Origin of the sequence: Paenibacillus sp. FSL P2-0173 (assembly GCF_038008045.1) — a bacterium.
In the GTDB taxonomy this organism is placed as follows: Bacteria; Bacillota; Bacilli; order Paenibacillales; family Paenibacillaceae; genus Paenibacillus; species Paenibacillus polymyxa_B.
Genome location: NZ_JBBOYK010000008.1, coordinates 70,001 through 127,671, shown reverse-complemented (window position 1 = coordinate 127,671; position 57,671 = coordinate 70,001). Strand labels below are relative to the sequence as shown.

The window sequence follows — 57,671 nt, the reverse complement described above, 5'->3', positions numbered from 1 at the left end:
TGCAGTGGAAGCGCCAAGTATACGATAGTCGTCAGCTTGTTGCTGACCAACTATCGGGTGTATCACAAATCATGGAGGATTTAGCGCGAGAAATTCAGCGGGAAGGGCAAACCATGCATCGGCAGGAAGAGCAAATACGAGAGGCTCTTGATAGACTGGGCTTGTCCATTCAATCCATTGAGATCATAAACCTGGACGCAGGTCAGGTAGAAATTGAGATTGTCCATGCCTATACAAGGGGATTTGATGAATGTCGGAAAATCATTGCTCCACTTTTGTCGGACATACTGGACGAGCATATAGCTGTGATGCGCGAAACGGAGGCAGATCGCCGCCAAGGCTTGGCTACAGTCATGTTTGGCTCTGCTAAAACGTATGAGATTGCTACAGGAGTAGCTAGTGCCGCCAAAGGAGGCGATTTTTTCTCAGGTGACAGCTACAGCATGATGGAGCTAGGGAACGGGACTTTTGCAGTCTCTTTAAGTGATGGTATGGGGAACGGAGAGCGCGCGCAGCAAGAGAGCAGTGCAGCACTTAACATTTTGGAGGAATTACTCCAATCGGGTATGGACGAAAAGTTGGCGATCAAGTCGGTCAACTCTGTCCTGATGCTGCGATCACCTGAGGAAATGTATGCTACGGTCGATATGGCGCTGATTGATCAGTACACGGCCCAGACAACCTTTATGAAGATTGGGTCTACGCCGAGTTTTATTAAAAGAGGGGAGGAGGTCATTCCCGTATCTGCCAGCAACTTGCCGATTGGCATTATACAGGATATTGAAGTTGATTTGGTATCACTGCAGCTCCAGCCGGGTGATATTCTCATTATGATTACAGACGGTATATACGACTCACCGGGTTATGCGGTTAATAAGGAAATATGGATGAAACGCATGATTCAGGAAATTGAAAGCGAAGATCCACAGCAGTTGGCCGACTGCTTACTAGAAAGGGTTATTCGATACCAACAAAATCAAATCTATGATGATATGACAGTAGTCGTTAGTAAAATAGATCACTTCCGCCCAGAATGGGCAACTCTCCATGTACCTGGCATGAGGTGGTTGGAACGTCCACGGACGGTGAGCTAATCCGACATTGCCCGGGAAATTCCTTATTCGTTTTTAAAAATCCGCATCCTTCGTTTGAATCGTTCCGGATTAGGCAAAGATAGAATCTATCGGGATAGATTAAGAGGAAGCGGAGGTCAAAAAACGATGAAGCAAATTTTGATCATTACAGACGGATGCTCTAATGTAGGTGTTAGTCCAGTCATGGCGGCTGCCCAAGCTTTACGAGAAGGTATTACAGTGAACGTCGCCGGAGTCATAGATTATGGAACTATTGGCGAGCTTGGCAGCGCGGAGATTCAAGAAATTGCTAAAGCAGGGGGAGGGTTTAGCCAAATCGTTGGGACGAAGCAGTTGGCTCAGACCATGCAGATGATGACGCGCAAAACGGTGGTTCAAACCATTCAGCAGGCGGTTAATAGAGAGTTAACGCACATTCTGGGTGAGGGTGGCGCCAAACATATCGGTGAACTTCCTCCGGCAAAACGAGCCCAAGTGGTTGAGGTAATGGATGAGCTGACAGAAACAAGCACCCTGGAGATTGCTTTGCTCATTGATGCAAGTGCGAGCATGAAGCCCAAGCTGCCTGCTGTAGAGGACAGCATTCGTGATTTGCTGCTCAGTTTACAGTCCAGAAGCGGACACAGCCGTATATCTGTATTTCATTTTCCGGGCGGAAAAATGGGAGAAGACGCAGTCATGGATATCGGTTGGACCTCTGAGCTTAACCAGATCAAATCGATATTTGGACGCTTGCGGATGAAAGGGGCAACACCGACAGGTCCTGCCATTTTACAAGTGATTGATTATTACCGATATGTTACACTAGGAGAACAGAAAGATCTGGAAGAATCCTATGGCAAAGGAGAAGGGATGCTCGGTGACTACGTCGTCTGATCCCGTTCTTGCACCCGGAACGGTCATCAAGGGCAAGTGGAAGCGGAGCAGCTATGTCATCCAGCGCTTGCTGGGCCGGGGAGCGAACGGAACTGTATATTTGGTAAAAGAAGCACAGGCCGATCGGCAATTTGCTCTGAAAATGGGGAAGAACACGCTTGATCTGCAATCAGAGATTAATGTGCTAACCACATTGCAGTCTCAGGGGACTCAGGCCGCCCTTCAGCGAAATGGAAGTCCTTCCTTTTTGTTTGAGGTGGATGATGTAGTGTTACGCAGCGGAGAAATCCCCTTTTATGTTATGCGATATGTTAAAGGTGATCCGCTTCATCGTTTTGTGGCAGCCAAAGGACCGGAATGGTATGGTGTGGCTGGAACCGGTATACTGAATCGTCTGGCGGATCTCCATCAGGCAGGATGGGTGTTTGGCGACCTGAAGCCGCAGAATATTTTGGTCAATGCCTATGGAGAGGCTGAATTAATTGACTACGGTGGGGTGTCTCTTGCTGGTCGGAGTGTTAAACAATTTACAGAATGGTATGACAGGGGATTCTGGAATGCTGGCAGCCGAAATGCCGATTCCCAGTATGACCTGTTTGCCTTCGCTCTTCTAACGATTCATATATTGGAGAGCGAATCGTTAAAGGCGGCTGCGAGCAGGCTGCCACAGTTGCGTAATACGGCAGAATTGACGGTCATCATTCGCCGCAGCCGTGTATTACGCCCCTATGCCGAATGGCTACTGGGTGCAGTGCGTGGAGAATATTCCGATACTCGTGCAGCGGCCCGATCTTGGTCACGTTTGGCTTCCGCACATGTCAGGCAATCGTCGGTCAAAAGAGGGAACCCACGCTGGCTGGGATATGCTTTTACGGTATCGCTTTTGCTGCTTGCCGGAGCGCTCTGGATTGCGTTAAGGTAGCAGCATGACTTACATAAGATAACAGATGATCATCATTTTTACGGTCGGGAGAAAAGAGGGTCGTGAATGGGAACAACAAAACCGACCGGTGTTGTACAGGAAGTGCTCGCCTTGGCGCGAGATCATTCACTGTGGAGCCCCGGAGACCGCATTGTGGTTGCTGTATCCGGTGGGCCGGATTCGGTGGCCCTTTTGCACATTTTACATGAAATATCCGTTATACATATGCCTTTACAACTCGTCTGCGCTCACGTTCATCATGGCTTCAGACCAGAGGAATCGGATGCGGAGGCTGAAGAGGTACGCAATATTGCCCGAAAGCTTGAACTTCCATTTGAAATGGCTCGGGTGGATGTACCCGCTTATATGAAGGAGAGCGGGAAGGGGCCACAGGAAGCAGCCCGCGAGCTGCGCTACAGCTTTTTACATGATATGGCTACAAAGTGGGAAGCGCAGCATATTGCAATGGCCCACCACGGCGACGATCAAGCCGAAACGGTTCTCTTGCACTTGCTGCGTGGTAGCGGCCCAGCAGGTTTGGCGGGTATGCGTTTGGCGCGCAGGGAAAAAAATGTGCAACTCATTCGCCCGCTACTACGTATGTACAAGGCTGACCTGATTGAGTTTTGTAACTTTTATGGTCTTTCCTATGTGATAGACAGCACTAATTTATCTTCCAAATACCGTCGTAACGCCATTCGCATGGATGTGCTTCCTTTTTTGGGGCAATATAATGAGCGACTGACACCGTCCCTAAACCGGCTGGCCGAAACGATGGCTGACGAAAATGACTTTATGGAGGCATCCACACTGTCGGCATACGAGAAAATGGTGCGCTTGGATAATGGCAGGTACATGTTTCCCATCGCTTCATACCGTAAGCTATCCGTTGCTTTACAACGGAGGTTGATTAAACTAATATTAAATTATCTGCCTTCGGACAGTGAAAATTTTGATTTTCGTAAAATTGAGACCGTTCGACTAAGACTTCTCCAAGAGGCATCGTCTACATGGAGTTTGGATTTGGGAGGCGGTGCGGTTGGAGTCCGCGAATATGACCAGGCGGTTTTGTTTGACCGTACGCAAGTCGTTATGGGCGAATGGTGCTATGGACTAAGTGTATTGCCTATTTCCGGTGAGCTAGAGTTGCCTGAGGCAGGTGGTATACTTCGGTGGCGAAGGGCTTCCTATTCGGATGCGGACCATCCGGTGAATAAGGAGGAAGCGTGGTTCGACGCAGATCAATTGAGTCTGCCTTTGACTGTACGCTCGCGATTACCTGGAGATACCATGTATGTAATGGGATTAAACGGAAGAAAAAAGGTTAAAGATATTTTTATTGATGAAAAAATACCTCCTTCAATGCGTTCCGTTATTCCCATCGTCTGCGACCACTCTGGGGCTATTCTCTGGATTCCGGGCGTACGACGTTCTGTACATGCCGCGGTGCAAAAGCACACGTCTTCGGTTATATATATGTCATGGCAAAGACGAGAGAGTCCGGGGCACCGGTAATTGCGCAGGAACGACTTTCATAGTATAAACTTAGGAGGTTTACACCGTTGCAGAATGATATTCAGGAAATATTGATCAGCGAAGAAGAAATTCAGAGTAAAATTAAGGAATTGGGTGCACAGCTCAGCGTAAAATATGAAGGGAAAAATCCATTGGTGATTTGCGTGCTGAAAGGTGCGTTTATCTTTATGGCTGATTTGGTTAAATCCATTACAGTGCCGTTGGAGCTTGATTTCATGGCTGTATCAAGTTATGGAGCATCCACAAAATCCTCAGGTATCATCAAAATCATTAAAGATTTGGACGCATCTGTGGAAGGACGCGACGTTCTGATTGTCGAAGATATTATCGACAGCGGCCTGACGCTGACGCATTTGATTGAATTGCTTAAAAACCGTAATGCCAATTCGGTATGTGTCGTAACCTTGTTCGACAAGCCTGCACGCCGGACAGTTAATCTTGAAGCAGATTATACTGGATTTACGCTTCCAGATGCGTTTGTTGTCGGCTACGGTCTGGACTATGCCGAGCACTACCGGAACCTCCCATACATAGGGATTTTAAAGCCGGAAATCTACACCAGCTAATCTCAGCCTCCAGTCCTAGGACTAAATAAGGCCCTTTGTTGAGAAGGACTTACAGGCTATGGTAAAATAACTTAAGTGTCTCGAGAGGAGGTAGGGGATGAATCGGTTCATCCGGAATTCTGGTTTTTATTTGATTCTTTTTTTAGTTGTGGTGGGTATCGTTCAGTTTGTTAGCAACAGTAACGAAGCCTCCGATCTCCCTAGATATGACCAATTACGGCAAGAGGTTAAAGCTAATAACATCTCTAAAGTAACGGTCCAATTTGACGGTTACGCCTATCTTGTAACCGGTGCATATAAGAAGCAGCCGGCTAATGCTAAATCGACCAATTTTTCCGTATATGTTCCACCAACGGATCAAGCACTAAGTGAACTGGTGAATGCCAGCGAAACGAACGGGTTTGAATACGTGCAGAAGAAAATGGAAGGCGAAAGCATTTGGCTGACGTTTTTGACTTCTATCATTCCTTTGGTGATCATGTTCCTGTTGTTCTTCTTCCTGTTTAATCAGGCACAGGGCGGTGGCGGCAAAGTTATGAACTTCGGCAAGAGCAAAGCCCGTCTGTATAACGAAGAGAAGAAGAAGGTTACGTTCGAGGACGTGGCAGGGGCTGACGAAGAGAAGCAGGAGCTTGTCGAAGTCGTAGAATTCTTGAAGGACCCACGCAAGTTTGCAGCTGTGGGCGCTCGTATTCCAAAAGGTGTTCTGTTAGTGGGCCCTCCAGGTACGGGTAAAACACTCTTGGCGAGAGCTGTTGCAGGCGAGGCCGGAGTGCCGTTTTTCAGCATCTCGGGTTCTGATTTTGTAGAAATGTTTGTCGGGGTCGGTGCTTCCCGTGTTCGTGATTTGTTCGAGAACGCGAAGAAGAACGCACCTTGTATCATTTTCATTGATGAGATTGATGCCGTTGGACGTCAACGTGGCGCCGGATTGGGTGGCGGACATGATGAACGTGAGCAGACGCTCAACCAATTGCTCGTAGAGATGGATGGATTTGGCGCAAACGAAGGTATCATCATCGTAGCGGCTACAAACCGTCCTGATATTTTAGACCCGGCGTTGCTTCGTCCAGGACGTTTTGACCGTCAAATTACGGTTGACCGTCCAGATGTTAAAGGCCGTGAAGCAGTATTGTATGTACATGCTCGCAACAAGCCATTAACGAAGGATGTTAAATTGGACGTAATTGCGAAACGTACAACAGGCTTTACAGGCGCTGATCTGGAAAATCTGTTGAACGAAGCTGCCTTGTTGGCGGCTCGTCGTAACCGCAGAGATATTTCGATGCGAGAAGTAGATGAAGCCATCGACCGTGTTATCGTAGGTACAGAAAAACGCAGCCGCGTAATCAGTGACCGCGAGAAACGAATTGTTGCTTATCATGAAGCAGGCCATACGATTATTGGTTTCTTCTTGGAAAATGCCGACATGGTTCACAAGGTAACGATTATTCCACGTGGACGTGCAGGCGGATATGTCATCATGCTTCCGAAGGAAGACCGTATGCTGACTACCAAGCAGGAATTGCTGGACAAAATCACTGGATTGTTGGGTGGACGCGTATCCGAGGAACTGTTCATTGGTGAGATCGGAACGGGAGCTTATAGCGACTTCCAGCAAGCGACAAGCATTGCACGCAGCATGATTGTAGAATATGGTATGAGTGAGAAGCTTGGTCCGATGCAGTTCGGTACTTCGCAAGGCCAAGTATTCCTTGGACGCGATATCGGTCATGAGCAGAACTACAGTGATCAGATCGCTTATCAGATTGACCAGGAGATGAATCGCTTCATCACTGAATCTTATGAGCGTGCTAGAGAACTCCTGACCAAGTATTCCAAAGAGGTTCATTTGATTGCTCAAACCTTGCTGGTAGAAGAAACCTTGGAACTTGAACAAATCAAACGTTTGATCGAGACAGGTTCTTTGGATGGTGGCACGACTGAGGGAGAAGGAACACCGGAAAATGGTGAGCCTGTGATCGACAACATTGGAGACGTCCGTGTACGTATTCAAGGTAAGGATGACGAGCCTAAGAATACAACGGATCAACCGAATGATATCCCTAATCTGCAAAAGCCAGAGGATGATAACAATTCGGGCAACTCCGGTGGTACTCCACCGACAACAACCTAATCATCCGATGGATAGTTGAATAAGCGTATATGTAAGCTCCGGGGAACCAGGTATTATGGGTTTTCCGGAGCTTTTTAAATGGAAGATTATTGCTAACGTGATTTGACAGACACCGGAACGTTGTGTACATTTATTGTTAAATAAACGGCTGTCGTCTTCTTAGCTTATAAAAGCCAACAGCCGCTGCAATCGACTTTCTATCATTTTGAACATATACGTGAGCGCATACTGTAGAACCTATGGTGTGCGCTATTCTTCTGTGAAATCAGGTGAAGGCATGATTCCAAGGTATCTAGTTGATTTTGATGTAGCGGAATTGACCCGATTGGAGGCCGACGTGTTAATAATCGGCTCGGGCATTGCGGGCTTATATACGGCGATTAAGGCTGCGGAGAATCGGAAAGTGTTGCTGATTACCAAGAAGACTTTGATGGAAAGCAACACGCGTTATGCTCAAGGCGGCATCGCTGCTGTCACATCGGACGAGGATACACCAGCTTATCATATGGAAGATACCCTGATTGCTGGTGCAGGTCTGTGTGAATCTAAGGCGGTCAGTACGCTTGTCCATGAAGGTCCAGTTGGCATTCAGGAGTTAATACGTTTGGGAACGGCTTTTGATCGTGTGGATGGTGAACTAGCGTTGACACGGGAAGGAGCGCATAGTCATCGGCGTATTTTGCATGCAAATGGAGATGCTACGGGTTATGAAATCGTTCGTGCGTTGTCAAAGCAGGTTGCTGCCCATCCCGGTATCGAAGTATGGGAAGAGTGCATGGTAATTGATCTGCTGACGGAGCATGGTGAGTGTATTGGGGCCCTCGTCCAAAAGCCAGGTGGGGAAAGGTCGTATATAACCGCTAATGCAACGATTTTGTGCTCAGGAGGTAGCGGGCAATTATACCGATATACGACCAATCCGGATATTGCAACCGGGGATGGTATCGCTATGGCATATCGTGCTGGGGCGATTGTACGGGATATGGAATTCATACAGTTTCATCCTACGGCGTTGTGCCATCCGGGCGCTCCAAGGTTTCTAATTTCCGAAGCCGTACGGGGAGAAGGAGCCGTGTTACGCAATATTCACGGAGAACGCTTTATGGACAAGTATGATTCCCGGCAGGAGCTTGCACCCAGAGACATCGTAGCTCGTGCTATCATTCATGAGATGGAACGCACCCAAGCTGCGTTTGTATACCTGGATATTACACACGAGCCGCCAGAGCGGGTGAAGCAACGTTTTCCAACAATTTATCGGACATGTCTGTCATTTGGTTTGGATATGACGACAGACTGGATCCCCATTGCGCCTGCTGCCCATTATATGATGGGTGGTGTCCAGACCAATTTACACGGGGAAAGCTCCATTGCGCGTTTGTTCGCCTGCGGGGAGACTTCTTCTACAGGAGTTCACGGAGCTAATCGTCTGGCGAGCAATTCGTTATCTGAAGCTATTGTATTTGCCAGCAGGATTATTGAGCGACTGCATTCATTGCCACCGCTGGTCGGCCATACATTGATATCTTATAGCGATAACCGTACAGAGTTCCCGGCTTCATCCGTCACGGAGCAGCGGCATAAGCTGCAAGAAGCAATGGTTCGTTATGCTGGAGTTCGTCGGCACGGCGAGGGGCTGCAAGCAGCATTAGACGAGCTGCAAGGGCAAATGCCTATTTTTGAGGCTGTGATCGCTAGCCAGGAAGAGATCGAATTTGCCAATTTGCTCACCTGTGCTTTATTAGTAACAGATGGTGCGCTGCTGCGTGAGGAGAGCCGGGGAGCGCATTATCGCGAGGATTTTCCTGAGACAGATGATAGCGTCTGGCGAAAGCATGTTCAGCAGAGACGTGAGCAAGGGATAACGGAGGAGTACGTTCATGACATCTAACAGCGAGCTTTATGGAGAGTTTAGTGGATATCAGGAAGAACTGACAGCACAAATTCGCAGCTGGCTGCGAGAAGATACGGGCTCTGGCGATGTGACCACGCGCTGGACGATTGAGCAGGGCCACCAATCCAAGGCTGTCATTCATGCCAAGGAGAGCGGCGTGGTTGCCGGTTTACCCGTGGCTGCCCTTGTATTTCAGGTAGTGGACCCTTCCTTGTCGTTCACTCCGCTGGTGACGGACGGACAGTGGATTGAAAAGGGAAGCGTTTTGGCGGAAGTGAATGGAAGTACTCATGCAATTCTGACCGGAGAACGACTGGCGTTAAATTTGCTCCAACGGATGTCTGGCATTGCCACGCGGACTCGGGCTTTTATAGATCAATTGCATGGTTTGTCCACTCGCTTGGTGGATACACGTAAAACAACACCGGGACATCGGTTGCTGGAGAAGTATGCTGTGCGTGTAGGCGGTGGCTCGAATCATCGCTTTGGCCTGTACGATGCTGTTATGATTAAGGATAATCATATTAAGGGTGCAGGTGGGATTGAACAGGCTGTAAGTCGAGCGCGCGCTAATATACCGCATACGATGACGATTGAAGTAGAGACGGAAAACATGAAACAAGTTCAGGAAGCCCTGGAAGCTGGGGCGGATATCATTATGCTGGATAACATGTCTGCCCCAGATATGAAGGAAGCCGTTCGGTTCATTCGGGAACGGGCACCACATGTCAAAACAGAAGCCTCGGGCAATGTATCGCTGGATACAGTGCGTGAGATGGCTGAGAGTGGCGTAGATGTGATCTCTGTAGGCAGGCTGACATACTCTTTTCATAACCTGGATATCAGCCTTGACCTTAACGCAAAGAAAGATAGGTGACACCCATTGATTCTTGTAGTGGATGTAGGTAATACCAATATTGTTCTGGGGATATACGAAGGGCGGGAGCTGTTGCACCATTACCGGATCAGTACCTCCAGACAGGCAACCGCAGATGAATACGGCGTACTCATACATAATCTTTTTAGTATGGGTGGCGTATTAAAGGATGACATCCAGGGAGTTATTATTTCCTCTGTCGTTCCGCCGTTGGTCCGTGTATTAGAAGAAATGTGCGATAAATACATAGGCAAAACGCCTTTAATCGTCGGACCGGGAATCAAGACCGGTCTTAACCTGCGTTATGAGAATCCGCGTGAAGTAGGTGCGGATCGGATCGTGAACGCTGTTGCGGCTGTCGAACGGTTCGGCGGGCCGCTGGTTGTGGTGGATTTTGGGACAGCGACGACGTTTGATTGTATTGACGATAAGGGAAACTACTTGGGCGGTGTCATTGTGCCGGGTATCGGGATTTCGACGGAGGCACTGTATCAACGGGCTTCCAAGCTACCCCGCATCGAGTTGGAGAAACCCAAAAAGGTTATTGGTCGTAATACGGTTCATGCCATGCAAGCTGGGATTATCTTCGGTTATGCTGGGCAAGTGGATGGCATTGTGCGGCGCATTAAGGAAGAAATGCAGGCGGAGCCTACAGTTATTGCTACCGGAGGTCTTGCAGAGCTAATCGCATCAGAGGCGGAGAGCATTCAGAAAGTGTTGCCGATGTTGACGCTCGAAGGATTACGCATCATTTACCAACGTAACGCCGAATAAAAAAGTGGGTATAGGCTGCCGCTGAGTCCAACCGAATGATCTTATCGGTTTGGATTAGCGGCGTTTTTCGTCTATACTGAAATATGTTACGTTTTTGAACAATTCGCGTGATCTGTAGATGCAGGTTGTTTATATAGTAGGAAATTATGCTTCAATGATGAGCAATACTAACGAAAATAAGCAGCATAGCTGTCCTGGTGAATAGGGGAGGATATCAATATGGAAAATAAGCAGGATCGACTTATTCGTGGCACAGCCATGGATGGGAGGGTTAGAGCTTTTGCTGTTCGGACAACTCAATTGGTAGAGGAATTGCGGAGAAGACACGATACGTATCCAACGGCTACCGCTGCTTTGGGGCGAACCCTCACAGCAGGTGCTATTATGGGTTCTATGCTAAAAGGAAAAGAGCGATTGACCATTCAAGTTAAAGGTGATGGACCGATTGGGCAAATCGTCGTTGATGCCAATGCTGTAGGGGAAGTGCGAGGTTATGTTACTGAACCGCATGTGCATTTGCCAAGCAATAGTATGGGCAAACTGGATGTAGCGGGTGCCGTAGGTACAGAGGGGTTCATTCATATCATCAAGGATTTGGGGTTAAAAGAACCGTATCGCGGCAGTACTCCGATTATTTCCGGTGAACTGGGTGAGGATTTTACCTATTATTTTGCCAAATCGGAACAGACCCCGTCAGCGGTGGGCTTGGGTGTGCTGGTAGATACGGATAACACGGTTATTGTGGCCGGTGGATTTATTATTCAGTTGCTTCCAGGCTTGAATGATGATGAGATTACTGCGATCGAAAATGCAGTCAGCTCCATTCCACCCGTTACTGCTTTGCTGGATCAAGGGTTGGAACTTGATGAAATGCTGCGCTGGATGCTGCCGGACGTTCGGATTCTCGATGAATTGGATATCCATTTTCAATGTGAGTGTTCACGTGAGCGCGTGGAAAAAACATTGATCAGTTTGGGAGAAAGCGAATTAGAGCAGTTAATTGAGGAAGAAGGACAGGCTGAGGTCGTATGTCACTTTTGTAATGAGGCTTATCAGTTTAATAAGGATGAATTGCAAAATCTGTTAGATCAAGCCAAATCCTAACCGGATGGGCGGTGCAAGCGATGATTACACGGGAAAAAGGATTATGGACAGCTGTCATTATTCTGACCGTTAGCGTCGCCGCCTTGGGTGGTCTTATCATGCTTCGGGGGCTGTCAAAGCCGGGTGATGTAAGCAAGGATGACGGCGATCATACTGTGGCGGAGATGGGTCAGGAAGGCATATCGGAGGAACAGTGGGTAGCGGAACTGAAAAAGCGATATGGAACCAATACGCTGTTGCAAATGTTGAATCGTAAAGCCGTGCAGGCTGAAACCAAGCGTCTCGGTATCAAGATCACCCAAGAGGATTTACAGCAGGTGCTGGAGCAGGATAGTAAAGGGTATGACTCAGATCAAGCCTACTTTGATGAAATGCAGCGACAGTTTGGCTTAGATCCGGTTGACTTGCGGAATGAAGCGGAATACCGGATTGGTTTGGAGAAAATAGCCACGCAGGGTATTCAAGTTCAGGAAGCTGAGATTGACGAGTATTGGGAACAGCACCCTGAGGAATTTGCCGTCGGTAAGCAGATCCAATTGGCAGCTCTTTATGTGGATAATGCGGAGGAAGCAGAAGCGTTGCTAGATCGGGTCAAGCAGGGGGAGAGCTTCGATGTGCTGATTCAAGAGTATTCAGGTAAGCCTTTTGGCAAGGATAGCAGCGGGCATTTGGGATGGGTGGATGAATATGATCCATTGCAACCGGAGGCGATCATGAAGGCGGCGAGAGAGCTAAGCTCCGGGGATGTTGCAGGTCCGATCTCTGTTAACGATGGCTATGCTGTCATTTATGTACAGGATGTCCGGTTGAAGAATTCTCCGGATAAGCAGCAGATCCGGCAGCAAATTCGCCGATCTCTTGCGCTTGCACAGGCCGCTCCTTTGGAAGAGGTCGAGAAGAGTCTACGTGATAAATATGGAGCGCGTATTTTATCTGGAAAAGATGCATCCTCCGCTGCTCTGTAACGTAGTGAAAGAATATTGGTTTGAAGGAAGCACGATGCTGATAACGCGTGTTGACAGCATCGCGGCTTACTCACTCGTATTGACATTGGAATTGAAGATTGTTATGATTAGCGTATAAAACCCACTATTTTTATCGGAAATTAAATGAACGGTACAGAATTAAAGTGATTGACTAAGAATGATCTACAAAATGATTTCGCAATTTTTAATACATCATCTACAGTCAGGGAGGAATTATCATGGCTAAAGTTGTTAATAACATCACCGAACTTATCGGGGAAACTCCCCTCGTTCGGCTCAACCGGATCGTACCGGAAGATAGCGCCGAAATTTATTTGAAACTGGAATATCAGAACCCAGGCTCCAGTGTAAAAGATCGTATTGCGATTAGCATGGTAGAAGAAGCTGAACGTGAAGGTCTGCTTAAGCCAGGCGGTACGATTATTGAAGCAACTAGCGGTAACACAGGAATCGGCTTGGCTATGGTTGCTGCTGCGAAGGGCTATAAGGCAGTAATCGTTATGCCAGAAACGATGAGCATAGAGCGTCGTAATTTGTTGCGTGCTTATGGAGCCGAACTTGTGCTAACACCAGGATCAGAAGGCATGAACGGGTCCGTTAAGAAAATGGAAGAATTGCTGAGTGAAAATCCAGAATATTTTGCTGCTGAGCAGTTCAAGAACAAAGCTAATATCAAAATTCACCGTGAAACGACCGGTCCTGAGATTGTGGAAGCCATTCGTTCCATTGGCGGAACTCTGGACGCTTTTATAGCTGGAATAGGTACTGGCGGAACCATTTCTGGTGCCGGAGAAGTGCTTAAGAAAGAATTCCCTGATATTAAAGTTGTGGCTGTAGAGCCTGCCTCTTCCCCACTGTTAGCAGGCGGTAAGCCAGGACCCCACAAAATTCAAGGACTTGGTGCCAACTTTATTCCTGAAATTTTAAACCGCGATATCTATGATGAAATTATTCATGTAGAAAACGATGAAGCTTTCGAGGTAGCACGTAGAGTGGCCAAGGAAGAGGGCATTTTGTCCGGTATTTCATCTGGCGCGGCTGTTCATGCGGCTTTGAAACTTGCTAAGCAATTGGGCAAGGGTAAACGGATCGTTGTCATTGTTCCAAGTAATGGAGAACGTTACCTGAGCACACCACTATACAATTTCGAGCTGTAATTATGTCGTAATTGTGTATACTATACGTAAGGATTCCCTCATTTCCCTGTTGCAGGGGGGTGGGGGTTTCTTTTTAAGGAGAGAATATAGACTTATTGAAAAGTAGGGAAGGGGAAGCACACACGGATGAAATCGACAGCTAGAGTGACGGAGACGCAGTGGCAGGTTTGGCAGGAGGAAGGCTGGAGCATACTTCCCTATATTGCTGAGTACCCATTACCCGTGGGGGGGCTACCGTCATCGTGGCGGAAGGCTTGGGAGGATTCGTCTCCATATGCCTTTTTGCTGGAGAGCGCTAAAGGTGGGAGGTACACCTATCTGGCCTTAAATCCGGTTGCTATATTGGAGGGCAAGGGAGAACATGCAGTTTGGACTGATTTGCAAAGCGGGAAACATGGAGATATGCATGGTCAACCTTTGAAAGTCATGAGCAACTGGATCGCTCCTTACCGTGCGCCGCGTGTACCTGGCATGCCTTTTTTCTCTGGAGGATTTGCGGGTTATCTTGGCTACGATGTAGCTCGCTCGTTGGAGCGTTTGCCATCTCAAGCTGCAGACGATACAGACATACCTGATTATGTATGGATGAGGGTGGATGAGCTATGGATTTACGATCACGAAAAATCCTCCATATATTGTGCTGTTCATATGCCCGCTCCTGCGCATTCCGATAAAGTCAGCAGTGATACCGATTTGACCAATCGCGTTATGCTGGATGGGCCGAATCCTATACTTTGCGAGCATTACGCGGAAGCTGCCCAACGTGCAGAACGTATGCTGACTCAGTGGAATAACACCATAAATGCAGGAGAGATTGATCCTGCGTACCCTCGTCGTTGTGCTAGGCTCGCCGAAGAAGGGTTAGAGGCTGCTCATCTTGAATCTGAAGGCTGGACAGCGGCATTCAACCAACAAGATTTTGAACAAGCCGTGAAACGTGTGCAGGAATACATTGCCCAAGGGGATGTATTCCAGGTCAACTTATCGATTCGTCAGCAACGTGCGCTTACAGCCCTCCCTGAAAATATATATGAATGGCTTCGTCTGCTGAATCCTTCCCCTTATATGGGTATGCTGCGTATGCCAGATTTACGGATCGTTAGTGGCTCGCCGGAATTGTTGGTGAAGCTGGAGGATGGACGTGTGAGCGCCAGACCAATTGCAGGTACGAGAAGAAGAGGGCTAACACCGGATGAAGATGCCGCTATGGCAGCAGAGCTTCTATCAAGCGAAAAAGAACGCGCCGAGCATATTATGCTCGTCGATCTGGAGCGTAACGATATCGGACGGATTGCCGAATACGGATCGGTGCATGTGCCTGAACTGCTGACGGTCGAATACTATTCGCACGTTATGCACCTGGTTTCTCAGGTTGAAGGAAAATTAGCCTCGGGTCGTACAGCTATAGATGTAATTGCTGCTACCTTTCCAGGCGGAACCATTACCGGGGCACCCAAGGTGCGCACCATGGAAATTATTGAAGAATTAGAGCCCGTTCGTCGGGGGCCTTATACAGGTTCCCTTGGATGGATTGACTATAACGGCAATATGGAATTAAATATTATAATAAGAACACTAGCTGTTAAAGGCAGCACTGCCTATTTACAGACAGGTGCGGGGATCGTCATTGATTCAGACCCGTACAGGGAATATCGGGAATGTCGGAACAAGGCTAGAGCTGTCATGAAGGCGGTACAATGTGGTGAAGAAGAAGCCGCTTTGAGCAGAAGCGGTATCACAGGAGGGTGAGTCGTATGATTTTGGTGATTGATAATTATGATTCGTTTACGTACAATCTTGTTCAATATTTAGGTGAACTTGGCGAAGAAGTAACCGTAAAACGGAACGATGAGATTGATGTGAAAGGCATAGAAGAGCTGGCACCAGAGCATATTTTGATCTCGCCGGGTCCATGCACGCCGAATGAGGCAGGGATATCACTGGATGTGATCAGCCATTTTAAAGGCCGCATTCCGATTTTTGGCGTTTGCCTCGGCCACCAGGCCATCGGACAGGCTTTTGGCGGTAAGGTTATCCGGGCTGAACGACTCATGCACGGTAAAACATCACCGATTCTTCATCACAATACGTCAGTATTTGAAGGCTTGCCTTCTCCGTTCACAGCAACCCGGTATCACTCATTGCTGGTGGAGCGCGAGAGTCTGCCTGAGTGTCTAGAGATTACCGCGGAAACCGCAGAAGGTGAAATTATGGGTTTGCGGCATAAAGAATTTGCCGTAGAAGGAGTTCAGTTCCATCCAGAATCCATTATTACGGATTATGGGCATCAACTGTTACGCAATTTCCTAAAACGCAAGGTAGGCGTCTGATTCATGAAATATATCGGAGTCAACGGCGTCCTCACGGAAGCCGCAAAAGCCGTGATTCACGTAAGTGATCACGGCTTTTTATACGGAATGGGCTTGTTTGAAACATTCCGCACCTACAAGGGTGTCCCATTCTTGCTGGATCGGCATCTACATCGACTGCAGGAAGGTTGCCGAATGCTCGGCATTCCTTTTCAACCGGATGAGGAGCAACTTACGAGACACATCCAACATCTGATGGTGGCGAATGGATTGGATGAAGCCTATATCCGTTACACCGTATCAGCGGGCGAAGAGGTGCTAGGCTTGCCGACGGGGGACTATACGCGTCCTAATCATATTCTGTTCGCTAAACCGTTGCCCTCTACCAATACACAAACCGGGCAATCCACTTCCCCATCGGCGCTTCAGTTGTTGCGAACTCCCAGAAATACTCCAGAGGGTGAGGTTCGCTTAAAGTCGCTCCATTATATGAATAATATTCTTGCAAAGCGGGAACTTCAGCAGTATGCCGAGGCTGTCCGTTATAAGGCTGAAGGAATGATGCTTACGGCGGATGGTTTTCTGGCAGAAGGAATGGTCAGCAATCTGTTCTTTGTGCGGAACAATACGTTGTATACCCCTGACTTGTCTACAGGGATTCTGCCAGGCATTACGCGTGAGTTCATTTTGGAGCTGACGCATCTGCGAGACATTCCTTGTGAGCAAGGCCTGTACCGCTGGGACGAGCTGAAACAGGCTGATGAAATTTTTATGACCAACTCTATACAAGAAATACGGCCCGTGGATTTGTTGTTGGAGCCGGGGGGAGCAACGAACCATTTATCGGTTCCCTTGACGCAGCCCAGGTCCATAACAGCTTTGCTGTTGCACGATTATAGACAGAAAGCAGGGATCAAGTGAACATACCGACCCTTTATCAACGTAGTTACCGAATGGGGGATGCCGAGCTTACGCTCGGACATTCCACACAGATCATGGGTATACTGAATGTGACCCCGGATTCATTTTCCGATGGAGGATTACATTATAGTCCCGAGATTGCTGTTTTACATGCATTGAAGCTGGTGGAAGATGGAGCGGATATCATTGACATTGGTGGGGAGTCTACTCGCCCGGGTCATGATCCAGTAGGTGTGGAGGAGGAGCTGGCTCGGGTCATTCCGGTCGTTCAGGCCATCCATCGTATCGCACCGCACATTCCGTTATCTGTAGATACTTACAAAGCCGAGGTAGCCAGGCAGGCACTTGAGGCTGGCGCACATATCATTAATGATGTGTGGGGGTTTAAGGCAGACCCCGATATGGCACGTGTAGCTTCGGAATTCGATTGCCCGGTCATTTTGATGCATAATCGTCATGACCGTAACTATAGTGATTTGGTTTCTGATATGCTGTCCGATTTAAAAGAAAGTATCCGATTAGCGCTGGATGCGGGGGTACGTGAGGAACAGATCATTTTAGACCCAGGTATCGGTTTTGCCAAGGATTACGATGAAAATATTCATGCCATGACTTCTCTCGATACATTGAGTCAGCTGGGCTTTCCGCTGTTATTGGCTACGTCACGCAAAAGATTTATTCGTACAGCACTGGATTTGCCTGTGAATGATGTGGTGGAGGGCACGGCGGCTACCGTTGCCTTTGGCATTGCTCAAGGGTGCCAGATTGTGCGTGTACACGATGTGGCGCAAATCAAGCGCACCGTACGTATGTGTGATGCGATGGTGTACGGGTCTAAAAATGCACTGAGTTATGGTGGTTAGAAGACGCTTCATGAATGATTTGATCCTGCGATCGCTGTTGCAACGGGATTCTTTTGAATTGGTAAACATATGACTGTTAGAATCCCGTTGCAAAGGCGAGCGCTTCGCTTCTCCGGATTCAAATCCTTCATTCCGCTACAACGCGCCATAAAGTCACTGTATTTTTAGGGAGTTATTTATTGTGTAAGGTGAACAGAAGAATAGATCAAGTAGAACGAGAACGGAGTAGGCGGAATGGTGCTGTACAAGCAAAGCGGTCGCTTTAAAAGCTTTCCGTAGGAAAGCTCGCTTCGGAAGCATCACTTCCCCGAATTTCTACCTTTATTATAGGTTTTATTCAAGAAATCTGGGGCAGTGGCGATGGGGAGCACCATCCGACTGCGCAGTGGCACGATACGAAACTTTTAAGTTGAGCTTATTGAGAAAATCTAATAAAAAACAGGGGGGGATACCCACGATGGATAAAATGGTTTTGCATCGTATGGAGTATTACGGATATCATGGCGTTTTTCCAGAGGAGCGCAAGCTGGGACAACGTTTCTATATTGATTTGGAACTGGAGCTTGATCTGCGTGAAGCGGGTGAGCAGGATGCTTTGGACAAAACGGTTAATTACGCCGAGGTGCATTACACCGTTAAAGATATTGTAGAAAAGGAATCTTACCAATTGATTGAAGCTTTGGGCGAACGTATTGCATCTTCCCTACTGGACACTTATACTAGTGTCAATGCACTGACTGTCAAAGTCACAAAGCCGCATCCGCCGTTTGATATTCATTTTCAAGGCGTGACGGTTGAGCTTTATCGCGCAAGAAAGTAGGAACGATACATGAATGCACATTCGACCTCTGAGGCATCAGAGGCTTATATTGCTTTAGGGGCTAATTTGGGGGAGCGCGAGCATACCCTGTATGAAGCCATTACGGCGCTGGACGAACATCCGGGTATACGGGTGCTTCGGTGCTCCAGCCTGTACGAAACAGAGCCTGTTGGGTATCTGGATCAACCTTCTTTTTTGAACATGACGGTAGCCGTATCTACAACACTTGCTCCAGAGGAGCTTCTGGTATATATGCTGGAGGTGGAGAGTCGTCTGGGGAGAGTAAGACACATTCCTAATGGGCCACGAACCATTGATCTGGATTTGTTATGGATGGAAGCGGCGCAACTGGCTACACCGGATTTGGAGCTTCCTCACCCTCGTATGTTGGAGCGTGCTTTTGTGCTGGTTCCTTTGGCTGATATCGTTCCGAACCAAGATCCGTCCGGTCTGTACAGTATCGTGCATACTGCATTGAATTCTGTGGATGGAAAGGACGGCATACAGCTTTGGAAAACATGCAGCTGGCGCAACGACTCCGCGCCTTTCGGAAGCTAAAAGGGTTCACACAGCAGGAGTTGGCAGAACGTACTGGTATATCTTTGACTGTATTAGGTGCTGTGGAGCGAGGCAATCGTAGAGTAGACCCAGACATGCTGAACATCATCGCCCAAACGCTAGAAATTGAAGTCCGGGAACTGACGGAATGACGATAAGTATACGATATAAAAGAAGGAATAAAGGGGTGAACAGATATGTTGAAAATCGGCGATATTGAAATGAAAAACCAAGTCGTCTTGGCACCCATGGCAGGCGTGTGCAATCCTGCTTTTCGCTTGATCGCCAAGGAGTTCGGTACAGGCTTGGTATGTGCAGAGATGGTTAGTGATAAGGCCATCATTCACGGCAACAAGCGTACACGTGAGATGCTGTTTGTAGATGAGCGCGAGAAGCCGCTTAGCTTGCAAATTTTTGGAGGCGACCGCGAATCTTTGGTGGAAGCAGCGAAGGTGGTAGATCAGGAAACGAATGCAGATATTATTGATATCAATATGGGCTGCCCGGTTCCCAAAGTGACCAAATGTGATGCAGGTGCTCGTTGGCTGCTCGATCCAAACAAGATTTATGAAATGGTATCGGCGGTAGTGGAATCGGTAAGCAAGCCGGTTACCGTGAAAATGCGTATTGGTTGGGATAGCGAGCATATTTATGCCGTAGAGAACGCTCGCGCTGTTGAACGTGCCGGAGGTCAGGCCGTTAGCGTACATGGCCGTACACGGGAGCAACTGTATACGGGACATGCGAATTGGGATATTATAAAAGAAGTTAAAGAAGCAGTTTCCATTCCTGTAATTGGAAACGGTGATGTGGCATCACCGGAAGATGCCCGCCGCATGCTGGATCTGACCAATTGTGATGGCGTTATGATCGGACGCGGTGCTCTGGGGAATCCGTGGATGCTCTACCGTACGATTGAGTACTTGCAATCAGGTGAGCTGTTGCCCGATCCTTCACCGGAAGAAAAAATCCGCATTGCCATTCTGCATATGGATCGTCTGGTTGCATTGAAGGGTGAAGCGGTAGCTGTCCGTGAAATGCGTAAGCATCTGGCTTGGTACCTCAAGGGGTTTAAAGGTTCTGCACGTATTAAGGATGTCATTATGGAAGAAACAAAGCGCGACGATATGGTACGTATTTTGGATCAATTTGTATCTCAATTGCACATGGTAGAAAACGATGAGCCTTCTACAAGTGCTGCTTCTCCTGCTGCTGTTGCGCAATAAGGAAGCTGTTCCGGCCTGCGCACGCGATTGACTTTTCCAATTGCTTGCCCTATAATCGTTCAGTATAAAATCTTGATGTATGCTACAAATTGTGTGCAGCTCTCAAGACAACAGCAGGAAATGTTCTCATTCCCTCAGAGTGGCATATTATGTTTTGAAAGCGTGCATTCCGATGCACTTTTAAACTTTTCCCATGACAGGAGAATCGGTTAAGATGAGCGATAAAGAAGTCATTCTGACACAGGAAGGTCTTAGAAAGCTCGAAGATGAGCTTGAGAACTTAAAGTCTGTCAAACGCCGCGAAGTGGCTGAACGGATTAAGGTAGCCATCGGATACGGAGATATTAGTGAAAACTCCGAATATGAGGATGCGAAGAATGAGCAGGCCTTTATTGAAGGCCGTGTAATTACGTTGGAAAAGATGCTACGCAATGCCCGCATTATCAATAGTGATGAAATTGACACCGATGTTGTGGGAGTAGGTGCAACTGTGACCGTTGAAGATTTGGAATTCGGAGATATTACAGAGTATGCTATCGTAGGTTCCGCCGAATCCGACCCGCTACAGAATAAGATTTCGAATGAAAGTCCGGTTGGCAAGGCAATTCTCGGTAAGAAAAAGGGAACTGTTGTGGATGTCACCGTTCCAGCAGGCGTTATTCAATATAAAATCGTGGATATCAAGAAATAAGACACGGACTTTGGAATTTAATGTAAAAGCTTCCTTGTGGAAGCTTTTTTTCTCTACACCCGGACGGACCCCGGCCCGTCTATTCATATTGAAGGAGCTGATTTAGCACCATGTCGGATGAAACTACTAACCAGGAAACACAAGAAAATCGCGAGGAATTAAGTGAACTATTACAAATTCGTCGTGCCAAATTGGACGAGCTTCGCGCATTGGGCATTGATCCTTTTGGACGCAAATACATACGCACGGCTGAAGCGGGCGTACTACTGAGCAAGTATGACAGTTTGACTAAGGAAGAACTGGAAGAAAAGAATATTGAAGTTAGCATAGCAGGCCGTATTATGGCTAAACGTGTTATGGGAAAAGCCAGCTTTGCTCATATACAGGATCTTAGCGGACGTATTCAAATTTATGTTCGTCAAGACACGGTACCTGAATCCAAATATAAAGCATTTGGTATTTTGGATCTGGGTGATATTGTTGGTGTTAAGGGTGTGCTCTTCAAGACCAAAACGGGCGAAACGACAATCAAAGTGCTGGATATTGAGGTCTTGTCCAAATCCTTGTATCCATTACCGGAGAAATATCATGGCCTGAAGGATGTTGAATTGCGTTACCGTCAGCGGTATGTCGATTTGGTTATGAACCCTGAAGTACAAAAAACGTTCATTACACGGTCCCGTATTATTCAATCCATGCGTCGTTATCTCGATTCGCTCGGCTATTTGGAAGTTGAAACCCCAACATTACATTCCATTGCTGGCGGGGCGGCGGCGAAGCCATTTGTTACGCACCATAATGCATTGGACATGCAGCTTTATATGCGTATTGCTATTGAACTCCATTTGAAACGACTAATTGTCGGCGGAATGGAGAAAGTATATGAGATCGGTCGTGTTTACCGTAATGAAGGTATTTCGACCCGCCATAACCCTGAGTTTACGATGATTGAGCTGTATGAAGCGTATGCTGATTATAAAGATATCATGCAATTGACGGAAAACATGGTTGCACATATTGCGCAGGAAGTACTGGGCACACAGCATATTCAATATCAAGGCCAGGAAGTGGATCTGACGCCGCAATGGCGCAGAGTCTCCATGGTTGATGCTGTTAAAGAAGTAACAGGCGTAGACTTTAGCGTGCAGATGAGTAATGAAGAAGCTCATCGCCTTGCGAAAGAGCATAAAGTTTCGGTTGAACCGCATATGACATTTGGCCATATCCTGAATGCATTCTTTGAGCAGTTCGTAGAGGAAACGCTTATTCAACCGACCTTTATTACTGGACATCCGGTTGAAATTTCGCCGTTGGCCAAGAAAAACGAACAAGATCCGCGGTTTACGGATCGCTTCGAGCTGTTCGTGGTTGCTCGTGAGCATGCGAATGCGTTCACTGAGCTGAATGATCCAATCGACCAGCGCCAACGTTTTGAAGCACAATTGCTGGAACGTGAGCACGGTAACGACGAGGCGCATGAAATGGATGATGACTTTATCCGCGCCTTGGAATACGGGATGCCACCAACAGGTGGACTGGGCATCGGCATCGATCGTTTGGTTATGTTGCTGACAGATGCGCCTTCCATTCGCGATGTGCTGCTTTTCCCGCATATGCGTAACCAACAGTAGAATAACATAACATTATGAATATAGAGGATCAGCCGGGCTTCCCGTGTCTTGTTCCTCTTTTTCATAAGAACGGATGGAGAGAATACTCTAATGAAACGCAGCGTCAAGCTTAGTCGGTTCGCATCGCCTCCTTTTATATTGGTCATCGGATATTTATTGATTATTGCATTGGGTACTTTGCTACTGATGCTTCCTGTTGCCAATCATAGTGGTCATGCTCCGCATTGGATTGATTCGCTTTTTACGTCCGTCTCAGCCGCTTGCGTCACAGGACTGGTCGTTGTTGACGTCGATTCAACGTATACGATGTTTGGCGAAACCGTCATTTTGGTGCTGATGCAGCTAGGCGGGCTGGGGTTTATGACCTTAGCGACCTTGTTTGCGCTGTTGTTGGGGCGGCGATTATCGTTAAAGGATCGGTTGCTGCTTAAGGAGGCTATTAATGCCGATAGCATGGAAGGGATCGTACGTATTATTCGCAAGGTGCTGATCTTTTCTTTTACCATTGAGGCGATAGCTGCCGTCGTCTTAGCTTTGCGGTGGATGCGAGAGATGCCTGTCGGACAAGCGATATATTATGGAATATTCCATTCCGTATCCCTCTTTAATAACGGGGGATTCGATCTGTTCGGGACTAGCTTCCAACAGTACGCTGGAGATTTTGTTTTCAATATGATTGCATCTGTGCTCGTTATATCAGGAGGCTTGGGTTTCCTTGTACTTAGCGATCTGTTCGATTTTCGCCGTACCCGGAGACTGTCTCTACACTCCAAAATGGTGCTTAGCGTGTCGGGAGTGCTCATTGTGGTTGGTGCGCTGGTTTTATTTGTTTTTGAGTTTACCAATGCACGAACCTTGGGTGCGCTGAACTGGGAAGGCAAAGTATATGGAGCTGTCTTTCAATCGGTCTCCACGAGATCATCAGGTACGAGCACAGTCGATATCAGCGGGTTAAGGCAGGCAAGTCAGTTTTTTATTATGTTGCTGATGATTATCGGTGCTTCTCCGGGCTCCACGGGAGGAGGAATTAAAACGACTACGTTTCTGCTTATGGTAGGTGCGCTAATCGCCGTCATGCGAGGACAGAAGGAAATTGTGTTTTTCCGTCATAGGGTCCCCAAAGATATCATGATGCGGGCGCTGACCATTATTGTACTGGCCCTATTTATATTCTCGATTGTGGTTATACTGCTCTTAATGACAGAGGATGCGCCATTTCTCTCCCTTGCATTTGAGGCTGCTTCCGCAATCGGAACGGTAGGGTTGTCTGTAGGAGTGACGCCAGGATTGTCTGACGCAGGCAAGCTGATTATTTGTGTGACTATGTTTATTGGTCGGATTGGTCCTCTTACGATTGCCTATGCCATTCGTCCACGCTCGACCAAGACATTGTACCGTCGTCCCGAAGGTCATATTGTAATTGGATAGTGTATCTGTAAAAAAAGATGTACCCGTGCTGATTAGCATAGGTACATCTTTTTCATTTCAGATCATCATAATTCTTTATGGGTAGCATATCATGTAAAATGCCCATTTTGAGAACAAGACGAAATGGGCTGAACAGATACTGATTTTCGCAGAAAAAACGGCTATTTGTTTCCTTTTATGTAATTATAGACAAAATACTAGGAATATTATGTATAATATTGTATGATAGTGGGCATGAAAGGGGGATAGTTGAGGTGAATACCAATTTCTAATTTGAAAGGAATCATCTATTATGTATTTATTTATTATTAGTGCTGAAGTTTTATTTTGGGTTTTTGTTGTTGCAGGCTTGATCGCAAGGTATATGTTTGGCTTGAAGAAATTAGGCGGTCTTCTTTTACTATTTACCCCCATTATTGATATCCTGCTACTGATTGCGGTGTTCATCACGGTGAAAAGTGGCATGGAGATTACGACTGCTACTGGCTTGGCGGCCTGTTATTTTGGTATTACAGTAGCATTTGGTCATAGGTTAATTAAGTGGGCGGATGTACGGTTCTCCCATTGGTTTGGTAAGGGACCCAAGCCTGAACGCAAGTATGGTGCTGCTCATGCAAAAGAGGAACGGATAGGTTGGTTGCTTCACCTTTTGGGTTGGGCTATAGGTAATGCTTTGTTGCTTGCCATCATTATGTATGTTGATGATCCGCAGCGTACGGTGTCTTTGGAGGGCATTATGCAAACATGGGCGATCGTTCTGGCAATCGACTTTGTTGTCTCCTTTAGCTATACTTTAGCTCCCAAAAAACAAAAGCGTAGTCTATAGAGGTTAAGGCTTTACACTTAGATTAGATAAAATCTGGCTGGTCACTCAGGATGTTCAAATCGGAAGACTCATTGTTGGTGAAAATGAAGTGGTTACTTCCGGTAGTGGGGTGAGTCCGTCGTCGGAATGTAAATATTTACAAAAATATGAGGATTTTATGTTTAACTCGCTTTGACAGTCACCTTATTTTTGCCTCGCTACCTTTTTTCACACATGTATCCCTTTCGATTTGAACACAGACCAACGGAAGCAACACAACTATTTTTTGTGAGATGACAGACAGCATACAAGATGTGTTCCACCAATTTTAAAATAAATTTTGTGATTTGCCTAAAACGTCGCCTATCCAAGTTTGGCAATTAACGCGATAATATTCCAGGAAAGATTACATATGTCTATAAATGTAGACATACGCAGTTAAGTTGTTATTTTGTTTAAAAATGTAAAAAAGAAAGGTGGTTTCTGTGGCAGTACTACTGAGCGGTAAGAACATTTTGATTATGGGCGTGGCTAATAACAGGAGTATTGCCTGGGGGACAGCTCAATCTTTAGCTGCTGAAGGAGCACAGCTCATTTTTACTTACGAAAATGAGAGGGTTGCAGAGCGGGTACTAAAGCTCGTTGAAACCATTCCAGGAGCACTGGTCTGTCCTTGTAATGTTCAAAGCAATGAAGAGCTTGATGCATTGGCGGATTTTCTAAAAGAAAAAGTAGGCGTATTGCATGGTTATTTTCACAGTGTCGCCTATGCTAAGGCTGAGGATTTGGATGGCTTGTTCGTTGACACTTCTCGTGAGGGATTCGCCGTTGCACAAGAAATCAGTGCCTATTCTCTGGCTGCTGTCTCCCGTCGAGTATACCCACTGATGACAGAGGGTGGAAGTATCGTCACCATGACGTATATTGGCGCAGAACGAGCGATCAAAAATTACAACGTTATGGGTGTGGCGAAGGCTTCACTGGAAGCCAGCATGCGCTATCTGTCGAATGATCTGGGCACATATGGCATTCGCGTAAATGCGATTTCCGCTGGTCCGATACGGACCTTGGCTGCCTATGGCATTAAAGATTTTAACACAATGCTCAAACATATTGAAGAAACTACGCCCCTACGCAAGACGGTTGATACGTCGGAAGTCGGAGATACGGCGTTATTCCTATTTTCCCATTTATCGAGAGGCATTACGGGTGAAGTTATCCATGTAGATGCTGGATACCATATTACGGGGATGTAAGGAGGGAACGTTGTGCTTATTACGCATACGGATTGCCGTATTATCTCACCTGAAGGAATTATGACTAGGGAACGTCTGGAGCGAGACGTTACGATCTTCTCCCGGATGTTGACGCTCAGAGGAATTCCCGAAGACGGTAGAGTGATTCTGAAAGCGGCCAATTCCTATTGGTTTGTTGTGTCTCTGTTTTCCCTGTGCAATATCGCTGTTTCGGTGACTGTGGTGGACGAGCAGACTGTGCTCGATGAGGTGGCTCAAATCTATGATGAAGCGGGTGCCTGTTGCATCCTTACGGATTCCGATTTAGAACTTCCTCATGCTCTCGTTATTCTGATTCAAGATCTGATTCAAGAAGAAGCAGTACACCCGGATTGGGTGGGAGAGCCAAAGCTTGAAGCCCTCGACTTTAACAAGTGGTGCGAGAGGCCAGATGCGCTCATTCTGTATTCTTCAGGTACGACGGGAAAACCCAAGGGAATCGTGAAAGCTGGTTCAGCTTTTATGGAGAATATCAGGCATTCCATACACGCCATGAACTACCTACCGTCTGACCATATGCTCCCCGTTGTGCCGTTCTCTCATTTTTATGGAATCTCACTTATCTTCTCCTGGTGGTTAACCTCATGTTCTCTCATCATCTGCAATCCAAAAAACCTCTGGAGCGTCATTGCAAGTATTACGAAAGACCGGGCGACGGTCGTAGACGCTAACCCCTCTGCTTTTTACACCTTGTTGCGTATGCTAAACCGAAAACCCGAACAACTGGAAATGGTCAAGGAAGCTCCGGTGCGCATGTGGTGCGTAGGCGGTTCCCCACTTACCCAAGACCTTGAAGAGAAATTTAACAACATATTTGGACAGCCCCTCCTGAATGGTTACGGCCTTTCTGAACTGGGCAACGTTACACTGGGGACGCTAGAATGTCCGAAGGGTTGTGGTCTACCCTTACCTGGTGTGGAGCTGAAAATACTAGATTCTACAGGCAACCAGCAGGCGGACGGTATCGTAGGCGAAGTGTGGATACATAGTGCTGGACGCATGGAAGGTTACTTGAATCGTCCAGACTTGACGCAATCGGTTCTACAGGACGGCTGGTTCAAGACGGGGGATCTGGGCTATCTGGATGACGGAATGCTGTATGTCATTGGTCGCAGCGGTAAGACGGTCAACCGGATGGGCTATATGGTATCTCCTGTCTATATTGAGGATCGGATTGGTTCGCTAGGTTACCGATCCTGCGTGATCACCTTGGAGGATGAGGCTAAAGGGACATTGCTTGTTGCATTCATCGAAGGCGAATCCTCGCAAGCCTTGTCTGTACTCCGTAAAGAAATAAATCGTGTACTTCCTTCATACATGTTTCCCGATCTTTTGCTTCCGCTCGACCACTTTCCTTTAAATCGCAATGGAAAAGTGGATCGTCTGGAGATGGAGCGTATTGCCCTGGAGAAAGTTGCTTCTCGCAAAGTATAGCAAAATATTTACCAAAACCGCATATAGGAAAGGGAGAATGTGCCATGAGTATAAATCCAGAATTGGCAGAAAACACACTGTTTTTGGAAAGGCATGAATCTATTCTGAAGTGCCTCAATTATTTGATTGAAAATCGGCAGGAAGTGATGGATATTCTCACGCAATTTTCATCCTATCGGGCCGCCAATGCAGAAATTGACTCCACGATCCTCACACTTCAAGGTGCTCTGCAAGAAGTGCAGACCTATCAGCCAAGCTGGCAACGATCTATGGCTGTATTCATGCCTTCCAACGTCATTTTGTACTCCTATGCATTATACCTCTTGATTCCGTCCCTGTACGTTGAAAATATAGACTTTCGCCCTTCTTCTCACGTAAACGAGTACGTCAACATGCTGCATGAAAAGCTTCAGGCTGTACACGGATTACCCATCTATATTCGTAAGGTCAGTCAAAGGGTTTTTATGGAAAATTCGGTTATGCCAGCTGATATTGTGGTGTTCACCGGGAGCTATGTCAATGCGGAGAAGATCAAAAAACAAATCCGAAAAGACCAACTCTACATCTTCTATGGACAAGGGATCAATCCTTTCGTCATCGGACCCGATGCTGATCTGGAACTGGCGGTTACCGATGTAATCCGAATGAGACTGTTCAACTCAGGACAGGACTGCCTGGGACCCGACATCATTCTGGTACATCAAGATGTGACAGAGAGCTTCAAAAACCTGCTGATTATGCGGCTTGACCAACTTGTGTTTGGAGCCAACGATGATCCGAACGCAAACTATTCCCCTATTTTCTATAAAGATGCGCTGAACTCGGTTTCTGAATATTTTAATACGAACGATAAGTTTATTATTTACGGCGGTGGCATTGATTTCCGTACGAAAAAGATGGAGCCAACGGTTGTATATAGCGAGCTAGATCAGGATTTGGAGATTATTGAGTATTTTTCACCGGTCTTCAACGTGGTTAGCTACCGAGACGACGAGCAGCTGATCAAGCGTATTTCCTCCAGTTATTTCAGTGAACGAGCAATGGGTTGCAGCTTATACGGGTCTAGTCACCTGGCGGACGTTCTGCGAAAGAAGCACACGCTGACCATTAATCAGACGCTTGAGGATGTGGATCAAGGCAATAAGCCTTTTGGTGGCTATGGCACGATGTCGAACTATATTTTTTACGATTTCAAGCTCATTTCGAAGCCGATCTTGATTTCAGAAATTGTCGCAGAATATTTGTCGGAAAAGAGGAGTTTGGTATGACTGCGAGTTTATTCCCTTGGGATGCCATCATTGGCTACTTAAAATCGGCTGGGGTTCAGCATCTCTTTGGATTACCAAGTGATGATCTCAAAATCGTATCGTCACTCCCCTCATCCGGTATGGATTTTATTCTGTGCAAGGATCAACGCAATGCTGTGTTCATGGCAGCAGGTTATGCGCTCACCACTAACCAGATGTCCGTATGCGTTGTGGGGAAAGGCCCTGCGCTCAGTAATACACTCACAGGGCTACTGGAGGCCAAGAACCTGGGCGCTCCGCTCCTGCTTTTGGCGCTTGGCACTGGCGGAGACAAGCTGGGTACCCGATCCTTTCAGGAAGCCGATCAAATCTCACTCGTGAAGCCACTCGTAAAATGGGCTTATCGTGTCGAGCATGTGGATCGGCTTGTATGGGCGATGGAGCGGGCTGCCTTTTTGGCTATCAATGGAGCACCGGGTCCTGTCTATATCGAACTCCCTGAAAACCTGATGGACCAGCCTGTGCCAACAGGGCTTCAGTTTACCCCACCAGAAAAGCTGTCGTGCTCTCCGTCTCGTCGGGAGTTGGATGCATCGTGGGGAATTATTGAGAACGCCCGCAGACCACTCATTCTAGTCGGAGGCGGCATGAAGTCAGGTACAGGTGATGTGATTGAGCGGTTCGCTAACCAACATGGAGCGGCCTTGTTCGCAACCGCCTCGGGACGGGGTGTAGTTGATGAAGACCACGAACTCTTCTGTGGTGTTGCGGGACTCTATACAGATCTCAGTCTAAGACAAATCTGGAAGGAATCTGATGTGGTGATCACACTGGGCAGTCGATTGGAAGAAACGGCTACCTTCGAGTGGGATATTTTGCTACAGGATACACCTTTGATTCAAGTTAATGTAAATCTGGAGGATTTTGCACACGAATACAAGGGTATCAAGGTGCTCGGTGATGGATATGCAGCGGTGGAGCAGTGGCTTGAACGACGTGGGCAGGAGCCTGATGGAGTGTGGCTTGAAACGATTGGGAGTTGTAAACAGGAGGCTTTTTCTCACAGGGCTATTTATCTGGAAGAGCTGAAAAAGACCCCTGGAATCCACGTTCCTGAGCTGTTGGACATGATTCAGACGGAGTTCCCTGAAAATCTGGTGCTTCTTCAAGAGAATGGATTGCAGGATATGTGGTCCTATTTTTATCCATATTTTCGCTTTGCCCACGGTTCTCTTTCGATTGTTCCTAGTGATCAAACGAGTCTTGGATTCGGTGCGGCGGCTGCTCTGGGAGCAAGCGTGGCGACACAACGTCCAGTAGTGGCACTTGTAGGTGACGGTGCGTTCAATCTCTTCTGTTCGGATTTTATGACGGCGGTGGAGTATCAAATACCGTTAATCTATATCGTACTCAATAATGGTGGCTATGGTTGGTTGCAGAATCAGATGAATTATAAACATCTCACAGGGCGGTCCCTCCCGTTTGTTTCTGAGGCGGCCAAGACAGGAATTCAAATTCCTCAGTATGAGTTTGTGGAAAGCCTTGCAATTCGGAGTAAGGGAGAGGCACGGGAACAGCTTCAGCTTGCTTGGCAAAAGTATCAGGAGAACAAGCTTGTGGTCGTCGAGGTATATGCTGATCTTGCGGATGTGCATGAAAAAATCAGTCATGTGTATGGCGACTTTCCTCTCTACGAGCAACAGGCTTCCAAGAATTAATTTCAACGAAGGACGTGGATACAGTGAGAAGACGTGTTGTAGTGACTGGACAGGGAGTCGTAACGCCGGTCGGGCTTAATCTTACGGATTTCTGGAATTCACTGTTGGAAGGAAAAAGCGGAATCGGACCTGTCACTGCTTTCGATACAGCGGACATTCCGACAAAGATCGGTGCACAGGTTACGGGCTTTGACCCATTGCAATATATGAGCAAGAAGGAAGCTAATAAAGTCGCACAGTTCACTCAGTTTGCTTTGGCGGCTGCCCGGCAGGCAGTGGAGCAATCAAAATTAGTGATTGATGAGCGGAATGCAAGTCGCGTGGGGGTTATTGTCGGCTCTGGAGCAGGCGGCCTCGACGTTATAGAGGAGAACTATGGGAAATTAACAAAGCTTGGTCCCAAAAGAGTTTCTCCTTATTTTGTTTCCTCGATGATGATTAATTCAGCACCTGGTGAAATCTCCATTGCTATTGGAGCCAAGGGGCCTTCTTTTGCTGTGGTTACGGCTTGTGCCACAGGAAGTAATGCCATTGGTGAGGCATTACGTACGATCCAGTACGGCACGGCTGATGTTGTGGTTGCTGGTGGAGCAGAAGCCAATTTTAGTCAGCTTGATCTGGCATCTTTTGCGAATATCCATGCTCTCTCCAGACGTAATGAAGAGCCGCAGAAGGCTAGTCGTCCGTTTGATGTGGATCGCGATGGATTCGTCATCGGTGGAGGAGCAGGAGTTTTGGTGCTGGAGGAGTTGGAGTATGCTTTGAACCGCGGAGCCACCATTCTGGCCGAAGTTGTGGGTTACGGATGCACAACTGATGCGTATCATATCACGGCTCCAGATCCCTCTGGCTCCGGCCCGGCAGAAGCGATCAACATCGCACTGCAGGATGGCGGCTTGACACCGCAGGAAATCGACTATGTCAATGCCCACGGTACGAGTACGCCATTTAATGACCGTATGGAGATTAACGCTATTCAAAAAGTATTCGGGGAGCATGCCCCCCAATTGGCGATATCGTCTATTAAATCCATGACTGGCCATTTAATGGGCGGTGCAGGGGCAGTCGAATTAATTGCGACTGTGCAGAGTATGATTCACAGCAAAGTACCACCGACACTCAATTGCTACAATCCTGAAGCTCCTGAATTGAATTTTGTGCCGCATGTATATCAGGAACGCGAGGTCCGCGCGGCGATTAGCAATTCATTTGGTTTCGGAGGGCACAACGTCTGCCTTGCTGTTCGCAAGTGGGAAGGGGAATAAGCCTGTGAGCGAAGAGCTAATCCATATCCCGGATGTGCTTCCGCACCGGTACCCATTTCTTCTGTTGGATGGCGTGACCGGGTACGAAACGTCGCAATGGGCGAAGGGATACAAGCTTGTCACCTGGAGTGAGTGGTTCATTACTGACACTAACCCATACATGCCTCCTATGTTGATTGTGGAGTCGCTTGCACAATTAGCGGCATTCGCTGCGATTGATAAAAAAGGAATTTCATACCTGACTAACCTCAATGGAATTCGATTCCACAGCTTGGCCAAGCCTGGGGACCGAATTGATCTTTATTTTGAAGTGATCAAGCGTCGGCGGGGCTATATTCTTGGAAGCGGTCGGGCTTCCGTAGGGGATCGATTGGTGGTTGAGGCGGAAGAAATTGTTTCACTGGATCAATGACAGGGTGGAAGCGCACTTTAAACTGTCCTTTTGTCCTCCTGACTGCCAGGTGCAGCGGGAGGATATTCACATCATGGAATAGGAGTGAATGAGATGAATGACATGCAGTTATATGATTTAACAAATGCGCAGAAGCGTATATGGTATACCGAATTACTCTACCCAGATACGTCAGTGTCACAGCTTTCCGGTACAGCTAAGATGAAGGGGCACATCAATATTGCTGCCTTTATGCAGTCCATTAATTTGATTATCAAACAGTATGATGCGTTCCGCATCCGTATTACCTCAGTGGATGGAGTGCCTCAGCAGTACGTCGTTCCTTATGAAGAGAGACAGCTGGAGTGCCTGGATCTTAGCCACTATGAAAGTGTATCTGAGGTGGAAGCCTTACTTGAGCAACACAAAAGCAAACCTTTGCCCCTGCTGGATTCTGAGCTCTTCCAGTTTTTAATTGTGAAGATTAGCGAGGAAGAGTATTGGATTAATATCAAGATGCACCATATTATTTCTGACGGAATATCAATGGTGGTCTATGGCAATCAGCTGACAACATTTTACATGGAGTTAATTCAAGGAAATGAACCGAAGCTGGGCGACGATTGCTCGTATATTCAATATATTGCAGATGAGAATGCATACGAACTTTCTGACAGATACCAAAAGGATAAGGCTTACTGGCTGGATAAATTTTCTGATTTGCCTGAGCTTACGGGTTGGAAGTCATATAATCCGTTATCTTTAAGCACCCACGCCGTTCGGGAGCATTTTACCGTACCAGAAGTGCTATATCACGAGCTGCAAGCATTTTGCCAACAGAACAGGATTTCTTTGTTCCAGTTCTTCATGGGTGCGATGTATATCTACATACACAAAATGACGAATCAGCCGGATGTGGTGATTGGCACTTCGTTCGCTAACCGGGGGAACAAAAAAGAGAAGCAAAAGATAGGTATGTTTGTCAGCACCGCTGCTGCCAGAACATACGTCAAAAAGGATATGGATGTGTTGAGCTTCCTGCAGGATGTAGCCAGAGATCAGATGTCAGTCCTGCGGCATCAGAAGTATCCGTACAATCAGTTAATTCAGGATCTTAGAGAAATGCATGGTAACAAGGATATTCAGCGGCTTTTTGGCGTTTCAATGGAATATCGTCTTATCAATTGGGTTGATTTGGATGATGTGCGCATTTTGACGGATTATGATTTCTGCGGGGACGAAGTGAACGATTTCGTGCTTCATATCGTGGAGATCCTGGATGAAGGCGAACTGGTACTGGATGTCGATTATCGGACGGAGCTGTTTGAACGCAGTGAAGTTAAGGACATGGTTTCCCAGTTGCTTACGATCGCCGAGCAGATCATTCATTCACCTCAGCTTTCTATCGCAGAGGTAAACTTATTGGGTGAACCAGAAGAGCAATCCATTTTGGCTCTTTCGGAAGGCGCTGCAGTCGATTATCCACGTGAGAAGACCATCCATGGCTTATTCGAGGAACAAGCCGAGCGCACGCCAGATCACGTAGCCGTTCAGATGGACGAACAGAGCATTACATACCTAGCTCTAAACGAGCAGGCTAACCAGCTTGCGAGATATTTGCGCTCCGAGGGAGTAGTTGCAGATACGCTCGTAGGGATTATGGCTGACCGTTCCTTGGAGATGGTCATTGGGATGTTGGCCATTTTGAAAGCAGGTGGTGCCTATGTACCGATTGACCCCGATTATCCCGAGGAACGTATCCATTATATGCTGGAGGATTCAGGGGTCCGTCTGTTGCTCACCCAAAGTCATCTATGGGAGAGCACCACTTTTGACGGAAAGCTTGTGAGTTTGGACGAAGCTACAACGTATACAGGAGATGCTTCCAATCTGGAGAGTATTTCGGGACCAAGCCATCTAGCCTATGTTATCTACACGTCGGGTACGACCGGCAAGCCGAAGGGCACGCTGATTGAACACAAAAATGTGGTTCGACTGCTCTTTAACGATAAAAATCTATTTGATTTCAGCTCTCAGGATACGTGGACGCTATTCCATTCGTTCTGCTTCGATTTCTCCGTTTGGGAGATGTACGGAGCGCTTCTTTACGGAGGGAAATTGGTGATTGTTCCATCTCTCACAGCCAAGAGCCCAGCAGCTTTCCTGGAGTTGTTGAAAGACAACCAAGTCACCATTTTAAATCAGACGCCAACGTATTTTTATCAGGTGCTACAGGAAGAGTTAACGCACTCTTCGACAGAGCTTGGCCTTAGAAAAATCATTTTTGGTGGAGAGGCCTTAAGTCCATCTCTTCTGAGAAACTGGCGGGTCAAGTATCCTGATGTGCAGCTGATTAATATGTACGGAATTACGGAAACAACAGTCCATGTCACCTACAAGGAAATCACGGAACATGAGATTGAAGCGGGGAAAAGCAATATTGGCAGAACGATCCCCACACTTAGCGCTTATATTCTCGATGAGCAAAGACGGCTGCAGCCTGTTGGGGTTCCGGGAGAGCTATACATTGCAGGGGACGGTCTTGCCCGTGGGTATTTGAATCGGCCGGATTTGACGTCTGAGAAATTCGTTGAGCATCCGTATCGGGCGGGAGAGCGGCTGTACCGAACTGGGGATCTTGCTCGTTGGTTGCCTGATGGCAATATTGAATATTTGGGACGGATCGACCATCAGGTCAAAATTCGCGGCTACCGAATTGAGCTTGGCGAGGTAGAAGCCCAAATTCTCAAGGCTCCGAACGTACGAGAAACGATTGTCCTCGCACGGGATGACGAACAGGGCCAAAAATTGCTGTGCGCCTACTATGTAGCCTCCAGTGATCTTTCGCCGGGGGAATTGCGGTCTCAGCTGGCAGCGGAACTCCCCGCTTACATGATTCCTTCTTATTTTGTCCGGCTGGAGCAAATGCCGCTTACGCCAAATGGCAAACTGGATCGCCGTGCGTTGCCGGCTCCTGAAAGCAGCGTACAATCCGGCGAGGCTTATTTGGCTCCGAGAACTGCTGTGGAAGCTCAGATGGTACTCATCTGGCAAGATATCTTGGGAGTTGCCCGCGTCGGTGTCAGAGATAATTTCTTTGAAATTGGTGGTCACTCTTTGCGGGCAACAGTGCTCGTTTCACGGATTCACAAAGAATTGGGATGTAGCATTTCGCTGCGTGAGGTGTTTCAGTCACCTACGGTCGAATCCTTGGCGCAACTTGTGAAAAAACACATTCCGACCCTGTACGAATCCATCCCGCGGGCAGCGGAAAGCGAAGCTTACCCAGTGTCCTCAGCGCAAAAGCGGTTATACGTGCTGAGACAGATGGACGGGGGAGAGCTTAGCTACAATATGCCAGGGGTCTTCACAGTGGATGGACCATTGGATCGCACGCGGCTGGAGTCCGCGTTCCAGGCACTGATCCAGCGTCATGAATCCCTGAGAACTGGCTTTTATATGCAGGATGGAGAGCTTGTTCAGCGTGTGCATAGGAATGTGCCGTTCGCGTTGAACTATACAGAGGCTTCGGTGGAGGAGACGGATACGCTCATTCACAACTTTATTCGTGCCTTTGATCTGAGCCAGGCTCCATTACTGCGTGTTAGCTTGGTGAAGCTCCAGGAGGAGCGTCATCTGTTGCTGTTTGATATGCATCACATCATTTCAGATGGGGTTTCTATTCAAATATTGATAGAGGAACTTACTCATTTGTATCAAGGAGAACAGCTACCAGAGCTGCACATCCAGTACAAGGATTATGCCGTATGGCAACGGGAACAGTCAGAGAACCAATGGCAAGATCTTGAGAAATATTGGCTGCAATCCTTTGAAGGAGAGTTGCCGGTATTGGATTTGCCTACAGACTTCCAACGACCTTCGGTTCGGAGCTTCGAGGGTAGCCGAATTGATTTTACATTGGATGAGTTTGGAAATAAGGCAATACAAGAGCTTGCATCCCGTACAGGTACTACACTGTATATGGTATTGCTGGCCGCTTATTCGGTACTACTGCACAAATATACAGGACAAGAGGACATCGTCGTAGGTTCTCCAGTAGCCGGAAGACCGCAGGCTGAGCTTGAGGGCATCATCGGAATGTTTGTCAACACACTGGCCTTGCGCAGCTACCCGGCAGGAGATAAAACCTTTCAGGATTATCTTCTGGAAATCAAGGAAACGGCGCTCAAGGCGTTTGAGCATCAGGATTACCCTTTTGAAAAATTGGTCGAAAAGCTGGGCGTAGGACGTGATGTCAGCCGCAATCCGCTCTTTGACACCTTATTGGTATTACAAAATACCGAGCAGGAAGAGCAGGATATGGACGGAGTGCACTTTACTCCTTACTTGATGGACACCGTCACAGCCAAGTTTGACCTGTCCCTCAATGTAGAGGAGAAGGGATCAAAATTAGCCTTTGGCCTCGAGTATAGTACGGCTTTATATCGGCGTGAAAGTGTAGAGCGACTTGCAACGCACTTGCTCCGGGTTCTGCATGCAGTCTCGGCCAATCCTCAGTTGCAACTGGCCGAGATTGAAATGATCACACCGGAGGAGAAAGTACAAATCGTTGAAGTATTTAACGCGACATCGGCCCCTTATCCAAGGGACAAGACCATTCATGAGCTGTTCGCGGAACAAGTCAAGCGTACACCGGAGCAGACGGCGCTTGTATTCGGCGATGTCCAGCTAACGTACCTTGAATTGGAAGACAAGGCGAGCCGACTGGCCCAAACACTGCGTCGTTTGGGAACGTTGAGGGAGCAGCCTGTGGCCGTGATGGGCGGACGAAGCATTGAGATGGTCATTGGTATGCTCGCGGTGCTTCAGGCAGGTGGAGCCTATGTGCCGATTGATCCTGATTACCCGGAAGATCGGGTACGTTATATGCTTGATGATTCCGACGCCAAGCTATTATTGGTGCAAAAGGGCGAGCTTATAAGTGTAGACTACGGTATACCAATTGTCGATCTTAGCAGTGAAGAGGCTTATGCTGCTGAGCCTGCCCAGCCGGAGACGGCTCAGGGATCGCAGGGGCTTGCTTATGTCATCTATACATCGGGTACGACGGGTAGACCGAAGGGCGTTATGGTTGAACACCGGAACGTGGTCCGTCTGGTCAAAGAGACCAACTATGTGGAGCTGAATGAATCCACACGAATTTTGCAAACAGGAGCCGTGGCCTTTGATGCTTCTACATTTGAGATATGGGGAGCGTTGCTTAACGGTGGGCAGCTCTATTTCGTAGAGAATGACGACATTCTGATTGCTGATAGGCTCAAAGCGGCTATTGCCAAGTACGGGATTACAACATTGTGGCTTACTTCACCCCTTTTCAATCAGCTTTCTCTGCAGGATGAGTACCTGTTCAGAGGGCTAAAAGCATTGTTAGTCGGCGGTGACGTACTGTCTCTATCTCATATGAATCGTGTAATCGAGGCTAATCCTGATCTTGTCCCTATCAATTGCTATGGTCCGACAGAGAATACGACCTTCTCCACCACCTACAAGATTCCAGATCGTGCCGAAGGGGGTGTGCCGATTGGTCGCCCAATTAGTAATTCGACCGCTTATGTGGTCAATGGATCGCTGCAATTACAGCCTATTGGTGCTTGGGGTGAACTCATTGTCGGCGGTGAAGGTGTAGCACGCGGATATCTCAATCGTCCTGATCTCACAGCAGAGAAATTTGTTCCTAGTCCTGTGAAGGACGGAGAACCCTGCTACCGAACTGGGGATTTAGTACGCTGGCTTCCAGATGGTAATTTGGAGTTTAAAGGAAGAATTGATGAGCAGGTCAAAATACGTGGTTACCGCATCGAACTCCCTGAAATCGAGGCCCAACTGGCCAAGGTGGAGTCGGTAATCGACGCCGTAGTGGTCGTTCGCGCGGATGAGCTTGGAGAGAAGCAGCTTTGCGCTTATTATGTGGCGGATCGTACGCTCACGGCGGGCGAAGTACGTCTTTCCCTATCGCAGGTACTTCCGGGCTATATGATTCCATCCTACTTTATCCAGATGGACCGTATGCCATTAACGTCAAACGGAAAAGTGGACCGCAGGTCTCTGCCGGCTCCTCAAGTAGGCGCGCATACAGGACGGAAGTATACAGCTCCTCGTACACCGGCTGAAGAAGCTTTGGCATCTGTCTGGCAAGGGGTACTGGGTGCCGAACAGGTGGGTATCCATGATAATTTCTTTGAATTGGGCGGAGACTCCATAAAAGCTATTCAGGTGTCGTCACGGTTACTACAGGCCGGCTATCGGTTAGAGATGAAGCAGCTGTTCAAATCGCCAACCATTGCCGAGCTAGGCGCTGAAATACAAACGGCTGTGCATATGGCTGAACAGGGAGTTGTGCGTGGAACGACTCGCTTGACTCCAGTCCAACAGTGGTTCTTTGGACGGAAGCAGGCAGAGCCTCATCACTTCAATCAAGCGGTTATGCTGTATCGTGAACAGGGATTTGAGGAAAAGGCCTTGCATCAGGTGCTAAGAAAACTCGCTGAGCATCATGACGCCCTTCGCATGGTTTTCCGTCAGACAGAGCATGGCTACGAAGCTTGGAATCGTGATCTTGAAGAAGGAGAGCTTTATAGCCTGTTCACCGCTGATTTACGGAATGAATCCGATCCGGCTGCAGCCATTACATCGCTGTCGGATAACATTCAGCGCAGTATCAATCTGGCAGAAGGTCCGCTGCTGAAGTTAGGACTTTTCCATTGTCAGGATGGAGACCATCTTCTGATCGTGATCCACCATTTGGTGGTGGACGGAGTATCCTGGCGGATTTTGTTCGAGGATATTGCAGCAGGCTATGAGCAGGTGATTCAAGGACAAGCGCTGACATTCCCGCAGAAGACGGATTCCTTCCGTGACTGGGGAGACGCCCTTGCTCGTTATTCGGAAGGTCCTGAAATGGAGACTCATCGGGCGTATTGGAGGGAGCTGGAGAATCAGCCACTCGAACAGTTGCCGAAGGATGAGGCTGTGGAAAGCCTTCTTTTACAGGATAGCAAAGTAATAACAGCACAATGGACTATAGAAGAAACCGACCAATTGTTGAGAAAAGCCCATCGTGCTTATCAAACAGAGACGAATGATCTGCTATTGACTGCTCTGGGCATGGCGGTATCCAAATGGTCTGGCATCGGAAAGGTTGCTGTGAATCTGGAAGGACACGGTCGTGAGCCGATTATACCGAATATCGACATCACCCGTACCGTCGGCTGGTTTACAAGTCAATACCCGGTGATTTTAGACTTGGGGGATGACCCAGAAGTGGCCTCCTTGATCAAGTCTGTGAAAGAAGGGCTGCGCCGAATTCCGAACAAAGGTATTGGCTACGGGTTGCTTAAAACGATGGCAAGTCAGTTGGATGAAGACAGCTTCAGCTTGCAGCCTGAGATTTCTTTTAACTATTTGGGGCAATTTGATCAGGATTTGCAAGGCAGCTCGTTGCAGATTTCTCCTTATCCGACCGGAAGCGCCCAAAGCTTGTTGGAGGAACCAGCCTATACGCTAGATATCAATGGCATGGTGACGGACGGAGCCCTGACTCTGACGATTACTTATAACGGAAAACAGTATAAGTTATCTACGATGGAACAGCTCGCTGGATATATTGAAGAAAGCCTGCGAGAGCTTCTCCAGCATTGCGTAACCCAAGAAAAAACCGTATTGACACCAAGCGACGTGCTTGCGAAGGGTCTAAGCATTGCCGATCTGGAGGAGCTTTCTAAGCAGACCAGCCACATAGGCGATATTGAGAATGTATATAGTCTGACGCCGATGCAGAAGGGCATGCTGTTCCATGATATGTTTGAGCCGCATACAGGTGCTTATTTTGAGCAGGCTGCCTTTGACTTTAAGGGTAGCTTTGATCCGACTGCATTCGGACACAGTCTGGATGCCGTGGTGGAGCGTCATGCCATCCTGCGCACGAACTTTTACAGCGGATGGGGCAGCGAGCCTTTGCAGGTTGTATTTCGACACAGAGGCGCTAAATTGGTGTACGAAGACCTGCGTGAGATGAATGCATCGCAGCGCGAAGCTTACCTGAAGACATTTGGTGCTAAGGACAAAGCACAGGGCTTCAACCTAGCTGAAGACGAGCTTCTCCGTGTATCAATTTTACAAACAGATGAAGAGAGCTTCCGCCTCTTATGGAGCTTTCACCACATCGTCATGGATGGCTGGTGTGTTCCGTTAATTACGCAGGAGGTATTTGAACACTATTTTGCCCTCCTGGAAGGAAGAGAGCCGCAGCTGGCAGAGGTCCATCCGTACAGTCGATATATCGAATGGCTGGAACAGCAGGATGAAGCAGTTGCGTCCAACTATTGGAGCCGATATCTGGCCGGTTACGAGCAGCAGACGCTTTTACCTCAAGTCGGTGGAGCAAGTAAGGGAGAAGGCTATGTAGCAGAAAAGCTGAATTATCCTCTCAGCAGGGAATTGACTGAGCGCCTTGAAAAGGTGGCCAGGGATGCTCATGTCACGATGAATATATTGCTGCAGTCCCTCTGGGGCATTGCGCTTCAACGCTACAACGGTAGCCGGGATGTCGTGTACGGAAGTGTAGTATCAGGCCGACCAGCAGAAATTCCGGGCATTGACCGGATGATCGGTTTGTTCATCAATACGATTCCCGTTCGTGTGAAGACAGAGGAGAATCTCCCCTTCACCGTTCTGATGAAGCAGCAGCAGGAACAATATATGGCTTCTCATATGTATGACACCTACCCGTTGTTTGAGATTCAGGCTCAGACGGATCAGAAGCAGGATCTAATCTCCCATATTATGGTGTTTGAGAACTATCCTGTGGAGGAGGAGGTAGAGCGTCTGGGTGGTGGCGAGGCTGCCTTTGAGATTGAGGAAGCGGAGCTTCTTGAGCAAACGAATTATGATTTTAATTTAATTGTCCTCCCTGGCGAAGAGATGAGATTGCTGTTCCAGTACAATGCACTTGTTTATGACCAAGTGACAATTGGGCAAATCAAGGGCCATCTGGTTCACCTTATGGAACAAATTGTAGAGAATCCTGCTATTTCCGTGGATGCACTAGAATTAGTCACGCCGCAGGAGAGAGAACAGATTCTGAACGTATGGGGAAATACAAAAGGCATTTACGAGCACTGTAACACGTTCCACGGGCTATTGGAGGAACAGGCGGGACGAACGCCGGATGCGACTGCCATTTGGTTCGAGGACGAGAGTTTGACCTATGCCGAGCTCAATGCAAAAGCCAATGGACTGGCCAGAAGGCTCCGTACTCAGGGAATCAAGACGGGAGATCTGGTGGGACTGATTGCTGAACGGTCGCTCGAAATGATCGTTGGGATCTACGGCATTATGAAAGCCGGGGGTGCCTATGTTCCAATCGATCCAGAGTATCCGAAAGAACGAATCAGTTACATGCTTGAAGATTCCGGGGCGAAGCTAATCCTTACACAGGCCCATTTCTTGGAGCATCTCGGATGGACGGAAAATGTTTTGCTGCTGGATGAATCATCGACCTATGATGCCGACACCTCGAATTTGGAGGATACTGCTGGCCCGGATGATCTGGCTTACGTGATCTATACTTCAGGTACGACCGGTCAGCCTAAGGGCGTATTAGTCGAGCATCGGGGACTACCAAATCTTTCAAACGTATATGGGGCACACTTCGAAGTTACACCGCAGGATCGGATCGTTCAGTTTGCAAGCCTGTCGTTTGATGCATCGGTTTCGGAAATTTTAACGGCGCTGAGCCATGGGGGTGTTCTGTGCATCCCTTCTACAGAAGATATTTTAGATCATGCCCTGTTCGAGCAGTTCATGAACGATAAGGGGATTACGGTAGCGACTTTGCCACCCGCTTACGCTATCCACCTTGATCCAGAGCGTTTGCCAACACTGCGGTGCCTGCTAACCGCTGGATCGGCCGCATCGGTCGAGTTGATCGAAGAGTGGAGGAAGCATGTACGTTACTCTAATGGCTATGGCCCAACGGAGGACTCCGTATGCACCACAATCTGGTCTGTCCCGGACAGTGAGGAAGCAACGGATATTGTATCTATTGGACGACCTATTGCTAACCATAGTGTGTACATCTTGGATGACCATTTTAGATTGCAACCTGTCGGTGTAGCTGGAGAGCTATGCATTTCGAGTATCGGATTAGCACGGGGGTATCATAACCGGCCTGAGTTAATGGATGAGAAGTTCGTGGACAATCCGTTTGCTCCAGGAGAGCGTATGTATCGGACGGGTGACCTGGTTCGCTGGTTACCGAATGGAACCATCGAGTACTTAGGCCGAATAGATCATCAAGTCAAAATCCGCGGCTACCGTATCGAGCTAGGCGAGGTAGAAGCACAAATGCTCAGAGTGCCGTCCGTTCAGGAAGTCGTAGCCATGGCTGTAGAGGGCGATGACGGCTACAAAGATCTAGTCGCTTATTTCGTAGCTGCTCAGAAACTTGAGGTATCCGAGCTTCGGGCCGTCCTGTCGGAGATATTACCTGGATATATGGTCCCTTCCCGCTTCATACAACTGGAGGATATGCCTCTGACGTCGAACGGAAAAATCGATCGAAAAGCGCTGCAGGGCGAGCGTGGATGGGCAGCGGCTTCATCTGAGGCTCCAAGGACACCTGTGGAAATTCAATTAGCCGAAATCTGGCAAGAGGTGCTGGGTGTAGAGAGCGCGGGAGTGAAGGATAATTTCTTCCATTTTGGAGGTCATTCACTGCGTGCAGCCCTGCTAGTCTCACGAATTCGCAAGGAAATGAATCGCGAGATTAGTCTGAGAGCAGTGTTCGAGTCTCCTACTATTGAAGGATTGGCTCGTGCCATTGAGGGCTATACACCGCTGAATTTCGAAGAAATTCCTACAGCGGGAGCGAGAGAGCATTATCCATTGTCCTCGGCCCAAAAACGACTGTTTATTCTAAGTCAGCTGGAAGGTGGAGAGCTGAGCTACAATATGCCGGGTATCCTTACCGTTGAGGGAGCTTTGGATCGGGAACGGCTAGAGCAGGCATTCCGTCGTCTAATTCATCGTCATGGTTCGCTGCGTACTCGTTTTGTGACCGTGAACGGTGAACCTGTACAGCAGCTCCTGACGGATGTTCCGTTTACTGTGGAATATGCGGAGTTGAGCGAGGAAGAGGCAGGAGCTACCCTTCAGCAGTTTGTCCGTCCTTTTGATTTAGGTGTAGCTCCATTGCTGCGGGCCGGCCTTATTCGAATTGCACATGAGCGCCATTTACTATTGTTTGACATGCATCATATTGTCTCAGATGGGGTTTCTATGAATATTCTCATAGAAGAGTTTCTCCGCTTCTACCAAGAGGAGGACGTATTCCCTGAACTACAGATCCAGTACACAGACTATGCTGTATGGCAGCAAGAGCAGCTCGGAAGCGAGCGTCTTAAGGCCCAGGAAGCTTACTGGCTGGATGCTTTCCGCGGAAGCTTGCCAGTGCTGGATTTGCCAGGGGATGAAGTTCGTCCTGCGGTGCGAAGCTTTGCGGGCGATCGAATCGACTTCCAAATTGATTCTTCTCTGAGTGCTTCACTTCAGGAGCTGGCTACCCGAACGGGTTCCACTCTGTTCATGGTACTGTTGGCAGCCTATACAGCGCTCTTGCACAAGTACACAGGTCAGGAAGATGTCATTGTCGGTTCACCTGTGGCAGGAAGATCCCATGCGACACTCGAAGGCCTCATCGGTATGTTCGTCGGCACAGTGGCACTTCGTACTTATCCAGAAGGAGAAAAGCCTTTCGAGGCTTATCTGCAGGAAGTGAAGGAAACAGCGCTGCGGGCCTATGAAAACCAGGATTACCCGTTCGAGGAGCTGGTAGAAAAGCTGGAGCTTCAGCGTGATTTGAGCCGTAACCCGCTATTTGATACCATGTTTGTCCTGCAAAATATTGAGCAGGGAGAACAAGAAATAGAAGGATTGCGCTTCACTCCTTACGATAATGTACATCCGGCTGCCAAGTTCGATCTCACGCTGACCGTGAGTGAAGCAGACGGGGTATTGAACTGCACGCTTGAGTACGCGACTGCGATCTACAAGCAAGAGACTGCCCAGCGGATGGCAGGCCACTTTGTACAGCTTATTCGGGAAGCCGTCTCCAATCCGGGAATGCCGTTGTCATCCCTTGATATCGTGACACCTCAGGAAAAATCAAGGCTGATGAAAGCGCCGGACGAAGCCAAGGCAGATTATCCTCGTGACAAGACGATCCATGCGCTGTTCGAGGAACAGGCTGCACGTACTCCGAATGCGGTGGCAGTCGTATGTGAAAATGCAGCCCTGTCCTACAGCGAGCTGAACGAGCGGGCCAATGGACTTGCCAGAACGCTGAGGGAACGTGGTTTGCAACCAGACGGTTTGGCTGGAATCATGGCGGATCGTTCTCTTGAAATGGTGGTTGGAATTTTAGCCATCTTGAAGGCAGGCGGGGCCTATGTCCCTGTAGACCCTGAATATCCAGAGGACCGCATTCGCTTTATGCTTGAGGATTCGGGAGCCAAGCTACTGCTGACACAAGCGCATCTGGAGCAACGTGTCTCCTTCGCTGGGGACATCGTAAGTCTGGATAAAACGGCTTCCTATAAGGAAGATGTCTCAAACCTGCAGCCTGCAGCCGGACCGGAGCATCTTGCCTACGTCATCTACACATCGGGCACGACAGGCAAGCCAAAGGGAACACTGATCGAGCATAAAAATGTAGTTCGCTTGCTCTTTAATGATAAAAATATGTTTGATTTTGGTCCTCAGGATACGTGGACACTGTTCCATTCATTCTGTTTTGACTTCTCTGTATGGGAAATGTACGGAGCATTGCTGAACGGAGGACGGTTGGTCATCGTTCCATCGCTTACAGCGAAGAGTCCAGATCGTTTCTTGCAATTGCTTAAGGATCAGAAGGTCACCGTTTTGAACCAGACACCGACGTACTTCTATCAGTTGCTACAGGAAGAGCTCGGTCATCAGGCGGTAGAACTGAGCCTCCGTATGATTATCTTCGGTGGAGAGGCATTAGCCCCGGCCCTGCTCAAGGACTGGAGAACGAAGTATCCGCAAGTGCAGCTCATTAACATGTACGGCATTACCGAAACGACCGTGCATGTAACATACAAGGAAATTACAGAGTTGGAAATTGAACAGGGCCGCAGCAATATCGGCACCACGATTCCGACGCTGCGGGCGTACATTTTGGATGAACAACGTCGTCCACAGCCGATTGGCATTCCGGGTGAACTCTATGTGGCGGGCGTAGGCCTGGCGCGAGGTTATCTGAACCGACCGGAATTGACGGAAGAGAAGTTTGTCGCTCATCCGTTTGAAGCGGGCGAGCGTATGTACCGCTCGGGTGACTTGGCACGCTGGTTGCCGGATGGCAGCATGGAGTATTTGGGACGGATTGACCATCAGGTAAAAATCCGTGGTTACCGTATCGAGCTGGGCGAAGTGGAAGCGAAGCTGCTCCATGCTCCGTCTGTAAGGGAGGCCGTTGTGCTCGCCCGGGAGGATGGAAGTGGACAAAAAGTGCTTGTCGGCTATTTCACTGCCGATCAGATGCTGACGGTAGGCGAGTTGAGAAAAGCCTTGGCTGCCGAACTGCCGACTTATATGATTCCATCTTACTTTATGCATTTGGAACAGATGCCTTTGACACCCAATGGCAAGCTGGATCGCAAAGCGCTTCCGGCTCCAGAGGCCAATGTGCAGACGGGGGCGGTTTATGAAGCGCCGAGAAACGCAGCTGAGGAAGCTTTGGCTTCCGTATGGCAAGGTGTGCTGGGAGCGCAGCAGGTTGGCATCCATGATCATTTCTTCGATCTGGGTGGTGACTCCATCAAGGCGATCCAAGTGTCCTCGAGATTGTTCCAAGCTGGATATAAATTAGAGATGAAGGATCTCTTCAAATATCCGACAATTGCCGAGCTAAGCCCGTATCTTCAGGCAGCTGGACGTATAGCGGAACAGGGCGAAATTAAAGGTGCAGCAGAGTTAATGCCAATTCAGCGTTGGTTCTTTGAACGCCATACAGCGGAGCCGCACCATTATAATCATGCCGTCATGCTCTATCGGAAAGACGGCTTTGATGAGGCTGCACTCCGGTTGACAATGGACCAAATTGCGATCCATCATGACGCGCTGCGCATGGTTTTCCGGCCTACAGAAGCTGGATACGCAGCTTGGAATCGGGGAACGGACGAAGGCGAGCTCTACACATTGGACATTGCCGATATGCGGCAGGCGGAAGACCAGACAGCTGCGGTTCAGGCCCAAGCCGATGCCATTCAGGCAAGCTTTGACTTGGAAGGTGGCCCACTGTTCAAGCTAGGCCTGTTCCATTGTGACGATGGCGATCATTTGTTGATTGTCATTCATCACCTCTTGGTTGACGGCGTATCCTGGCGCATCCTGTTTGAGGACATTGCAGCGGGGTACGAGCAGGCATGGAATGGACAAGCAATCGTCCTTCCACAAAAGACCGATTCGTATCTTGTATGGTCTGAGCAAGCGACGAAGTATGCAGCAGGGCCTGCTCTGGACAAGGAGCGTGCATACTGGCAGCTGATTGAGGAGGCGATTTTGGCCCCACTGCCGAAGGATGAGGATCAGAAGCCGGGCACCATTCGGGATACTGAATCGGTTACGGTAACGTGGTCTGCGCAGGAAACTGACCTGCTGTTGCGACAAGCGAACCGGGCATATCATACGGAGACGAATGACTTGCTCTTGACTGCTCTGGGGGCAGCCATTCAGCGCTGGACAGGCATGGAGCAGATTTTGGTCAATCTTGAAGGACATGGACGGGAAATGATCGTACCAGACCTGGATATTACCCGTACCGTGGGTTGGTTCACAACCCAGTATCCAGTTCTGCTGAACCTGCAAGGCAGACAGGAAGTATCTGCGCGAATCAAGCGCATCAAAGAGAATTTGCGAGAGGTTCCGCATAAAGGAATCGGCTACGGTCTTCTGAAGTATATGGCACTGGAGAAAAGTGTTGGATTCGGCGTGGAGCCGGAAATTTCCTTCAATTATCTTGGGCAGTTTGATCAGGATTTGGAGGGTAATGCCCTTAGCGTATCCACACATTCAATTGGTAAAGTGCTCAGCGATCTCACACCACAGCAATATGCTCTGGATGTGAATGGCATGATTGCCGAAGGCCAGCTATCACTGACGATTACGTACAGCAGCAGGCAGTATCGTAAGGAGACGGTGAGTCATTTTGCTGAATTATTACAGTCAAGCCTTAGTGAGGTCATCCGTCATTGTGTAGCTCAGGAGCGTACACAGCTTACACCAAGTGATGTTCTGTTCCAAGGATTAACATTGGAGCAGCTTGATCGACTCACGGCGCAGACGGCTCATATCGGAGAGATTGAGGATGTGTACAAGCTGACGCCAATGCAGAAGGGAATGCTGTTTCACAGCCTGCTGGAGCCGGACTCCTCTTCATACTTTGAACAGGCAACGTTTGAGCTGCGTGGTAGCTTCGATGTAGATATCTTCTTCGAGAGCTTCCAGGCTTTGGTGCAACGACATGCCATACTACGTACCGGCTTTTACAACAACATTGCTGATGTACCGCTGCAAGTTGTCTTTAAGCAACGGTTAATCCCTCTGCACTACGTAGATTTGCGCGACGCATCTATGCAGGAACAAGAAGCCCGAATCAAGGCTTATATTGCTGAAGATATGGTTAAGGGGTTCAGCTTGTCAGAAGATCCGCTGATGCGAGTGACCGTCTTGCAGAAGGATCAAAGCTGTCTTGTATTGTGGAGCTTCCACCATATTGTCATGGATGGCTGGTGTATCCCGATCATTACACAGGAGCTGTTCGATTATTATTCTGCCAAGAAACAGCAAATACAGCCTGTCCTGCCGCCAGCTCAGCCCTATAGTCGTTATATCGAGTGGCTTGATGCACAGGATGATCAAGAAGCTTCAACGTATTGGAGCCAATATCTCGAAGATTATGACGGGAATACTGTATTGCCGGAAGGTAAAACGAAATCTCAAGCCAAAGAGGCGGGCTATGTTCTGAATGAGCATGTTCTCCATCTGGGTGCATCCTTGACCGGTAAAATGGATGTTGTTGCGAAGCGCAATCACGTGACAGTCAACACACTCATGCAGACAGCTTGGGGACTGATTCTCCAACGTTATAATGCCAGCTCGGATGTCGTTTTCGGCGGCGTTGTGTCGGGTAGACCTGCTGAGATTGCAGGGATCGAAAATATGGTGGGTCTGTTCATTAATACAGTACCTATCCGTATACAGTCATCCAAAGACGAAGCCTTTGTCGAGGTGATGAAACGTACACAGGCACAGTCATTGGCTGGTCGTGCCTACGACACCTATCCACTGTATGAGATTCAGGGGAAAACAACCCAAAAGCAGGACCTGATTTCTCATATTATGATCTTTGAAAATTACCCGCTCGACGAGCAGGTGGAGCAATCGGGGAATCAAACGGAGGACAATCTCGAAGTCGCCAACTTCACCATGTTTGAACAAACCAACTATGACTTTAACCTGGTTGTAATTCCAGGCGAAGACATCAAGGTCTGCATTCGCTATAATGCTTCGGTTTACGAGCAAGAAAGCATTGCACGAATCGGAGGACACTTGTTGCAGATGCTCGATCAGGTGGCTGCTCGTCCGCAGGCGACGATACAGGAACTGGAGATTGTAACATCTGAGGAACGGATGAACCTGCTTGACTGGGGCGGCAAGGCCCATACCTATCCAAGTGATCAGGGTCTGCATACCTTGTTTGAAGAACAGGTTGTCCGTACGCCGGATAAGATTGCGGCAGTAAACGGCGACATCCAGATCACGTATCGAGAGCTGAACGAGCAGGCGAACAGACTAGCTTCCACCTTGATAGACCAAGGACTACGGAGTGAACAAGTGGTAGGTCTGTTGGCAGATCGGTCTGTAGAGCTGCTTGTCGCCATCATGGGTGTACTCAAAGCGGGTGGAGCCTATGTACCTATTGATCCTGAATATCCGCAGGAGCGGATTCAGTATATTCTGAAGGATTCTGGCGCTGAAATTCTGCTCACACAGAGCCACCTGACGGAGTTGGCCTCTTTTGAGGGAACGGTTATGGAATTGGATTCCCCGCACATCTACGGAACCGAGGTGGATAATCCCAATATTCCTGTTGGAGGAAACGATCTGGTGTACTTAATCTATACCTCGGGTACAACCGGAAATCCGAAGGGAACCATGATTAACCACAAAGGGATCGTGAACTACATCTGGTGGGCCAATAAGGTCTATTGTGCTGGGAAACCAACGGATTTCCCGTTGTATTCATCCATTTCGTTTGACTTGACGATGACATCAATGTTTACTCCGTTAATAAACGGAGGAATAGTGCGGATTTATGATGGTATAGATAAAGCGGAGGTTGTTCAGCATATTTTGCGCGAAAATGCGGTCGATATTCTCAAGCTGACGCCAACGCATCTCAGTCTGATAAAAGACATGACCATTCCAGCGGAAAGTCGTATTCAGCAACTCATTGTGGGCGGAGAAAATCTGACCACACATTTGTCCAAAACGATTACCGACCTCTTTGGTGGCAACATCAAAATCTACAATGAATACGGTCCGACCGAAACCGTCGTCGGCTGCATGATTCACCTGTACGATCCTGCGAAGGATACACGGGAATCCGTACCGATTGGGTTGCCGTCCGACAACATATTCATCCATATTCTGGATGATCAGCTTCGTCTCGTACCGTTAGGCGTGGAGGGCGAAATGTACATCGCCGGGGACGGGGTAGCCCGTGGATATCTGAACCGTCCTGAGCTTACCGCAGATAAATTCATTAGAAATCCGTTCGCTTCGGAAGGAAATATGTATCGCACTGGGGATTTGGCTCGTCGCCTTCCTAATGGAGACATTGAGTACATTGGACGCATTGACCATCAAGTTAAAATACGGGGCTATCGTATTGAGCTTGGTGAGATTGAGGCCAAGCTGCTGGACATTCCACTTGTCGAGGAAGCTCTCGTTGTTGCGTGGGCAGATGCTCATGGGCAGAAATCGCTGTGTGCTTACTTCGTAGCTGATCGCGAAATGTCTGTCAGCGAGCTGAGAGACGAACTGTCTGCCGGACTGCCTGCATATATGATTCCGTCTTACTTCGTCCAACTGGACGTGATGCCTCTGACACCGAATGGCAAGCTGGATCGCAAGGCACTGCCTGAACCGAACTCGGGTATAAAGGCGGGAGCAGACTTTACCGCTCCGCGGACGGATGTGGAGAACATTTTGGCTTCAATCTGGCAAGGTGTACTCGGCGTGCCGCTTGTCGGCATTCATGATAATTTCTTTGAGCTTGGAGGTGACTCGATCAAATCCATTCAAGTATCCTCAAGGCTTCTTCAAGCAGGCTATAAGCTTGAAATGAAGGATTTGTTCGGTTATCCGACAATTGCAGAGCTGGCACAGCGCGTTAGTGTGGTCAGCCGAATTGCGGACCAAAGCGAGGTACACGGAGCGGTAAGACTGGGACCTGCTCAGCACAGATTCTTCGATGAACAGTCAATGGATCTGCATCACTTTAATCAGTCGGTCATGTTGTACCGACGGGATGGCTTCAATACCGATGCGCTCGCCGAGGTTGTTCGGAAAATTGCAGAGCATCATGATGCTTTACGACTGGTGTTCCGCCAAGGAGAGCAGGGGTTGGAGGCCTGGAACCGGAGCGTGGGTGAGGGTGAACTCTATAGCCTCCAAATCCACGACCTGCGGGCTGAAACAGACCCGGCTTCAGCAATAGAAGCAGGTGCGGAAGCCATTCAGCGCAGCATCTCTCTGGAGGATGGACCTCTCTTTAGACTGGGTCTGTTCCGCTGTGTGGAAGGCGAACATCTGTTGATCGTTATTCATCATCTGGCTGTGGATGGCGTATCCTGGCGTATTCTCTTTGAGGACCTGCAGGAAGGCTACGAGCAGGCAGTACGTGGAGAAGCGGTCAAGCTTCCACAGAAGACGGATTCGTACCGTGCATGGGTTGAGGGAATCACACAATTTGCAAACAGCCCGGCGGCTGAACAAGAACGCAGCTATTGGGCAGAGGTAGAGGGAGATGGCTTTGCCCCTCTTCCAAAAGACAAGGTAGACGGCGCTCTTCTCATCAAAGACAGTGAGGCTGTCACGGTTAGATGGTCACCAGAAGAGACAGAGCAGTTCCTGAAAGAAGCGAACCGCACTTACAATACGGAGGTCAACGATCTGCTCCTGACGGCTCTGGGTATGGCTGTTCACGAGTGGACGGGAATCGAACGTGTAGGCATCCTTCTGGAGGGACATGGGCGGGAGCCTGTTGTGCCGGAACTGGATATTACTCGTACAATAGGCTGGTTTACAAGTCAATACCCTGTCGCCCTTGAGATGGGAGGGGAATTGGAGATCGGCGCCAGAATCAAGCACGTCAAGGAAGGGTTGCGTCGTATCCCGAACAAAGGTGTCGGATATGGTATTTTGAAATATTTAAGCAACGGTTCCGATGTCTCCTCCTTCTCGGCTGAACCGGAGATTACCTTCAACTACTTGGGACAGTTCGACCAGGATCTTGCAGGAGGGACGATGGAAGTATCGCCTTACTCAGTAGGACCTGAGGTCAGTGAGCAGATGGTGCAGCATCAGGCATTGAACATTAATGGACTGATTGCCGAAGGACAGCTTCAACTTTCGGTTAGCTATAACCGTCATCAGTTCCACGGGGAGTCTGTGGCTAAGTTTGTTGGCATTCTGAAGAACCGTCTCAGCGAAGTCATTGGACATTGCGTAAGTAAGAAAAGAACAGAACTTACACCAAGCGATGTACTCCTCAAAGATATCAGCTTGGAAAAAATCGAGGAGTTAGAAGAGCAGACACGGCATATCGGCAGTATTGAAAATATGTATAAACTGACGCCGATGCAAAAAGGAATGTTGTTCCACAGCTTGCTGGAGCCTCATTCGGAAGTCTACTTTGAGCAGGCCAAGTTTGAAATTCAGGGAGCATTCTATCCTGAGGATTTCAAACGCAGCTTAAAATATCTGATGAAACGGCATGCCATATTGAGAACCAATTTCCATGCCGGGTGGGGCGATTTCCCTATTCAGATTGTGTTCAAAGAAAGAGCATGTGACTTCGTATACGAGGATCTGCACGAGCTGGAAGCCGATGAAATTCAAGCGCGTCTTGCAGCTTATACTGCTCAGGACAAAGCAAGAGGCTTTAATCTTGCTGAAGAAGCATTGCTGCGTGTTGCTATTCTACGTACAGCAGAAGAGGCTTACCATTTGCTGTGGAGCTCTCATCACATCATTTTGGATGGCTGGTGTATGCCGCTTGTGCTCCAGGAAGTGTTTGAGACGTATGGGGTTCTGCGTGAGCAAAGGGAACCTGAGCTTCCTGCAGCTGTATCGTACAGCCAGTATATTCAATGGTTGGAGAAGCAAGGCGAGGAAGAGGCATCCTCTTACTGGAGAGGGTACCTGGAAGGCTACGAGCAGCAGACGAAGCTGCCACAAGCCATCACACAGCCATCGGCAAAAGCAGAAGCCTACGTGTCGGAGAAGCTGGTATTCACGTTGGATGCGGAACTGACCGATCGCCTGGAACAGGTGGCCAAACAGCATCAGGTGACGATGAATACGCTGATGCAAGCAGCCTGGGGAATCGTGTTGCAGCGTTACAATAGAAGCCAGGATATCGTCTTCGGAAGTGTGGTATCGGGAAGACCTGCCGAGATTCCGGGTATCGAAAGCATGATCGGTCTCTTCATTAATACAGTTCCGGTTCGGGTACAGGCCGAGGGAAGCGATTCGTTCTCCCATGTGATGAAAAGACAGCAGGAATTATATTTGGCAGGACATGCTTATGATTCCTATCCGCTCTATGAGATTCAAGCACAGAGCGAACAAAAGCAAGATTTGATTTCTCATATTATGGTGTTCGAAAATTACCCAGTAGAAGAGCATTTGGAAGAGAAAATTGCCAGTGAAGAGGCTGAATACAAAATTACGGATGTTCAGATGTTTGAACAGACGAATTATGATTTTAACCTCATTGTGCTGCCGGGTCGTAATCTGGAGTTCTTGTACCGTTACAATGCCCGCGTCTATGATCGGGAGAGCGTGGAACGAATTCAAGGACACTTGACGAGAATTCTGACAAGCGTTGCTGTTCAACCTGCTATCCGTATTGATGAGCTGGAGCTGATCACGCCAGAAGAGAAATCGCAGATTATAGAGGTGTGGGGCGATACAGCAGCTCCTTATCCGCGTGAGCAGACCCTTCACGGTATATTTGAGGAAAAAGCAGCACTCACACCGGATTGTACAGCACTTATTTACGGTGAAACGGAGCTTACCTATGGAGAACTTCATCAGCAGGCGAACCGCCTTGCACGTACGCTGCGTGCCCAAGGGGTCAGACCGGACCAACCAGTCGGCATCATGGTCGAGCGTTCGCTTGAGATGATCATTGGCATTCATGCCATTCTAAAAGCTGGCGGGGCCTATGTACCGATTGATCCGGAGTTCCCAGAAGATCGTATTCGCCACATGCTGGAGGATTCGGGAGCGAAGCTTCTGCTGACGAAGAACCATCTCAAAGATCGTTTTCCGTTCACTGGCACGATCCTGGCACTTGATGATCCGCAGGCGTATCATGCGGATAGCTCGAATCTGGAGCCAATTGCGGGGCCGGAGCATCTGGCGTATATCATTTACACGTCAGGTTCAACCGGCAAGCCGAAAGGGGTAATGATTGAACATCGCGCTGCCGTCCATACGCTGAGTCAGTTGGAAGCTGAATATCCGATGTTGGCAGGCGACCGTTTCCTGCTCAAAACGACATTTACCTTTGACTTCTCCGTGCCGGAGCTGTTCTGCTGGTTCTTTGGAGAGGGGACTCTCGTGATCCTGCCACAAGGCGTGGACAAAGACCCGATGGCACTGCTAGGGGCCGTGGATACGAACCGTATCACGCATCTCAATTTGGTGCCGTCGATGCTCAGTGTGCTCGTTCAATACTTGAAAGAAAGCGGCACCCAAGGATTCCTTACTCTGAAATATCTGTTTGCCTGCGGCGAGACGCTGCCTGCCAAACTTGTGGAAGAGTATTATAAAGTATCTCCTTACGCAGTACTGGAAAACATCTACGGTCCTACGGAAGCAGCCGTATATGCGACTCGGTATACAACGAGCCTTGAGACTGCGGCTCTAACGCATGTGCCAATCGGCAAACCGTACGCTAACGTCCAAGTATGGATGATGGACAGCGCTTCTCAGGTATCACCTGTGGGGGTACCGGGAGAACTCTGCATTGCGGGCGAAGGGGTAGCGCGGGGGTATTTCAACCAGCCGGACCTGACGGCAGAGAAGTTCATTCCTCACCCGTACAAACCGGGAGCACGGATTTACCGAACGGGCGATTTAGCCCGATGGCTGCCGGACGGGAATATTGAGTATTTGGGACGGATCGATCACCAGGTAAAAATCCGGGGTTACCGCATTGAGCTGGGAGAAGTGGAAGCACAAATTTTGAAAGTGCCATCTGTGCAGGAAGCGGTTGTTCTTGCACTGGCTGATTCTACTGGAAGTACTCAGCTTTGTGCATACTTTGTGGCCGAAGAGGGGCTTGCAGCCGGCGTACTACGCGAGGCACTGGCCAGCGAGCTGCCAAGCTACATGATTCCGACTGCTTTCGTACAGTTGGCACAAATGCCGCTGAATCCGAATGGAAAATTGGATCGCAAAGCGCTACCGGCACCGGAAACACTTCTGCGGAGCACAGCGGAGTATATCGCGCCGCGTACGCAGACAGAAGTAGAGCTCGCTCAGATTTGGTCCGAAGTGCTTGGCGTACAGGAAATCGGGATCAGGGATCATTTCTTCGAACTTGGGGGCCATTCCCTGAAAGTATTGGGCTTGATCCAAAGGATCTCGTCCGGTATGGGCGTCCAGCTCCCACTCCAAGTCGTGTTTAATCTGCCGACTGTGGAAGAAATGGCGCATGAAATTTCCAAGCTGCAGGCAACAACTGCTGCTAATGAAGAGGAAATGGAAATTATCCGCTTCCCAGGGAAAGGAACGCTCAAAGTGTTTTGCTTCCCTCCACGGGTAGGCCACTCTCTGGGGTACTATGAGATGGCCAAGGAGCTGGAAGGGCTTTGCGAGGTGTACGGGATGGAATTTATCGGCGATCGTTTCCAGGGTCAAGATATGCTGGATCGATACATCGATGCCATCGTGGATATTCAAGCAGAGGGTCCGTATATATTCCTGGGATACTCACTTGGAGGAAATCTCGCCTTCGAGGTAGCTAAAGCCATGGAAAGCCGAGGTCACCATGTTAGCGACCTTATTATGGTAGATGCTATGAGAAAGATGTCCAAGGATGAATCGACACCGGAGGAGCTTGAAGAGATTGTCGAGATGGTACTGGACAGCATTAGGGACCAGTACAAAGCATTCCTCGCCGATCCAGTGGACAGGGAGCGAGTCATGGACAAAATGTTGGTTTACTCCGTCTACCGCGATGAGCTTATTAACTCAGGTGAAGTTCATGCGAATATCCATGCTCTAATTGCAGAGGATGATAGTATTGGTCCGGATACATCATTAGATAAATTGTTATGGCAACAGGCGACACTTGGTCAATACAAAGAATACGAAGTCATCGGAACGCATGATGTGCTGCTTGATTCCGGTTTTATTGGGGAAAATGCTAAAGTACTGAGACAGATACTTGGCAAGGTCGCAGAGGCCCCATCTAAAAACAAGCCCATTTTGTCCTAAGCTCAATCAAGCATAATAAGTGTTAGGCAGCAAAGACGCCCGGATTCCTTTATATAGAAGGAACCCGGGCGTCTTTTGTTTTTTTTAAGCTGTCCTTAACATATAAAGTCCCTAATCATCTGTGTATGCTTTAGACGTGGTTGACTGAAAGTGACTGGTGTCGGTGATGAGTTCACGGATGACTTGGATGACAAGCTCCGGTTGATCATGGATGATCATATGCTCGCTCTTCTTGGCAACAATAAATTTGCTGTTTGTAGAGATGTTAAGCATCTCGCGCTGTCCCATTTGCCAGCTTTGTTCGATCTGATCATTTCCGCGTTTACTAATACCGAACTGAGTCAAATCTTGTTGAATGCCCCGGGCAATTACACGTACAGGGAGATTACCCAGATGCTGTCCCCGTATGGCATCTTCGGTAGTGCTTGCTAGATCACCCTCCTCCGCAACAGATCGAAAGTATTTAGAGGAAGCGACAATATTCACAAAAGATTTTCTATCTTGATATTCGACCCGACCCGTTAGCATTAAATTGGGGAACAGGCGAAAAGCCCCTGACTTTTCTAGGAGAATGGATATTAACGGGGAGGGATTGACTTTAGGCCGTTCCTTGGCATAGATCTCATTTGTCCGGCGAGCGTCATTTTCAGGCCTGGCATCCACCAGAACCAATCCTGCCACTTCGTCTTTGTATGTCTGCGCGTACAGTCTTGAGTACATCCCTCCAAGGGAATGGCCTACCAGAATATAAGGAGCTTGGATGTCTGCGTTTTTTAAGGCGACATGAAGCTCTCGAACGATGTTTTCCCCGGTTCGTGGAGTAGCAGCCTCCTCGCTCCAGGCATAGCCTGCCCGGTCATAGGATACAACAGTGGCGAATGATGACAGTTTTTCGGGAATATCTCTCCATGACAGGCTACTTTCCCCGCTCCCTGATTCAAGCAATATTGTTGGAGAGCCGTTACCGAGTTTACGAATATGGAGTCGATAACCCCCGGCATCGACCAATTCCCCCGGAGGTGGGTATTGTGATTTATCCTTTTTGGATGCAATCCACTCATACACAAATCCTGAGATCACGAAAAGCAGTAAGCAAGAGATGATAAGAAACACAATTCTCGTCCATGTTCGCCTTCGTTGCTTCATTAGTAAATCTACTCCTCTATACAGTTATAATTAATCATTACCTAAAGTTGCGTGAAACAAAGCTGCTATCGCATGGTTTGTTGCTAGCTCCTTATCTTTTTTACCCATCCTTTCTTTGTCAAATCATCAATATTAAAGAAAAAGCAGAATATGCACTTG

32 protein-coding genes (1 of these 32 cut by a window edge) are annotated in these 57,671 nt (G+C 48.3%); 31 read left to right on the top strand and 1 reads right to left on the bottom strand.

What is annotated here, in order from left to right:
• The 31 genes from spoIIE to MKX30_RS26395 all read left to right on the top strand — a co-directional run.
• Positions 1-1,094, top strand: the final stretch of a protein-coding gene (gene spoIIE / locus MKX30_RS26545; RefSeq protein WP_028542513.1) for a stage II sporulation protein E. The gene continues 1,414 nt to the left of window position 1, outside the view; 1,094 of the gene's 2,508 nt are visible here — the last part of the coding sequence; its start codon lies beyond the left edge, outside the window; its stop codon occupies positions 1,092-1,094.
• A 126-nt stretch (positions 1,095-1,220) separates the two neighbouring features.
• Positions 1,221-1,970, top strand: coding sequence for a VWA domain-containing protein (locus MKX30_RS26540; protein ID WP_023986444.1), 750 nt, complete (start codon positions 1,221-1,223; stop codon positions 1,968-1,970).
• Complete coding sequence (locus MKX30_RS26535) at positions 1,954-2,892, top strand: protein kinase domain-containing protein (RefSeq protein ID WP_307354289.1); 939 nt, start codon at positions 1,954-1,956, stop codon at positions 2,890-2,892. The genes MKX30_RS26540 and MKX30_RS26535 overlap by 17 nt, the downstream gene beginning before the upstream one ends.
• 66 nt (positions 2,893-2,958) lie before the next feature.
• Complete coding sequence (tilS, locus tag MKX30_RS26530; RefSeq protein ID WP_023986446.1) at positions 2,959-4,407, top strand: tRNA lysidine(34) synthetase TilS; 1,449 nt, start codon at positions 2,959-2,961, stop codon at positions 4,405-4,407.
• Between the two features lie 47 nt (positions 4,408-4,454).
• Positions 4,455-4,994, top strand: coding sequence for a hypoxanthine phosphoribosyltransferase (gene hpt, locus MKX30_RS26525; protein WP_023986447.1), 540 nt, complete (start codon positions 4,455-4,457; stop codon positions 4,992-4,994).
• A gap of 97 nt (positions 4,995-5,091) precedes the next feature.
• A complete protein-coding gene (gene ftsH, locus MKX30_RS26520; RefSeq protein WP_028542511.1) occupies positions 5,092-7,131 on the top strand; it encodes an ATP-dependent zinc metalloprotease FtsH in 2,040 nt (679 codons plus the stop codon).
• A 277-nt stretch (positions 7,132-7,408) separates the two neighbouring features.
• Entirely contained in the window at positions 7,409-9,022 is a 1,614-nt protein-coding gene (gene nadB, locus MKX30_RS26515) for an L-aspartate oxidase (protein ID WP_341063879.1), read from the top strand.
• Positions 9,012-9,902 carry a carboxylating nicotinate-nucleotide diphosphorylase gene (gene nadC, locus MKX30_RS26510; RefSeq protein ID WP_075153518.1) on the top strand — a complete coding sequence of 297 codons (891 nt, stop codon included), beginning with the start codon at positions 9,012-9,014 and terminating at the stop codon, positions 9,900-9,902. Before nadB ends, nadC begins: the two co-directional genes overlap by 11 nt.
• 6 nt (positions 9,903-9,908) lie before the next feature.
• Positions 9,909-10,676, top strand: a complete 768-nt coding sequence (locus tag MKX30_RS26505) for a type III pantothenate kinase (RefSeq protein WP_023986451.1) — start codon at positions 9,909-9,911, stop codon at positions 10,674-10,676.
• Positions 10,677-10,895: 219 nt separating this feature from the next.
• On the top strand, positions 10,896-11,780 hold the full coding sequence (gene hslO, locus MKX30_RS26500; protein WP_028542509.1) for an Hsp33 family molecular chaperone HslO: 885 nt from the start codon (positions 10,896-10,898) through the stop codon (positions 11,778-11,780).
• Between the two features lie 20 nt (positions 11,781-11,800).
• On the top strand, positions 11,801-12,745 hold the full coding sequence (locus MKX30_RS26495) for a peptidyl-prolyl cis-trans isomerase (RefSeq protein WP_053324331.1): 945 nt from the start codon (positions 11,801-11,803) through the stop codon (positions 12,743-12,745).
• Positions 12,746-12,984: 239 nt separating this feature from the next.
• Positions 12,985-13,923, top strand: coding sequence for a cysteine synthase A (gene cysK / locus MKX30_RS26490; protein WP_028542507.1), 939 nt, complete (start codon positions 12,985-12,987; stop codon positions 13,921-13,923).
• A 126-nt stretch (positions 13,924-14,049) separates the two neighbouring features.
• The gene (locus MKX30_RS26485; RefSeq protein ID WP_341063877.1) at positions 14,050-15,672 is read left to right on the top strand and encodes an anthranilate synthase component I family protein; all 1,623 of its coding nucleotides are present in this window, start codon (positions 14,050-14,052) and stop codon (positions 15,670-15,672) included.
• A gap of 5 nt (positions 15,673-15,677) precedes the next feature.
• Positions 15,678-16,253, top strand: a complete 576-nt coding sequence (pabA, locus tag MKX30_RS26480; RefSeq protein WP_013308153.1) for an aminodeoxychorismate/anthranilate synthase component II — start codon at positions 15,678-15,680, stop codon at positions 16,251-16,253.
• 3 nt (positions 16,254-16,256) lie between these two features.
• Positions 16,257-17,153 carry an aminotransferase class IV gene (locus tag MKX30_RS26475; protein ID WP_068938695.1) on the top strand — a complete coding sequence of 299 codons (897 nt, stop codon included), beginning with the start codon at positions 16,257-16,259 and terminating at the stop codon, positions 17,151-17,153.
• The gene (gene folP / locus MKX30_RS26470; protein ID WP_023986456.1) at positions 17,150-18,016 is read left to right on the top strand and encodes a dihydropteroate synthase; all 867 of its coding nucleotides are present in this window, start codon (positions 17,150-17,152) and stop codon (positions 18,014-18,016) included. Before MKX30_RS26475 ends, folP begins: the two co-directional genes overlap by 4 nt.
• A 457-nt stretch (positions 18,017-18,473) precedes the next feature.
• Positions 18,474-18,836, top strand: coding sequence for a dihydroneopterin aldolase (folB, locus tag MKX30_RS26465; protein WP_023986457.1), 363 nt, complete (start codon positions 18,474-18,476; stop codon positions 18,834-18,836).
• Between the two features lie 9 nt (positions 18,837-18,845).
• On the top strand, positions 18,846-19,394 hold the full coding sequence (folK, locus tag MKX30_RS26460; RefSeq protein ID WP_023986458.1) for a 2-amino-4-hydroxy-6-hydroxymethyldihydropteridine diphosphokinase: 549 nt from the start codon (positions 18,846-18,848) through the stop codon (positions 19,392-19,394).
• Positions 19,346-19,546, top strand: a complete 201-nt coding sequence (locus tag MKX30_RS26455) for a helix-turn-helix domain-containing protein (RefSeq protein ID WP_175405216.1) — start codon at positions 19,346-19,348, stop codon at positions 19,544-19,546. Before folK ends, MKX30_RS26455 begins: the two co-directional genes overlap by 49 nt.
• 45 nt (positions 19,547-19,591) lie before the next feature.
• The gene (dusB, locus tag MKX30_RS26450; protein WP_023986459.1) at positions 19,592-20,620 is read left to right on the top strand and encodes a tRNA dihydrouridine synthase DusB; all 1,029 of its coding nucleotides are present in this window, start codon (positions 19,592-19,594) and stop codon (positions 20,618-20,620) included.
• 214 nt (positions 20,621-20,834) lie between these two features.
• Entirely contained in the window at positions 20,835-21,311 is a 477-nt protein-coding gene (greA, locus tag MKX30_RS26445; RefSeq protein WP_013308160.1) for a transcription elongation factor GreA, read from the top strand.
• Between the two features lie 110 nt (positions 21,312-21,421).
• Positions 21,422-22,942, top strand: coding sequence for a lysine--tRNA ligase (lysS, locus tag MKX30_RS26440; RefSeq protein ID WP_023986460.1), 1,521 nt, complete (start codon positions 21,422-21,424; stop codon positions 22,940-22,942).
• Positions 22,943-23,032: 90 nt separating this feature from the next.
• Positions 23,033-24,370: a TrkH family potassium uptake protein gene (locus MKX30_RS26435; protein WP_023986461.1), complete on the top strand. Its 1,338-nt coding sequence runs from the start codon at positions 23,033-23,035 to the stop codon at positions 24,368-24,370.
• A gap of 292 nt (positions 24,371-24,662) precedes the next feature.
• Positions 24,663-25,196, top strand: coding sequence for a hypothetical protein (locus tag MKX30_RS26430; protein ID WP_023986462.1), 534 nt, complete (start codon positions 24,663-24,665; stop codon positions 25,194-25,196).
• A gap of 464 nt (positions 25,197-25,660) precedes the next feature.
• Positions 25,661-26,431, top strand: a complete 771-nt coding sequence (fabI, locus tag MKX30_RS26425; RefSeq protein ID WP_013308164.1) for an enoyl-ACP reductase FabI — start codon at positions 25,661-25,663, stop codon at positions 26,429-26,431.
• 12 nt (positions 26,432-26,443) lie between these two features.
• Positions 26,444-27,904, top strand: a complete 1,461-nt coding sequence (locus MKX30_RS26420) for a class I adenylate-forming enzyme family protein (RefSeq protein WP_340981623.1) — start codon at positions 26,444-26,446, stop codon at positions 27,902-27,904.
• Between the two features lie 44 nt (positions 27,905-27,948).
• Complete coding sequence (locus tag MKX30_RS26415) at positions 27,949-29,172, top strand: aldehyde dehydrogenase family protein (RefSeq protein WP_075153521.1); 1,224 nt, start codon at positions 27,949-27,951, stop codon at positions 29,170-29,172.
• Positions 29,169-30,869, top strand: a complete 1,701-nt coding sequence (locus tag MKX30_RS26410; RefSeq protein WP_028542502.1) for a thiamine pyrophosphate-binding protein — start codon at positions 29,169-29,171, stop codon at positions 30,867-30,869. Before MKX30_RS26415 ends, MKX30_RS26410 begins: the two co-directional genes overlap by 4 nt.
• A 23-nt stretch (positions 30,870-30,892) precedes the next feature.
• Positions 30,893-32,134: a beta-ketoacyl-ACP synthase II gene (gene fabF / locus MKX30_RS26405; protein ID WP_028542501.1), complete on the top strand. Its 1,242-nt coding sequence runs from the start codon at positions 30,893-30,895 to the stop codon at positions 32,132-32,134.
• A 4-nt stretch (positions 32,135-32,138) separates the two neighbouring features.
• Positions 32,139-32,546, top strand: a complete 408-nt coding sequence (locus MKX30_RS26400) for a 3-hydroxyacyl-ACP dehydratase FabZ family protein (RefSeq protein ID WP_025721676.1) — start codon at positions 32,139-32,141, stop codon at positions 32,544-32,546.
• Positions 32,547-32,639: 93 nt separating this feature from the next.
• The gene (locus MKX30_RS26395) at positions 32,640-56,366 is read left to right on the top strand and encodes a non-ribosomal peptide synthase/polyketide synthase (protein ID WP_341063874.1); all 23,727 of its coding nucleotides are present in this window, start codon (positions 32,640-32,642) and stop codon (positions 56,364-56,366) included.
• 111 nt (positions 56,367-56,477) lie between these two features.
• Here MKX30_RS26395 and MKX30_RS26390 read toward each other — a convergent pair whose 3' ends face one another.
• A complete protein-coding gene (locus tag MKX30_RS26390; RefSeq protein WP_068938689.1) occupies positions 56,478-57,512 on the bottom strand; it encodes an alpha/beta hydrolase in 1,035 nt (344 codons plus the stop codon).
• Positions 57,513-57,671 lie beyond the last annotated feature (159 nt).

What these genes read in the sequence shown, in the direction of transcription:
- cysK (WP_028542507.1), top strand. Translation starts at nt 12,985, where the DNA reads ATGGCTAAAGTTGTTAATAACATCACCGAACTTATCGGGGAAACTCCC.
- folK (WP_023986458.1), top strand. Translation starts at nt 18,846, where the DNA reads ATGAATGCACATTCGACCTCTGAGGCATCAGAGGCTTATATTGCTTTA.
- MKX30_RS26540 (WP_023986444.1), top strand. Translation starts at nt 1,221, where the DNA reads ATGAAGCAAATTTTGATCATTACAGACGGATGCTCTAATGTAGGTGTT.
- greA (WP_013308160.1), top strand. Translation starts at nt 20,835, where the DNA reads ATGAGCGATAAAGAAGTCATTCTGACACAGGAAGGTCTTAGAAAGCTC.
- MKX30_RS26475 (WP_068938695.1), top strand. Translation starts at nt 16,257, where the DNA reads ATGAAATATATCGGAGTCAACGGCGTCCTCACGGAAGCCGCAAAAGCC.
- pabA (WP_013308153.1), top strand. Translation starts at nt 15,678, where the DNA reads ATGATTTTGGTGATTGATAATTATGATTCGTTTACGTACAATCTTGTT.
- lysS (WP_023986460.1), top strand. Translation starts at nt 21,422, where the DNA reads ATGTCGGATGAAACTACTAACCAGGAAACACAAGAAAATCGCGAGGAA.
- dusB (WP_023986459.1), top strand. Translation starts at nt 19,592, where the DNA reads ATGTTGAAAATCGGCGATATTGAAATGAAAAACCAAGTCGTCTTGGCA.
- nadB (WP_341063879.1), top strand. Translation starts at nt 7,409, where the DNA reads ATGATTCCAAGGTATCTAGTTGATTTTGATGTAGCGGAATTGACCCGA.
- MKX30_RS26390 (WP_068938689.1), bottom strand. Translation starts at nt 57,512, where the DNA reads ATGAAGCAACGAAGGCGAACATGGACGAGAATTGTGTTTCTTATCATC.
- MKX30_RS26430 (WP_023986462.1), top strand. Translation starts at nt 24,663, where the DNA reads ATGTATTTATTTATTATTAGTGCTGAAGTTTTATTTTGGGTTTTTGTT.
- MKX30_RS26495 (WP_053324331.1), top strand. Translation starts at nt 11,801, where the DNA reads ATGATTACACGGGAAAAAGGATTATGGACAGCTGTCATTATTCTGACC.
- MKX30_RS26485 (WP_341063877.1), top strand. Translation starts at nt 14,050, where the DNA reads ATGAAATCGACAGCTAGAGTGACGGAGACGCAGTGGCAGGTTTGGCAG.
- hslO (WP_028542509.1), top strand. Translation starts at nt 10,896, where the DNA reads ATGGAAAATAAGCAGGATCGACTTATTCGTGGCACAGCCATGGATGGG.
- MKX30_RS26410 (WP_028542502.1), top strand. Translation starts at nt 29,169, where the DNA reads ATGACTGCGAGTTTATTCCCTTGGGATGCCATCATTGGCTACTTAAAA.
- MKX30_RS26415 (WP_075153521.1), top strand. Translation starts at nt 27,949, where the DNA reads ATGAGTATAAATCCAGAATTGGCAGAAAACACACTGTTTTTGGAAAGG.
- folB (WP_023986457.1), top strand. Translation starts at nt 18,474, where the DNA reads ATGGATAAAATGGTTTTGCATCGTATGGAGTATTACGGATATCATGGC.
- ftsH (WP_028542511.1), top strand. Translation starts at nt 5,092, where the DNA reads ATGAATCGGTTCATCCGGAATTCTGGTTTTTATTTGATTCTTTTTTTA.
- MKX30_RS26435 (WP_023986461.1), top strand. Translation starts at nt 23,033, where the DNA reads ATGAAACGCAGCGTCAAGCTTAGTCGGTTCGCATCGCCTCCTTTTATA.
- tilS (WP_023986446.1), top strand. Translation starts at nt 2,959, where the DNA reads ATGGGAACAACAAAACCGACCGGTGTTGTACAGGAAGTGCTCGCCTTG.
- MKX30_RS26395 (WP_341063874.1), top strand. Translation starts at nt 32,640, where the DNA reads ATGAATGACATGCAGTTATATGATTTAACAAATGCGCAGAAGCGTATA.
- nadC (WP_075153518.1), top strand. Translation starts at nt 9,012, where the DNA reads ATGACATCTAACAGCGAGCTTTATGGAGAGTTTAGTGGATATCAGGAA.